Source organism: Streptomyces rhizosphaerihabitans, from assembly GCF_025399795.1.
Lineage (GTDB): Bacteria > Actinomycetota > Actinomycetes > Streptomycetales > Streptomycetaceae > Streptomyces > Streptomyces rhizosphaerihabitans.
In genome coordinates, this window is sequence record NZ_JAODTZ010000065.1 from 1 (window position 1) to 40,538 (window position 40,538).

Below are 40,538 nucleotides of genomic sequence, written 5' to 3' on the forward strand. Positions count from 1 at the left end.
GCGACACGGACTGAGTGACACCGGCGGGTGACTCACCCGTCCCCTCTCGTCCGAAGCGCCCGGCGAACCGCGTCTGCGGCCCGCCGGGCGCTTCGCTGTGCGGGCGTCGACGTACATCCCGACGACGGCCTACGAGCCCGACGACGGCCGGCGAGTCTGATGACGACCTACGGAACCTGACGACGTGCGAGTCGGCCCTCGCCTTGAGGGCAGCGCTCGATCCCCCGTCCGCGCAACCGGGAATGATGATTCGAGCCGCCCACCGCGCAACCCGTGGGCGTCCGTCCGGGAGCTGCCGGTGGCATCCTGGAGCCGCAGCCGGGCGGTGGGAGAGGGCGGGTGGAGGGCAGGTGGATGCCATGGTGGGCGTGACCGCGGGGGAGCGGGCCGGGACGTCCGGGCCCGCTCCGAGTCCAGGAGCGCCGCGCGTCATGCGCGCGGACGCTCGGCGCAACTACGGGCGGCTGCTCACCGAGGCGCGATCCGCGTTCGCCGAGCACGGCACGGACGCGTCCCTGGAGGACGTGGCCAGGCGCGCGGGTGTCGGAATCGGCACGCTGTACCGGCACTTCCCGAATCGGCACGCCTTGATGAGCGCGGTCTTCGAGGAGGCCGTGAACGATCTGCTGGCCCGCTCGCGTGAGCTGCTCGATTCCCCGCAGCCGTGCACCGCCCTGGTGGAGTGGCTGCGCGAGATCATCACTCACGCGGGTGAGTACCGAGGGCTCGCACGCGCCCTCATGTCGGTCTCACAGGACGACGGTTCACACCTCGCCCGGTGCAGCGGCCCGATGCGTGAGGCGGGCAGCGCCCTGCTGCTCCGCGCCCAGGAGTCGGGGGCCGTACGCCCCGACGTCTCGATCGGTGATCTCCTCCAGCTGACCAACGCGATCGCGCTGGCGGCGGAGGAAACCGCGGACGACCCCGCGCTGGCCGACCGTCTGCTGAGCCTGACCCTGCGCGGCCTGAAGCCCTGAGCCGACCGGGCCGGACAAGAAAACCCGGCCGTCGGCCCCGCGGCCCGCCGACACCGCTCAGCGGCGTCGGAGATCGGCCACGCGCGCCCTTTCGGCCTGGGGCTGGTCGCCCATCACCGTCGCGCTCCGTAGTTGCGGCCCCGAACCCGGGACCACCTGGCCGCGGCGCGGGCCCGGGAGCGGTACCTCCCGGCGCGGCTGGCGCCCCGCCGGGTGCGGATCTCCTCCCGCGCCGCCCGATGCCGATGACCCGGCCACCGCGATCTGTACGCCCTGATCGGCCAGGGCCTGCAGTTCGGTGGCCGCGCGGTCGTCGTGGGCGGGCGGCTCGTCCGTGACCAGGCGCGTGATGAGGTCGGTCGGCACGGTCTGGAACATGGTGTCCGTCCCGAGCTTGGTGTGGTCGGCGAGGACCACGACCTCCGCGGCCGCCTGGACGAGAGCGCGGTCCACCGACGCCGAGAGCATGTTGGACGTGGAGAGTCCGCGCTCTGCGGTCAGACCGCTCCCGGAGAGGAACGCCCGGGAGACGCGCAGCCCCTGGAGGGACTGCTCCGCACCCGAGCCGACTAGGGCGTAGTTGGAACCGCGCAGGGTGCCGCCGGTCATCACGACCTCCACACGGTTGGCGTGGGCCAACGCCTGGGCCACCAGCAGGGAGTTGGTGACGACGGTCAGGCCGGGCACCCGCGCGAGCCGGCGAGCCAGCTCCTGCGTGGTGGTACCCGCCCCCACCACGATGGCCTCGCCTTCTTCGACGAGACCCGCGGCGAGATCGGCGATGGCCGTCTTCTCGGCGGTCGCGAGATGCGATTTCTGCGGAAAGCCGGACTCCCGCGTGAACCCGCCCGGCAATACCGCACCGCCGTGCCGGCGGTCGAGGAGTCCTTCTGCCTCCAGTGCGCGCACGTCCCGCCGTACGGTCACTTCGGAGGTCTGGACGACGCGGGCGAGCTCACGGAGCGACACGGCCCCATTCGCTCGCACCATTTCGAGGATCAATTGGCGACGTTCTGCAGCGAACACGAAACTGACAGTAACCCCAACGACCGTCTGCTTTCAGCAGTTTGCGCCGAATAACAGAAGTTGTTCGCACGGCAGGGCACTCAGTGGTATACGCGCCTACTCGCGCCGCCTATGCCGTACGCACGGTCACCAACTCCCCGTGACCAGCGGAGAGTCGACCGGAGGTGTCAGCTCTCGCTCGTGGTCTTCCTGGTGTGCAACTGCCGTGCCACCTCGGCGATCGAGCCGGACAGGGACGGATACACGGTGAACGCGTTCGCGATCTGTTCGACCGTCAGATTGTTGTCGACCGCGATCGAGATGGGGTGGATCAGCTCCGAGGCGTGCGGGGAGACGACCACGCCGCCGACCACGATGCCGGTGCCGGGGCGGCAGAAGATCTTGACGAAACCGTCGCGGATGCCCTGCATCTTGGCGCGCGGGTTGCGCAGCAGCGGCAGCTTCACGACCCGGGCGTCGATCTTGCCCGCGTCGACGTCCGCCTGGGAGTAGCCGACGGTCGCGATCTCGGGGTCGGTGAAGACGTTCGAGGAGACCGTCTTCAGGTTCAGCGGGGCCACCGCGTCGCCGAGGAAGTGGTACATGGCGATACGGCCCTGCATGGCGGCGACGGACGCGAGGGCGAAGACGCCGGTCACGTCTCCGGCCGCGTACACGCCCGGAGCGGTCGTGCGCGAGACCCTGTCCGTCCAGATGTGCCCGGAGTCGCGGACCCTGACGCCGGCCTCCTCCAGGCCCATCCCCGTGCTGTTCGGGATGGCGCCGACGGCCATCAGGCAGTGCGTGCCGCTGATGACCCGGCCATCGGAGAGCGTGACCTCGACACGGTCGCCGACCCGCTTGGCGGACTCGGCGCGGGAGCGGGCCATGACGTTCATGCCGCGGCGGCGGAAGACGTCCTCCAGGACGGCGGCGGCGTCGGGGTCCTCGCCCGGCAGCACACGGTCGCGGCTGGAGACGAGCGTGACGCGGGAGCCGAGTGCCTGGTAGGCACCGGCGAACTCGGCGCCCGTGACACCGGAACCGACCACGATGAGCTCCTCGGGCAGCTCGTCGAGGTCGTAGACCTGGGTCCAGTTCAGGATGCGCTCGCCGTCGGGCTGCGCGTCGGGCAGCTCGCGCGGGTGCCCGCCGGTGGCGAGGAGCACGGCGTCGGCGGTGAGGGTCTCCTCGGTACCGTCCGCGGCGCTCACGACGACCTTGCGGGAGCCGTCCAGCGACTGCATGCCCTCCAGCCGTCCGCGTCCGCGCAGGACGCGGGCGCCGGCGCGGGTCACCGAGGCCGTGATGTCGTGCGACTGGGCGAGCGCGAGGCGCTTCACCCGGCGGTTGACCTTGCCGAGGTCGACCCCGACCACACGAGCGGCCTGCTCCATGGGAGGGGTGTCGTCGGCGACGATGATCCCCAGCTCCTCGTAGGAGGAGTCGAAGGTCGTCATCACCTCGGCCGTGGCGATGAGAGTCTTCGACGGCACGCAGTCGGTGAGCACCGACGCCCCGCCCAGACCGTCGCAGTCGACGACGGTCACCTCCGCGCCGAGCTGCGCGGCAACCAGCGCCGCTTCATATCCGCCGGGTCCGCCACCGATGATCACGATCCGAGTCACGTACTCCATTGTCCCGCACGCTTCAAGGTGCTTCCGCCCAGGGGGGCCGAGTCCGGGGCATCCGAGCCACTTTGTTACGCGAGAGGCGTACGTGTCGCTGCCGTACCCTCGACCCCATGTCGCTCTACGCCGCGTACGCCGGCAATCTCGACCCGCGGCTCATGACGCGCCGCGCACCGCATTCGCCGCTGCGCGCCACGGGCTGGCTGAACGGCTGGCGGCTGACCTTCGGTGGCGAGCACATGGGCTGGGAGGGCGCGCTCGCGACGATCGTCGAGGCGCCGCGGTCCCAGGTCTTCGTGGCGCTGTACGACATCGCACCACTGGACGAGGACTCCATGGACCGCTGGGAGGGCGTCGGCCTCGACGTCTACCGCCGGATGCGTGTACGAGTGCACACGCTGGAGGGTGAGGAAGCCGCATGGGTCTACGTACTGAACGGGTACGAGGGGGGACTGCCCTCGGCGCGTTATCTGGGCGAGCTCGCGGATGCCGCCGAGTCGGCGGGAGCTCCGCACGACTACGTCATGGAGCTCCGCAAGCGACCCTGCTGAAGCCTGCTCCCACCGGTGCGCGCCGCCGCTCCGCGGCGGATCCTTGCCGCTCCGCGGCGGTTTTTCTCACCGACCCGCCCGTCTCGCTCCGCCGCAGGGGTGCCCGCGTTCACCCCGCCGCTCCGCGGCGTCTCCCCCACCCACCCACCGGTCCCGCCCGGTCTCGAGGGTGCTCTCGCGTCCCCCTCCGCCTCATCCCTTTGTCGGAAACGACAAGACAACGATCGCAAGACCGTGAGCTCCGTCATCTACGCGCGTAGGCCCAGACCGGCTACCCTCTTGCGCGTGAACGCATCTCTTCTTCCGGACGACATCCAGGGCGACCCCCATGCCGCCGCTGACGCCGCCGCCACGCGCCTGCGCGAGCTCACGGGCGCCGAGACCCATGACGTCGCCCTCGTGATGGGCTCCGGCTGGGCTCCCGCCGTGGACGCCCTCGGCACCCCCGAGGCCGAGTTCCCGGTCACCGAGCTGCCCGGCTTCCCGCCGCCGGCGGTCGAGGGCCACGGCGGCACGATCCGCTCGTACCGGATCGGCGACAAGCGCGCCCTGGTCTTCCTCGGCCGCACCCACTTCTACGAGGGCCGCGGGGTCGCCGCCGTCGCGCACGGCGTACGCACCGCCGTCGCCGCCGGCTGCAAGACCATCGTCCTCACCAACGGCTGCGGCGGTCTGCGCGAGGGCATGCGCCCCGGCCAGCCCGTGCTGATCAGCGACCACATCAACCTGACGGCCACCTCGCCGATCATCGGCGCGAACTTCGTCGACCTCACCGACCTGTACTCGCCGCGGCTGCGCGCGCTGTGCAAGGAGGTCGACCCCTCCCTGGAGGAGGGCGTCTACGCGCAGTTCCCCGGCCCGCACTACGAGACGCCCGCCGAGATCCGCATGGCCCGGGTCATCGGGGCCGACCTGGTGGGCATGTCGACGACGCTCGAAGCCATCGCCGCGCGCGAGGCGGGCGCCGAGGTGCTCGGCATCTCCCTCGTCACCAACCTCGCCGCCGGTATGACGGGCGAGCCCCTCAATCACGAGGAAGTCCTCCAGGCGGGCCGCGACTCGGCCGCGCGCATGGGGGAACTCCTGACCCGAGTACTGGATCGTCTGTAGGCGACAGGGTGTTCACCCCCGGCGCAGGGTGCGGAACGGCCCGGGGTACACGGAACCGTACGACCGAAGAGAGGTGCACCCGAGGTGCAGGACGAACTCATCGCGCGGGCCAAGGCGTGGCTGGCCGAGGACCCCGACGCGGAGACCCGTGACGAGCTCGCCAAGCTCGTCGAAGCGGAGGACGTCACCGAGCTGGCCGCCCGCTTCGGCGGCACGCTCCAGTTCGGCACCGCGGGCCTGCGCGGTGAACTCGGTGCGGGACCGATGCGGATGAACCGCTCGGTGGTCATCCGGGCCGCGGCCGGACTCGCCGCGTATCTCAAGGCCCAGGGACAGACCGGCGGCCTCGTGGTGATCGGCTACGACGCCCGCCACAAGTCCGCGGACTTCGCCCGGGACACGGCGGCCGTGATGACGGGCGCGGGCCTGCGCGCCGCCGTCCTGCCCCGGCCGCTGCCCACTCCCGTCCTCGCCTACGCCATACGGCACCTCGGCGCGGTCGCGGGCGTGGAGGTCACCGCCAGCCACAACCCGCCCCGCGACAACGGCTACAAGGTCTACCTCGGCGACGGTTCGCAGATCGTCCCGCCGGCCGACGCGGAGATCGCCGCCGAGATCGACGCGGTCCGCGCGCTCGCCGACGTGCCCCGCCCCGACTCCGGCTGGGAGACCCTCGACGAGGGCGTCCTGGACGCCTATCTGGCCCGTACGGACGCCGTACTGGCCGAGGGCTCGCCGCGTACCGCCCGCACCGTCTACACGGCCATGCACGGCGTCGGCAAGGACGTCCTGCTCGCGGCCTTCGCCCGGGCCGGCTTCCCGGAGCCGGTGCTCGTCGCCGAACAGGCCGAGCCGGACCCGGACTTCCCGACCGTGGCCTTCCCCAACCCGGAGGAGCCCGGCGCGATGGACCTCGCCTTCGCGGCGGCCCGCGCGGCGGAACCCGACCTGATCATCGCCAACGACCCGGACGCCGACCGGTGCGCCGTGGCCGTGAAGTCCGGCGCCGACTGGCGGATGCTGCGCGGCGACGAGGTCGGCGCGCTGCTCGCCGAACACCTGGTGCGGCGGGGCGCGCGCGGCGTCTTCGCCGAGTCGATCGTCTCCTCCTCGCTGCTCGGCCGGATCGCCGAGGGCGCGGGGCTGCCGTACGAGGAGACGCTCACCGGCTTCAAGTGGATCGCCCGCGTGGAGGGTCTGCGGTACGGGTACGAGGAGGCGCTCGGCTACTGCGTCGACCCCGACGGCGTACGCGACAAGGACGGCATCACCGCCGCCCTCCTCATCACCGAGCTGGCCTCCGAGCTCAAGGAGCGGGGCCGGACCCTGCTCGATCTGCTCGACGACATCGCGGTCGCGTACGGGCTGCACGCCACCGACCAGCTCTCGGTCCGGGTGGAGGACCTCTCGGTCATCGCGAACGCCATGCGCCGGCTGCGCGAGCAGCCGCCCACGGAGCTCGCGGGTCTGGCCGTCACCAAGGCCGAGGACCTGGCCCAAGGAACGGACCGGCTGCCGCCCACGGACGGTCTGCGCTACACCCTGGACGGCGCCCGGGTCATCGTCCGCCCGAGCGGCACCGAGCCCAAGCTGAAGTGCTATCTGGAGGTCGTGGTGCCCGTCGGCGCCCACGCCGACCTCCCGGCGGCCCACGCGAAGGCCGCCGGGCTGCTGACGGCGATCAAGCGGGACCTGTCGGCCGCGGCCGGCATCTGAGCCCCCGCCCCGGCGGAAGGCGGCCCGTACGCCGCCTCCCGCCGGGTGCTGACACGCACGTCCGCCCTCTTACGGGTGATTTCCGCATGGCAGTTGACGCAGCGCTCCCGTGCGCCACCGGATGACCGAGGAACGGTTACCCCTAGCGCACCGTCGAGTCCCAGGAGCTGCCGCGTGCCCTCGACCGATTCCCGGCCGACGTCCGCCCCGCCCCGCGGCGCCCCGGGCGGGAGCGCCCCCGGCGTTCCGACCGCCCGGCGCGCGCCGGGCGCCTGCGGCCTCCACGCCACGGTCCGCGCCTCTCTGCGGCACGCGGCCCCCGCCCTCCTCGCCTACGCGGCCGTCCGTCTCACCGGCCTGATCACGCTCGCGCTCTGGGCCCACCGCAGGCATCACGGAGTCTGGCCGATCCTCGCGGCGCAGTGGGACGCGGACTGGTACCTCGGCATCGCCGACCACGGCTACGCACACCATCTGGGCCACGCGTTCGACGCGAACAACCTGGCCTTCTTCCCGCTCTACCCGGTCCTGGTCAAGGCGGTCGCGGCCCTGACACCCGGCTCGCGGGCGACGACCGGGCTGGTGATCGCGGTCGGAAGCTCGTTCCTCGCCGCGTGGGGCGTCCACGCGGTGGGCAGTCACCTGCACGGCCGCCGCGTGGGGGTGCTGCTGACCGTGCTGTGGGCGGCCCTGCCGGTGGGTCTGGTCGAGTGGATGGGCTACACGGAGTCGCTGTTCACGGCGTTCGCCGCGTGGGCCCTGTACGCGGTGCTCACCGGCCGTCTGCTGTGGGCGGCCTCCCTGGCGGCGCTGGCGGGACTGACCCGGCCCACCGGGGTCGCGGTGGCCGGCGCCGTCGCCGTGACCGCGCTGCTGTCGCTGCGCCGGGGCTTCTCGGTCCGGGCGCTCGCGGCGGCCGCCCTGGCGCCGGCCGGCTGGCTCGCGTACGTGGGCTGGGTGGGCCTGCGGCTGGGCCGCTGGGACGGCTACTTCGCCGTGCAGCGGCTGTGGCACAACGAATGGGACGGCGGCGCGGAGACCGTGCGCCGGATGCGGGAGGTGCTGGCGCAGAACTCGTCGCCCGAGCTGTTCCTGATCATGGTGACGGTGACCCTGCTGACGGCGGTGATGCTGTACGGGCTCTCCGCGGGGGACCGCCAGCCGCTCCCGCTGCTGGTCTTCACCGGGATCCTGCTGCTGATCGTCCTGGGCAGCGGCGGCGTCTACTTCCCGCGCGCCCGCTTCCTGCTCCCCGGCTTCCCTCTGCTGCTCCCCCTCGCCCTGCACCTGGCCCGCGCCTCACGCCGCTCCCGGACACTGTTCCTCACGACCGCGGTGCTCGGTTCGGCGTACTGCGGCGCGTACATGGTCCTGGTGTGGCCGAGCGCGCCCTAGACGCCCTTGTCGGGTACCACCTCCACGCGGCCCCGACCCACCGTCGTGTCGCGGGATCTCCGGCCGTCACACCTCGGCTCACCCGTCCAGGAACCCCATAAGGCCGGCCAGCACGGCCGTCAGCCACACCAGGACGAACGGCAACGCCAGCGGCCACAAGGGGCGCCCCCGCTCGCGCTCCTCGCTGTCGCCGGTGGGGCGCAGGGCGGGGTCGGTGTGCATGGCGGTGACCTCGGCGGCCAGGGCGTCGTACGGATGGGTCACACCCCGACGGCGCTGGAACCAGGCCCAGCGGGGCGCGGCGACCGTCCAGGCCCCGCCACCGCGCCAGCGCAGCTTGAGTTCGACGGACTCCCGGCGGACCGAGCGGACGTCGTCCCACGGGATGTGGGTGGTCCCGCGCAGGCCGTTCAGCCAGAGCCCGGTGCGGTCGGCGGTGACGCGCCAGCACAGCTTCACCGGGATGCGGAACGCGCCGTACAGGCCCATGAGGAAGATGACGATCTGACCCGGAGCCCGACCCGTCGCACCGCTGTCCAGCCCGGCGGCAGTACCCGCGTCCAGCGGTGGGTGTGTTCCGCGCCCCAGGGAAGGCAGCCGTCGGGTATCGCGGTGGCGGGCGGTGTCCGCCGGACGTCGGTGTTCATCGTTTCCCAGAGACTCGGACCACGGGGGCGGTGGTGCAGCAGGCCCTCGGCTTCGTCTCCGGGCGGGGGAACGGCGGTCGCGGCCTTCGCGGGGCACGGCCCCGCGAAGGGTTTCGTCAGCCCGTGGCCAGCAGGATCGCGAGTACGACGGCGCCGGCGAGCGCGGGGCCCATCACCTCGTACGCCCAGCGCACCGTGACCTCGCCCTGCGCGCCGTCCGCCGTTGCCCTGGCCTCGGCCAGCTCGCGCAGCTCGTTCATGACCCGGTCGGCGTCGGGTCGGGTCGGCGCGTCCGTGGCGGCGCCCCGGCCGAGGGCGGACGGACGGCCCAGCGACGACAGACGGCCCTCACCTCCGCCACCGGCCCTGCCCGGCACCGGCGGCCTGGCCGCCTTCTTGCGTGCGCGCAGCGACACGGGCACCGCCCAGAGCTGGTACTTCGTGCCGGAGGTGTCGACCACCTCGTTCGAGTAGTGCGAGCGCAGCGAGGCGACCTTGCCCCAGGGGAGCACGATCACGCGGAGAGGGTTGCGGATGCGCAGCCGGTCCTCGTTCGCGTAGACCGCGGGGCGCAGCGTGAAGGCGGCCACCACGGGGACGACGAGGATCAGCCCGGCGAGCGCCAGCCAGGGGGTGCGGCCGTGTCCGGAGATCAGCGCATCGACGCCGAGCCAGCCCACGATGAACAGGAGGAGGACGCCGCCCGCGATACCGGCGGGCGACCGGTAGATCCGGTCCCTGGCCTCGGGTCGCGAGGCGTCCGGAAGGGGTGACTGGTGGTCGGGGGTGGTCATGGTCCCGATTGTGCACGACATGTGCCACGCGCTTGAGCTCGGTGGGGTCTCACTACGGTCGCGAAAGCCCTCGCCCGGCCCGCTTCCCCGGCACCGCGACCGCGCCGGACACGGCGGCCCCCAGAATCCGGCGGAAGGTCGGGCATTCCAGGTGGCTCGGCGCGGGGCAGGCGGCGGCGTGCCGCAGGGAGTCCCGCAGTACACCGAGTTCGCGGATCGTCCGGTCCAGCTCGTCGGCCTTGTCGGCGAGGACCTGACGGTCGATCCGCGGGCGCCCGTCCGGCGCGAACATCCGGGCGATCTCGTCCAGCGAGAAGCCGGCGGAGCGCCCGAGGGCGATCAGTGCCAGCCGTTCCAGCACGCCGGGGTCGAACTGCCGGCGCAGCCCGCGTCGGCCGGTCGGGGCGATCAGCCCCTTCTCCTCGTAAAACCGCAGGGTCGAGGCGGGCACTTTGGCGCGCCGCGCCACTTCGGCGATATCCAGGTCCGGCATCCTCTTGACCTCAAGTCGGCTTGAAGTAGGACGGTGTCATCTTCGCATCATGAGGGCAAGCGAAGGAGGCGTCATGGGACCCATCCGCAGGGCGGACGACAGGGACGACAGGGACGGAAGGGCGGACGGCAAGGTGGAAGACGAGCAGGCCAGACGCTGGAACGGCCCCGCCGGGAACGCCTGGGTCGAGGCCCAGGACGTCGTGGACGCGTTGTTCGCGCCGCTGGAGGAGCTGCTAGTCGAGGCGGTTCCGGCCGGGCAGGGGGGCCGGGTGCTCGATGTCGGCTGCGGCACGGGCGGCACGACGGTGGCCCTCGCGCGGCGGCTCGGCGCCGAGGGCGAGTGTGTCGGCGTCGACATCTCCGAACCGATGGTGGAGGCCGCCCGAGCCCGTGCGGCGCGGGAGGGCGCGCGGGCCTCCTTCGTCCGGGCCGATGCCCAGGACCACGTTTTCGGACCCGCGGCCTTCGACGCGGTCGTCTCGCGTTTCGGTGTCATGTTCTTCGAGGACCCGGTACAGGCCTTCACCAACCTGCGTCGGGCCGCGAAGGAGAACGCCGGACTGCGGTTCATCGTCTGGCGCGACATCGCGGAGAACCCGTTCATGACGACGGCCGAACGCGCCGCGGCACCGCTCCTGCCGGACCTCCCGGAGCGCCGGCCGGACGCACCGGGTCAGTTCGCGCTGGCGGACGCGGACAGGGTGCGCCGTCTGCTGGAGGAGAGCGGGTGGGCCGGGATCGGCATCCGGCCCGTCGACGCGACCTGCGTCCTGCCCGAGGCGAGGCTGATCCCGTACTTCAGCCGGTTCGGCCCGGTCGGCCTCGCCCTGCCCGGGACGGACGAACGGACCCGGGCGCGGGTCGTCGACACGGTCCGTGCCGCGTTCGACCCGTTCGTACACGGCGCAGAGGTCCGCTTCACAGCGGCCTGCTGGCAGATCGACGCCCACGCATCCGGCCCCATCCCCGCCGGGTAGAACCCCTACTCCCCGTTACTCCCCGTTCCCCCACGTGAGCGCATTCGCCCCGCCGTCCAGGAACCTTCCCCGGCGGGCAAGAAAACCCTCGGTCGTACCCGGGGCTGTACAGCCGCTACGCGCGTAGATATGCTCGTCTGGTGACCATGCCCACCTCTGCACCCTCCCCCAAGCTCTCGACTCCGCTCGAGCAGGGTGGTGCCCCCACCCACGCACTCGGCGACGTGACCGCGTCCGACAGCACGCTGCGCCGCTTCCTCCACGGGCTGCCCGGCGTCGACCCGGTCGGCCTGGAGGCGCGAGCCGCCTCGCTCGGCACCCGTTCCATCAAGACCACCGCGAAGGCGTACGCCATCGACCTCGCCATCTCGATGGTCGACCTGACGACGCTGGAAGGCGCGGACACCCCGGGCAAGGTCCGGGCGCTCGGCGCCAAGGCGGTGCTCCCGGACCCGACCGACCGCACGGCGCCCACCACGGCGGCGGTCTGCGTCTATCCCGACATGGTGGCCGTCGCGAAGGAGGCCGTCGCCGGTTCCGGCGTGAAGGTCGCCTCCGTCGCGACCGCGTTCCCGGCGGGCCGCGCCGCGCTCCCCGTGAAGCTGGCCGACGTGCGCGACGCGGTCGCCGCGGGCGCCGACGAGATCGACATGGTCATCGACCGCGGGGCGTTCCTCGCGGGCAGATACTTGAAGGTGTACGACGAGATCGTCGCCGTGAAGGAGGCCTCGGGCGCCGCCCGCCTGAAGGTCATCTTCGAGACCGGCGAGCTGTCGACGTACGACAACATCCGGCGGGCGAGCTGGCTCGGCATGCTGGCCGGGGCCGACTTCATCAAGACCTCCACCGGCAAGGTGGCCGTGAACGCGACGCCCGCGAACACACTGCTGATGCTGGAGGCCGTCCGCGACTTCCGCGCCCAGACCGGCGTGCAGGTCGGCGTGAAGCCGGCCGGCGGCATCCGCACCACCAAGGACGCCATCAAGTTCCTGGTCGTGGTGAACGAGACGGCGGGCGAGGACTGGCTGGACAACCACTGGTTCCGCTTCGGCGCGTCCTCGCTCCTGAACGACCTGCTGATGCAGCGTCAGAAGCTGGCCACCGGCCGCTACTCCGGCCCCGACTACGTGACGGTGGACTGATCCATCATGGCTTCCGCATTCGAATACGCACCGGCGCCCGAGTCCCGCTCCGTCGTCGACATCGCCCCCTCCTACGGCCTGTTCATCGACGGTGAGTTCGTCGAGGCCGCCGAGGGCAAGGTCTTCAAGACCGTCTCCCCCTCCACCGAAGAGGTCCTCTCCGAGATCGCCCAGGCGGGCGAGGCGGACGTCGACCGCGCGGTGAAGGCCGCCCGCAAGGCCTTCGTGAAGTGGTCCGCGCTGCCGGGCTCCGAGCGCGCCAAGTACCTGTTCCGCATCGCGCGGATCATCCAGGAGCGCAGCCGCGAGCTGGCCGTCCTGGAGACTCTGGACAACGGCAAGCCGATCAAGGAGACCCGCGACGCGGACCTCCCCCTGGTCGCCGCGCACTTCTTCTACTACGCGGGCTGGGCCGACAAGCTGGACCACGCGGGCTTCGGCGCGAACCCGCGCCCGCTGGGCGTCGCCGGCCAGGTCATCCCGTGGAACTTCCCGCTGCTGATGCTGGCCTGGAAGATCGCCCCGGCCCTCGCGACCGGCAACACGGTCGTCCTGAAGCCCGCCGAGACCACGCCCCTGTCGGCGCTGTTCTTCGCGGACATCTGCCGCCAGGCGGGCCTGCCCAGGGGCGTCGTCAACATCCTTCCCGGGTACGGCGACGCGGGCGCGGCCCTCGTCGCGCACCCGGACGTGGACAAGGTGGCCTTCACCGGCTCCACCGCCGTCGGCAAGGCGATCGCCCGCCAGATCGCGGGCTCGCACAAGAAGGTCACGCTCGAACTGGGCGGCAAGGGCGCGAACATCGTCTTCGACGACGCCCCGATCGACCAGGCCGTCGAGGGCATCGTCAGCGGCATCTTCTTCAACCAGGGCCAGGTCTGCTGCGCGGGTTCCCGTCTGCTGGTCCAGGAGTCGATCCACGACGAGCTGCTCGACTCGCTCAAGCGCCGTCTGTCGACCCTGCGCCTCGGCGACCCGCTCGACAAGAACACGGACATCGGCGCGATCAACTCCGCCGAGCAGCTCTCCCGCATCACCACGCTCGTCGACCAGGGCGAGGCGGAGGGCGCCGAGCGCTGGTCCCCGGCCTGCGAACTCCCGTCGTCCGGCTACTGGTTCGCCCCGACGCTCTTCACGAACGTCACGCAGGCGCACACCATCGCCCGCGACGAGATCTTCGGCCCGGTGCTGTCCGTCCTCACGTTCCGCACCCCGGACGAGGCGGTCGCCAAGGCCAACAACTCCCCGTACGGCCTCTCCGCGGGCATCTGGACCGAGAAGGGCTCCCGCATCCTCGCCGTCGCGAGCAAGCTCCGCGCGGGCGTCATCTGGTCCAACACGTTCAACAAGTTCGACCCGACCTCGCCGTTCGGCGGATACAAGGAGTCGGGCTTCGGCCGCGAGGGCGGTCGTCACGGCCTGGAGGCGTACCTCGCCCCGTCGAGCCCGGAGGGCGAGCGTTAAATGAGTGCAGCCGAGAAGTCCGAGCAGCAGCGTCTGAGCGTCTTCAAGACCTACAAGCTGTACGTGGGCGGCAAGTTCCCGCGTTCCGAGAGCGGCCGGGTGTACGAGGTGACCGACTCCAAGGGCAAGTGGCTGGCGAACGCTCCGCAGTCGAGCCGCAAGGACGCCCGTGACGCGGTCGTCGCCGCGCGCAAGGCGTTCGGCGGCTGGTCCGGCGCGACGGCGTACAACCGCGGGCAGATCCTGTACCGCGTCGCCGAGATGCTGGAGGGCCGCAAGGAGCAGTTCGTCCGCGAAGTGGCCGACGCGGAGGGCCTGTCGAAGGCGAAGGCGGCTGCCGTCGTCGACGCGGCGATCGACCGCTGGGTCTGGTACGCGGGCTGGACCGACAAGATCGCCCAGGTCGTGGGCGGCGGGAACCCGGTCGCGGGCCCGTTCTTCAACCTGTCCTCCCCGGAGCCGACCGGTGTCGTCACCGTGCTCGCCCCTCAGGAGTCGTCGTTCCTCGGCCTGGTGTCGGTGATCGCCCCGGTGATCGCCACCGGCAACACGGTGATCGTGATCGCCAGCGAGAAGTCCCCGCTCCCGGCGCTGTCGCTGGGCGAGGTGCTGGCCACCTCCGACGTGCCGGGCGGGGTCGTCAACATCCTGTCCGGACGGACTTCGGAGATCGCGGCCCCGCTGGCCGCGCACCAGGACGTCAACGCGATCGACCTCGCCGGCGCGGACGACGTACTGGCCAAGGAGCTGGAGATCGCGGCCGCGGACAACCTGAAGCGCGTTCTTCGTCCACAGCCTGTGGATTACGCGCGGACTCCCGGCACCGAGCGCCTCACGGCCTTCCTGGAGACCAAGACGGTCTGGCACCCGACGGGCTCCCTGGGCGCCTCGGGCTCGTCCTACTGAGGAGACCAAGACGGTCTGGCACCCGACGGGCTCCCTGGGCGCCTCGGGCTCGTCCTACTGAGCCGTCTCCGCCCGCCACGCGCCGCGTCGACGCGCTGAGATGACGCGCTGAGATGTCGGGGCCCCGATCCGTGTCCCCGGGGCCCCGCGCACGAGGGAGCCGCGCTTCCCCTCCGTCCAGGGGGAGCGCGGCTCTCTCATGCCCAGGGCCGCCGACGGCCCGTGCGGGAGCTTCAGTGCAGGAGTCCGGTCATCTGCCCCAGCACCGGAATGTCGCCGACCGACTGCGCCTGCGCCACCGGCCCGGTGAGCGCCTGTGAGGACAGCGGTTTGAAGTCGGCGACCTGGGTGCCCACGCCGTTGTCGAGCGGGTCCACGCCGGTGCCGGCCAGCGGGTTGGGCTTGAGTCCCTCGACAGGGCCCGTGACATACCCCACGGTGCCGGTCAGGGCCTGGAGGCCCGCCTGCGGGTCGACGTCGCCGAGCGAGGCGGGCCGGGTGCGCAGGGCGTCCACGACGGGGGCCATGCCCGCGAAGGCCGGGGAGGCCGCGGCCGCACCGGCAGCGGCCACGCCGACCGCCACGGCGATCCGCGCGGCCGTGCGGGCCAGGGTGTTCTGCGGGGCTGCGTGTCGCGCCATCAGGTTTTCCTCTTTGACTAGCGGAGAGCGGAGAGCAAGTGAAGCGACACGCAGAGTAGTTGACCGGGATCGCCTCCGGGGCGGTACTGGCGATGGATTCGCCCCTGCGGGTCAACAGGCATATCAGCGCCAGTCGGCCCGAGCTCCGGAGCCGGGGATAATGGCCGGGAGCCGCGCCGACGCGCGGCGCCGCCGGACCTGTCACAGAAGGTACAGACCATTGGGTTCCCCTCCCCCGATACCCGCCCGCGTGGTGCTGCTCTGCGGCCCGTCCGGCTCCGGGAAGTCCCTTCTCGCCGCCGACTCCAAGCTCCCCGTGCTGCGCCTCGACGACTTCTACAAGGAGGGCACGGACCCGACGCTGCCCCAGGTCGAGGGCAGCGAGGACATCGACTGGGACCACCCGCTGTCCTGGGACGCGGACACCGCCGTCGCCGCGATCGGGGAACTGTGCCGTACGGGACGTACGACCATCCCCGTCTACGACATCTCGATGAGCGCCCGCACCGGGACCGAGGCCCTGAGCATCGAGCGGGCACCGCTGTTCATCGCGGAGGGGATCTTCGCCGCCGAGATCGTCGAGCGGTGCCGTGAACTCGGCGTGCTCGCCGACGCGCTGTGCCTGTCCCGGGGCGCGGTCACCACGTTCCGGCGACGCTTCGTGCGGGATCTGAAGGAGGGCCGCAAATCGGTGCCCTTCCTGCTGCGGCGTGGCTGGCGGCTGATGCGCGCCGAGCGCTCCATCGTGGCCCGCCAGGCGGCCCTGGGAGCCCACCCCTGCGACAGGGACGAGGCACTCGGCCGGCTGACGGCCGCCGCGGCCGGACGACGGGCGTCCACCCGCGCGACAGCCGCGTAGCGAAAGCCGCGTAGCGAAAGCCCCGCGCCGAGCGGACGGCGCCCGGCGTGCCCGGTCCACCCCCGGCTCGGTACGTCGGTCTCCTCGCGAGCCTGCGGGCCCAACCCCCGTTGCGGGCGGGCCCACCGGCTCCCGGGCAACGAAAAGAGGTCCAGGCGAACCCCCGTCCGCCTGGACCTTCTTCCGTTTCCCCCGTGCTTTCCCCCGTGGTCCCCCGTGACACGGTTGGCTCCCCGTGACCCGTTTCCCCGTGACCCCGTTGCGTGTCGGTTCCCCCCGGAACCGACTCCCCCGTGACCGGTTCCCCCCGGAACCGGCCCCCCCGTCCTACTTGTTACCGCTCCCCCAGACCTTCAGGCGACAAGCTCCCCGAAGGACTCCTCCTCGTCACGGCCGAAGCTGAGGACCTCGTCCTCGCGCATCCGGCGGAGCGACCGCCAGATGCTGGACTTCACCGTGCCGACACTGATGTCGAGGATCTCCGCGATCTCCGGGTCGGTGCGGCCCTCGTAGTAGCGCAGGACCAGCATCGTGCGCTGGAGTTCGGGCAGCCGGGCCAGCGCCTGCCACAGGACCGCGCGCAGCTCGGTGCCGCGCATCGCGTCCGTGTCACCGGCCGTCTCCGGCAGTTCCTCGGTCGGGTACTCGTTCAGCTTGCGGCGGCGCCACGCGCTGATGTGCAGATTGGTCATGGTGCGGCGGAGGTAACCCCCGACCGCGGCCTTGTCACTGATCCGGTCCCAGGCCCGGTACGTCGAGAACAGCGCGCTCTGCAGCAGGTCCTCGGCCTCGAAGCGGTCGCCGGTCAGGTGATAGGCGGTTGCGTACAGGGAGGCGCGGCGCTCCTGGACGTAGGCGGTGAACGCCGCTTCCGCGTCCGCCGTCCCCGCCCCGGAGTGACGCTCCCCCGTGGCCTCCCCGTACGCGGCTCCCCCGTGAGCCTTCCCCCCGGCCGTACCCACAGCGGCTGTCGCCGCCGTGTTCTCCCCCGTGAGGGCGTCAACCACCGTCATGTACGCGGTGTGCTGACGCCCGGCGCCGCGATCGCACCCCCGCCCGATCACAGCGCCGGACTTCTCCCCGGCCCGGGTGACGCCGTGGAGCCGCGTGACAACTGCGCTAGTGCTGGTGCTGTGCAGCGTGTTCATCTCGCGCCCCCCGTCGTGGAGTCCCGGTTCTTCGGTTCGTTCCGTCGTGCGTCCTGCCTTGTGTCCAAAAGCTTGCCGGGGCCACTTCATGGCCGTGTCCGCCGACTGTCACAGACCTGTCACAGGGGCCGTTCCCGGGCGCGGCACAGCGCGATCACAGAGAAGAGCGGTACGACTACGCAGATGACCACTTGGGTCCCCATCGCCGCCCACGGGGAGCCTCGTTGTACGCGAGAGACGAGTGGGAGCGCTCCAACGGTCGATACCCGAGCATGACATGGGCCAGAATGACGTCCGTGCCTTCCCTGTTGCTGATCGAGGACGACGACGCCATCCGTACGGCCCTGGAGCTCTCTTTGACGCGCCAGGGACACCGCGTGGCCACCGCTGCCACCGGCGAGGACGGTCTGAAGCTGCTGCGCGAGCAGCGGCCGGACCTGATCGTGCTGGATGTGATGCTGCCCGGCATCGACGGATTCGAGGTGTGCCGGCGCATCCGGCGCACCGACCAGCTGCCGATCATCCTGCTGACCGCGCGCAGCGACGACATCGACGTCGTGGTCGGACTGGAGTCCGGCGCCGACGACTATGTCGTCAAGCCGGTGCAGGGCCGGGTGCTCGACGCCCGGATCCGTGCCGTGCTGCGCCGCGGTGAACGGGAGGCGAACGACTCGGCGTCGTTCGGCTCGCTGGTCATCGACCGTGCCGCTATGACGGTCACCAAGAACGGCGAGGATCTGCAACTGACGCCCACCGAGCTGCGGTTGCTCCTGGAGCTGAGTCGCCGGCCCGGACAGGCCCTGTCCCGCCAGCAGTTGCTGCGTCTGGTGTGGGAGCACGACTACCTGGGCGACTCACGCCTGGTCGACGCGTGTGTGCAGCGGCTGCGCGCCAAGGTGGAGGACGTGCCGTCCTCGCCCACCCTGATCCGTACCGTGCGCGGCGTGGGCTATCGGCTGGACAACCCTCAGTGACCAAACCGCAGGACAAGCTCCGCGGCTGGGCCGCGGCGCGCAAGGCGTTGTTGTCCGGTCTGCGCTTCACCAGCCTGCGGCTGCGCCTGGTCGTGGTGTTCGGGCTCGTCGCGCTCACCGCCGCCGTGTCCGCGTCGGGCATCGCGTACTGGCTCAACCGCGAGGCCGTGCTGACGCGCACCCAGGACGCCGTGCTGCGCGACTTCCAGCAGGAGATGCGCAACCACGCGAGCATGCTGCCGGTGCACCCGGCGCAGGACGAACTCCAGCGCACGGCCGGGCAGATGGCGAACAGCAGTCAGCGTTTCAGTGTGCTGCTGACCGCCGAGGACGTGAGCGGCAGGATGATCACCGGCAACTCCGAGCTGGACACCTTCACGCTGGAGGACGTGCCCAAGTCCCTCCAGAAGGCGGTGAACAAGCAGCAGCCGCTGTCCTCGAGCAACACGTCCGCGTACCACCTGTACTGGCAGCGGATCACCGAGCACGACAAGCCGTATCTCGTGGGCGGCGCGCGGGTGATCGACGGCAGCACGACCGGTTACATGCTCAAGTCCCTGGAGCCGGAGGCCAAGGACCTCAACTCCCTGGCCTGGTCACTGGGAATCGCGACGGGGCTGGCGCTGATCGGTTCGGCGCTGCTCGCGCAGGCCGCCGCCACCACGGTCCTCAAGCCGGTCCATCGGCTGGGCATCGCTGCCCGCCGGCTCGGCGAGGGCAAGCTGGACACCCGGCTGCGGGTCTCCGGAACGGACGAACTCGCCGATCTGTCACGGACGTTCAACCGGACGGCGGAAGCCCTGGAGAAGCGGGTCGCGGACATGAGCGCGCGGGACGAGGCGTCCCGCCGGTTCGTCGCCGACATGTCCCACGAACTCCGTACGCCGCTCACCGCGATCACCGCCGTCACCGAGATCCTCGAAGAGGAACTGGACGCGGAGACCGGCAGCGTCGACCCGATGATCGAGCCGGCGGTACGGCTGGTCGTCAGCGAGACCCGGCGCCTGGGCGACCTCGTCGAGAACCTCATGGAGGTGACCCGCTTCGACGCGGGCACCGCCCGGCTCATCCTCGACGACGTGGACATCACCGACCAGATCACCGCGTGCATCGACGCGCGCGCATGGCTGGACGCCGTCGAACTGGACGCCGAACGCGGCATGACGGCGCGGCTCGACCCGCGCCGCCTCGACGTGATCCTGGCGAACCTGATCGGCAACGCGCTCAAGCACGGCGGTTCACCGGTCCGGGTGTCGGTGCGCATGGAGGGCGAGGGCGAGGAACTGGTCATCGAGGTGCAGGACCACGGTCCCGGCATTCCCGAGGACGTCCTGCCGCACGTCTTCGACCGGTTCTACAAGGCCAGCGCGTCCCGCCCGCGTTCCGAGGGCAGCGGCCTCGGCCTCTCCATCGCCCTGGAGAACGCGCACATCCACGGCGGGGAGATCATCGCGGCGAACGCGCCCAAGGGCGGGGCGGTGTTCACGTTGCGCCTGCCCCAGGACGCGTCGGAGATCCTCGCCGACGACCCGCAGGGCCGTAACGGCTCCGCGCACGGGAACGGCACGGAAGGCACCGCCGGATGACCACCGCACACCCCACCGGCCCCCGGGCCACGCCCTCCTCGCGGGCCGCCGACTCCACGCGTACCGGACGCCCGTTCCGGCGTCCGCGGCCGGGGCGGGTTCGGCCCTGGCTGGCCGTTCCGTTGCTCGCCGTGCTGGTCTCGGGGTGCGGTATCCGGTCCACGCAGGTGCCCACCGACTTCGGTCCGGCGCCCTCGCGGGTGCCCTGCGCCCTCTCCGGCCCCGACATCTCCACCCAGTCCTCGCACGGGGTGCCGGTCCAGGTCTTCCTGCTCTGCTCGGCGCAGCTGGTGACCGTCGACCGGTCGGTTCGCATCGCGGACGGCACGGCGGAGGCGGCGCGCCGGATCCTGGTGGCCCAGGCGCTGCTGGACGAACTCGCGGAGGCACCGTCGACGCCCGAGGAGCAGGCCGGGTACACGACGGACGTACGCGGCGGCATGACGGTCAGCGGGCCCCACGACGGGGACCCCGAGGACACTCTCCGGCTGAGCACCTCGCCGGAGGACCTCACCTCGACGTCCCTCGCGCAGATCGTCTGCACCTTCTCGGACTCGGCCGCGGCGCAGGACGACGGCAGCGTCGTCCTGGGCGGTCCCGCCCCCGCTCCCCTGCGCAGTTACGAGTGCACCCCCGAGGTGCGTGCCGCCCCGGGCGACGAGTCCCCGGCGTCGACGGCGGTCCGGGGCTCGTGACGTGGCGGGGGCGAAAACCCCCGCCACGGAACCGATCGTGCCGGACCTCGCGTCTTGGGGGGCGTGCAGCGTCAAGGTTCAGACGGCGGCAGCGCCGTCACCCGCGTCCGTGTGGCAGGAGGTGTCCTCCTTGTCGCACATCTGGCGCTCGTCGCCTGGATCACGCTGCGTCCGCTGGACGTCCCCTGGGTGAGCGCCGCCAACCTGCGGCCCTTCGCGGGTCTCAGAGCCGACCTCGCGCTGGGCCCCGAGGTGGCGGCCCGCCGTATCGCCGCGGGCCTCGGGCTGCTCGCCCCGCTGGGCGTCCTGCTCCCGATGGCGGGAGGCAGGCTCGTCGTCTCCCCCCTCGGCTCCCTCCTGAGGACGACCGCAGCGGGCGCGCTGCTGTCGCTGGGCATAGAGCTGCTCCAGACCGGTGTCCCGGGCCAGGTCGTGGACATCGACTCGATCATGCTGAACACCCTCGGCGTGGCCCTCGCGCACCTCGCGATCGTGCCCGCCGCCAGGGCCGGGTTCCGTCGCCGGGCGGAGACGCAGCGGCGTGCGGCCGTCCTTCGGGAGGACCCCGCTCAGGGTCGGACCCCGACGATTCCCAGGGTCGGGATCGCTCCGTAGAGCGACGCTTCGCCCGCTTCGTCCCCGTAGCGTTGAAGACATCGGTGAAGGCATCGATGAGGACGACGGAGCCGGCCCCGCCGGCACTCGACGACGGTTCGCGAAGGAGCCACCATGACCGCCCTTGCCCGCCCCACGAACGGCCGCATGATCGGCGGAGTCTGTGCTGCGCTGGCACGGCGCTTCGGTACCTCCGCGACGACGATGCGTGTCGTGTTCGTCCTGTCCTGCCTGCTTCCCGGCCCGCAGTTCCTGCTCTACATAGCGCTGTGGATCCTCTTCCCCTCCGAGGACAAGGCCTCCCGCACCGCCTGGTGACCCGGGCGGGCACCCCGCGGACACACGGCGAACGCCGGTGGGGCGCACCCGACGAGGGTGCGCCCCACCGGCGTTCGTACAGCCGGAGCGCGTTCGTTCCGTACAACCGAAGGGCCCCGAGCTCGGACAGGCAGGGGACCTCCGTCCGACGGAGAGCGGAGAGCGTCAGCCCAGCGGAATCCCGTTCACCGGCAGACCGTTCGTGGGCAGCCCCTGCAGCGGCAGCCCCCCGAGCAGTCCGGCCACGGGCGCGGTCGGCCCGTTGGCAAGCAGACGCGCGGCAGCGGGCATGGCGGCGGCCGCGCCCGTGCCGAGGGCGCTCTGCCCCTGGGCGAGCGCCCCACCGTCGCCGGGCAGCGCCTCGGTGACGTTCTCGGCAGGCAGCGTCCTGGTGACGGTGTCCAGCGCCGAGGAGGCGTCCGGCACGGCCGGGGCGGCGTTCGCGGCACCCGCTCCGACAGCGGCGAAAGCGGCACCGAGAGCGGCGACACCGAGGGTCTTGGCAGCAGACTGCTTCATCGTGAGTGCGTCCTTGGGATGGGTGAGACAGGGATGTGAGCGGTCCAAAACCGTAAACACGCAAGCCCATCATCCGCAAACATCGAAAAGCGGCCGAATCATGGAGAAGAAGTGAAGACCCGGCCGATTCCCACCCACTCCGATCAGGTCTGATTCTCCACAGAAGCGCTGGTCGAGGCGGTCTGCTGGAACAGCCATTCGGACTTGAGTTCTGCATATCCGGGCTTGACCACGTCATTGATCATGGCCAGTCGTTCATCGAAAGGAATGAATGCTGACTTCATAGCATTGACCGAGAACCACTGCATGTCGTCGAGCGAATAACCGAACGCCTCGACAAGGTGCTCGAATTCCCGGCTCATGCTCGTACCCGACATCAATCGATTGTCGGTATTGACCGTGGCACGGAAGTGCAGGCGCCGCAGCAGTCCGATGGGGTGAGCGGCGTACGAGTCGGCGGCGCCGGTCTGGAGATTGGAACTGGGGCACAGCTCCAGCGGGATGCGCTTGTCGCGGACGTACGACGCGAGCCGCCCGAGCTGCACCGAGCCGTCCTCGCGCACCTGGATGTCGTCGATGATGCGGACACCGTGCCCGAGCCGGTCGGCGCCGCACCACTGGAGGGCCTGCCAGATGGACGGCAGACCGAACGCCTCACCGGCGTGGATCGTGAAGTGGTTGTTCTCGCGCTTCAGGTATTCGAAGGCGTCGAGGTGCCGGGTGGGCGGGAAGCCGGCCTCGGCGCCCGCGATGTCGAAGCCGACGACGCCCAGGTCGCGGTAGCGGTTCGCGAGTTCGGCGATCTCCAGGGCGCGGGCCGCGTGCCGCATCGCGGTGAGCAGAGCGCCGACGCGGATGCGGTGGCCGTTCTCCCGGGCCAGCCGTTCCCCTTCCCGGAAGCCCTCGTTGACCGCCTCGACAACCTCTTCGAGACTGAGCCCGCCCTCCAGGTGCTGCTCGGGCGCGTAGCGCACCTCGGCGTAGACGACCCCGTCCTCGGCGAGGTCCTCGGCGCACTCGGCGGCGACCCGCACCAGCGCCTCACGGGTCTGCATGACGGCGCAGGTGTGGGCGAAGGTCTCCAGATACCGTTCCAGCGAACCGGAGTCGGCGGCCTCGCGGAACCAGAGCCCGAGCTTGCCGGGATCGGTCTCGGGGAGGTTCGAATAGCCTGTGCCGCGGGCGAGTTCGACGATCGTGCCGGGGCGCAGCCCCCCGTCGAGGTGATCGTGCAGCAGGACCTTGGGCGCCCGGCGGATCTGCTCCGAGCTCGGGGTGTTCCGGATCTGGCTCGTCATTTCCGCACTCTAGCCCCTACGCGCGTAGATCTCCTGTTGTACGAATCCGTCGATACGTAACGGTGACCGTGCGGACGGGTGGCGTACACCCTTGCTTCTGACACTGTTCTGTCGTGACTCCTCCCCCTCGCGAACGAGGGGGCTTCTCACGCGACTCCAAGGAGTCTCATGACGGCCAAGCCCTGACCGCTGCCGGAGGCAGGCGCCAGGCGTCCTACGCCACGTAGCGCCTCCGGCACACACGGTGCGTTTCCCGCCCGGGCCCAGGGCCGGGATCCACGCAAGGAGAGAGATGGCACAGCAAGCGACGCCGGTTCGCAGGGCCCGGCTGGGGAGGGCGCTCGGCCCGGAGCCGACGGCGGTCAGCGGAGTTGTCCTGCTGCTGCCGGGCGGCGAGGAGACCTCTGCCCGAAAACCCTCCCCCATGATGGCGACCGCCTCCGTACGCGCGTTGGGGCGGCGACTGACCCGGGCCGGACGCGCGGAAGGCCTGGTCACCCACGTGGTGCACTACCGGGTCCGCGGCTGGAACGGCAGCGAGGCCCATCTCGCGGCCGACGCGTCCTGGGCCGCGGACGAGGTCGTCCGCCGCTACGGCGACGTCCCCGTGTGTCTGGCCGGCATCGACATGGGCGGCCGGGCGGCGTTGCGCGCGGGCGGGCACACGGCCGTCAACTCCGTGCTGGCGCTGGCACCCTGGCTTCCCGAGGACGACGTCGCCGCACCACCCGAACCGGTGAAACAGCTGGCCGGGCGGCGCGTGCTGATCGTGCACGGCACCAACGACGAGCGCACCGACCCGGAGTTGTCCTTCCGGCTCGCGGCGCGCGCGAAGAAGGCCAACCGCGGCATCTGCCGCTTCGAGGTCCACTCGGACGGGCACGCGCTGCACCAGCACCGGCACGAAGTCCTCGCCCTCGCTGAGGACTTCGTGCTGGGCACGCTGTTCGGGCGCGCCTTCTCCCGCCCGGTCGAGGACGCGTTCGCGGCGCCGCCGCCCCTGGGCCTGCGGATGCCGCTGGCGGCGGGCTTCGGGCAGTCGTTGCGGCGGTAACGGGTCCGCCGTGCGTCGGAATCGGAGGCGGGCGGCGGTTCCGCCGCGCGTCGGAGTCCGAGGCGGGCGGCGGTTCCGCCGGTAGGCCGACGGCGGGCCGGGGCAGGCAGCGGACGGGTCGGGCGGCAGGCGGGTCGGGCGGCAAGCGGAGCCACCCGGGCAAGGCGCGGCGGCGGCCCCCGAAGAGGGGCCGCCCGGCCGGTCAGTCGGGCAGCAGGTGGCCGCGGCGAGACAGCAGGAACTTCTTGAAGGCGGCCACCGGCGGGGTGTCCGGGTGGCCGTCGAGCCAGGCGACGCCGATCTCGCGCACGGCGCGCGGGGCGGTGACCGTGAGTTCGACAACTCCCGGACGGGCGACGGCCGGTGGCGGCAACAGGGCGACCCCGAGCCCGGCTGCGACAAGGCCCCGGAGCGTCTCCGCCTCCTCCCCCTCGAAGGCGATACGCGGCCGGAACCCCGCCTCCTGGCAGAGGTCGTCGGTGATGCGCCGCATCCCGTAGCCGGGTTCCAGGGTCACGAAGGTCTCGTCGGCCGCCTCGGCGAGGCGAATGCGCCTGCGGGCGGCGAGCGGATGGTCGACGGGCACGACCAGGCGGAGCTTCTGCTCGTCGAGCCGGCGGCCCACCAGATCGGGCGCGTCCGGCACCGGCGAGGTGAGACACAGGTCCAGCTCGCCCGAACGCAGCCGCTCCAGCATCGCCTCCCCGTAGTTCTGCACGAGGCTGAAGCGGACGCGCGGATGGTCGGCGCGAAACGCGCGGATCAGCCCCGGCACCGTCTCCGAGCCCATCGTGTGCAGAAAGCCGAACGCGACCTTGCCGGTGGCCGGGTCGGCGTCCGCGCGCACCTCGTCGGCCGCGCGCTCGATCTCGGCGAGGGCGCGCTCCACCGAGGAGAGGAAGGTGCGGCCCGCTGGGGTCAGCGACACCGTCCGGCCGCGCCGCGCGAACAGGTCGACGCCCAGGTCCTGTTCGAGCCGGACCATGGCTCTGGACAGCGTCGACTGCGGGACCCGCATCTGCTCCGCGGCCCGGGTGACGTGCTCGGTGCGGGCGACACCGGCGAAGTACGCGAGGCGCGGGGCGAGCACCCTCGAAAAATGCGCGCTGTCTTCTGTGTCACTGAACGGTGACAGGTGAGCCTGTGACCTCTGCTGATGCGCCATGGGAACGATTATGGCGATTCCATGCATTGGACGGATGAACGACGGGTCCCTACGTTCGAGACATGCCTTCCGCCAGTACCGGGGCGCCCACCACCGTGGGCGCCGCCGCCTCCGTCCCCGCCACCGCCACCGCCTCCGTCCCCGCCTCCGTCCCTGTCACCGACTCCGTCACCGACTCCCGTATGGCCCCCGGCGGGCCCGGCTACCGACGGATGAGCTTCGCGCTCTTCCTCGCGGGCGTCGCGACCTTCGCGCTCCTCTACTCCACGCAGGCCCTGCTCCCGCTGGTCTCCGCGGACTTCGGGGTGAGCGCGAGCGAGGCGAGCTGGACGGTGTCGGCCGCGACGGGCGGGCTGGCGCTGTTCGTCCTCCCGATGAGCGCGCTGTCGGAGCGTTTCGGGCGGCGTACGTTGATGACGGCGTCCCTGGCGGTGGCGGTCACCGTCGGTCTCCTGGTCCCCTTCGCGCCGTCGATCGGCGCGCTGGTGGCGCTGCGGGCGGTGCAGGGCGCGGCGCTCGCGGGGCTTCCGGCGTCGGCGACGGCGTATCTGGCGGAGGAGGTCCGTCCCAAGGCGCTGATCACCGCGATCGGTCTGTTCGTCGCGGGCAACAGCGTCGGCGGGATGAGCGGCCGGGTCATCACCGGCTGGGTCGCGCAGGAGTGGGGCTGGCGGGTGGCCGTCGGCACGATCGGGCTGATCGCCGTGGTCTGCGCGGTGGCCTTCCGGCTGCTGCTTCCGGCGCCGCGGCACTTCGCACGGGGTTCGCTGCGGCCGCGGGTGCTGGCCCGCACGGTGCGCGACCATCTCGCGAACCCGCTGCTGTGCCGCCTGTACGCGATCGGCGCGTTGTTCATGATGGTGTTCGGCGGGGTCTACACGGTCATCGGCTACCGCCTCGGCGAGGCGCCCTTCTCGCTCCCGCAGGGCATCGTCGGCTCGATCTTCCTGGTCTACCTGGTCGGTACGGTGTCGGCGTCGACGGCGGGCCGGCTGGCCGGCCGCCTGGGCCGCCGCGGCTCCCTCTATCTGGCGGGCGGCACCACGACCGCCGGTCTGCTCCTCACACTCGGGGACTCGATCGCGCTGGTCCTGCTCGGCCTGGTGCTGATCACCGCGGGCTTCTTCGCGGGCCACGCGGTGGCGTCGTCGTCGGTGAGCCACACCGCGAAGAAGGGGCGGGCGCAGGCGTCGGCCCTCTACCAGTCCGCGTACTACATCGGCTCCAGCGCCGGCAGCACGCTCGGCGCGGTCGCCTTCCACGCCGGGGGCTGGGCGGGCACGGTGGCCATGGGGCTGTTCGCGGTGCTGGGCGTCGTCTCCATCACCCTGTTCGGCTCCCACGCGGCCCGCACCGCCTCCCGCCGCGTGCCGGCACCGGCACCGGCACCGGCACCGGCCCACTGAGCAGAGCCCGGGACACTCTCCGGCACACCCCCTGTGACCTGCTGTTTTCCCCACTCCACACGCCATTGTCAGTGGGCTGCGGTAGCTTCCGAAGTGCCGGCGCAATGACGCGCTGCACGGAAACAGCCACAGGGGTGGGTTGGCCATGAGCGAGGGTACGGCGACAACCGCGGACCTGGACGTCCTGCTGGAGAAGCACCGGGTCGAACTGACCGGGTACTGCTACCGGATGCTCGGCTCGTCCTTCGAGGCCGAGGACGCGGTGCAGGACACGATGGTCCGGGCCTGGCGCGGTTACGACAAGTTCGAGGGCCGCTCCTCGATGCGGTCCTGGCTGTACCGGATCGCGACGAACGTGTGCCTGGACATGCTCAACGCGGGCAACCGAAGGGCTCGTCCGATGGATCTCACGGCTCCCTCACCACTCGCCCAGGCGGCGCTCACCCCGCGACCGGACAACACCTGGCTGGAGCCGGTGCCGGACGCCCGCGTGCTGCCCGCGGCCGGTGATCCGGCGGAGGCGGCGGTCGCCAAGGAGTCGGTGCGCCTGGCCTTCATGGCGGCCCTCCAGCACCTGCCGCCCAAGCAGCGCGCGGTCCTCATCCTGCGCGAGGTCCTCGCGTGGAGGGCGAGCGAGGTCGCCGAGCTGCTCGGCACCACGGTCGCGTCGGTCAACAGCGCGCTCCAGCGGGCCCGCGCCACCCTCGCGGAGAACGACGGGGCGGGCGCGGACGCCGCCACCTCCGACCCGCTCGACGAGGAGCAGCAGAAACTCCTCGAGCGCTATGTGGCGGCGTTCGAGGGGTACGACATGACGGCTCTGACGGCGCTCCTCCACGAGGACGCGATCATGACGATGCCGCCGTTCGACCTGTGGCTGCGCGGCACGCAGGACATCACTGGTTTCATGACGACACTGGGCGCGGCCTGCGCCGGCTCGCTCCTGATTCCGGTCGAGGTCAACGGTCTGCCGGGCTTCGCCCAGTACAAGCCGGACGAGGAAGCGGACGGCTACACGCCCTGGGCGGTACAGGCGCTGGAGATCTCAAAGGGCCGCATCACCGGGTTCCACTGCTTCCTGGACACGGCCCGCTGGTTCCCGCTCTTCGGACTCCCTCTCCACCTCGACGGACCCGAAGGCGCCGAGGCTCTCAGGGCCCGGAGAGCCGGTGGACCCGGAGCTGTCGGAGGTCTCGAAGCGGAGGCCGACCAGGTCGAGTAGGGCGCGCAGCGCCGGGTCCGGGTCACGCAGGCATATCCGGCCTCCTGCCCGGCGGGCCGCCAGTTCCATGCGCGCCAGCGCGTCGACGACGGCGAGGCCGGGCGGCCCGAGGCCCGCGACATCGCAGACCACGACCCCGCCCCCGGTCACCCCGAGGCGGGCACGGACGGCCTCGCAGAGCCGGGGTACCTCGTCCCTGGTGACGAGTCCTGGCATCACGAGTACGGCCGGTGTCGCGGAATCCACAGTCAGTAGACCGTCCGAGGGCACGGAACTCATCGCGGGCGGCACGAAGGTTCAACCGCCGCGGCGCGAAGTTCAGCCCGCGGCGCGAGGGATCATCGCGGGCGGCGCGGCGGATCACATTGACCTGCGCCCGCTCCTCCCCGTTGAGTTGGGTGCATGCCCCATGAATCGGTTCCGCCCGCGATACCCGACGGCCCTCTCCACCCCGAGGGGGCGCCGTGCAAGGGGTGCTGACGGGATTCGCGGTCATCGCCGTCGTCATCGGCGTCGGGTACGTCATCGGACGGCGCGGCTACCTCGGGGACAACGGGCGGGAGGTGCTGACGAAGCTCGCCTTCCATGTGGCCTCGCCGGCGCTGCTGTTCACGACGCTCGCGCAGGCCGACCTGTCGGTCATCTTCTCCAGCCGGCTGCTGGTCACGGCGATGAGCACGGCCGCGGCGGCCGGGGTGTTCGTCGCGGTGGGGGCCGTACGTCGCTGGGGCCTCGGCAGGACGACGATCGGCGCGCTCTGCTCCAGTTACGTCAACTCGGGCAACCTCGGTATCCCGATCGCCGTGTATGTGCTGGGCGATGCCTCGCTGGTGGCGCCGGTGCTGCTGTTCCAGCAGATCATGGTCACGCCGATCGCCCTGACCGTGCTCGACCTGTCCGGGGCGGGCGAGAAGGGTCCGCTGTGGCGGCGGCTGATCACACCGCTGCGCAATCCGATCGCGGTCGGTTCGCTGAGCGGGGTCGCGGTGTCGGCGACCGGTCTGACCGTGCCGGGCCCGATCCTGGATCCGCTCCGGCTGATCGGCGGCATGTCGGTGCCCGCGGTGCTGCTGGCGTTCGGGATCTCGCTGTGCGGCAGCAGTCTGCCCGGCCGCGGCTCGGACCGGGGTCCGGTGCTGCTGTCCGTCGCGCTGAAGGCGGTGGGCCAGCCGCTGGCCGCCTGGGCCCTGGCCGTCGGCGTGTTCGGTCTGCACGGGGCGCCGCTGCTCGACGTGGTGGTCACCTCGGCGCTGCCCGCCGCGCAGAACCTGTTCACGTACGCCTCGCGCTACCGGGTCGGCGAGACGCTGGCCCGTGAGTCCATCCTGCTCTCGACGATCCTGGCCGTACCGGTGCTCGTGGTGATCGCGGCCGTGCTCGGGTGAGACACGAACGGGGACCGGCGCGAGCGCGCCGGTCCCCGTCATGGACGTGACGATCAGGCGATCCGGTCCAGCACGATCGGCGTGGCCTTGAAGTCCGTACCCGCCGGGGCGATGTCGTACGAGCCCTCGACGCCCTGGAGCGCGTAGTCGAAGCGGTCCGGGGTGTCCGTGTGGAGGGTCATGAGGGGCTGGCCCGCCGTCACCGTGTCACCCGGCTTGGCGTGCAGCTCGACACCCGCGCCGGCCTGCACCGGGTCCTCCTTGCGGGCGCGTCCGGCGCCCAGGCGCCAGGCGGCGATCCCGATGTCGTACGCGTCGAGACGCGTCAGCACACCGGAGGCCGGGGCGGTGACGACGTGCGTCTCGCGCGCGGTGGGCAGCTCGGCGTCCGGGTCGCCGCCCTGCGCGGCGATCATGCGGCGCCACACGTCCATCGCGGAGCCGTCGGCGAGTGCCTTCGCCGGGTCGGCGTCCTTCACTCCGGCCGCGTCGAGCATCTCGCGCGCCAGGGCGATGGTGAGCTCGACGACGTCGGCGGGGCCGCCGCCGGCGAGGACCTCTACGGACTCGCGGACCTCCAGGGCGTTGCCCGCGGTCAGGCCGAGCGGCGTAGACATGTCGGTGAGGAGCGCGACGGTCTTCACGCCGTGGTCGGTGCCGAGGCCGACCATCGTGGCGGCCAGCTCGCGGGCGTCCTCGATGGTCTTCATGAAGGCGCCGGAGCCGACCTTCACGTCCAGGACGAGTGAGCCGGTGCCTTCGGCGATCTTCTTGGACATGATGGAGGAGGCGATGAGCGGGATGGCCTCGACCGTGCCGGTGACGTCGCGGAGCGCGTAGAGCTTCTTGTCGGCCGGGGCGAGGCCGTCGCCGGCCGCGCAGATGACCGCGCCCGTGGTGTCGAGGACGTGCAGCATCTCCTCGTTGGACAGCAGCGCGCGCCAGCCCGGGATCGACTCCAGCTTGTCCAGGGTGCCGCCGGTGTGGCCGAGGCCGCGTCCGGAGAGCTGGGGCACCGCGGCACCGCAGGCGGCGACCAGCGGGGCCAGCGGGAGGGTGATCTTGTCGCCGACGCCGCCCGTGGAGTGCTTGTCCGCGGTCGGGCGGGACAGGGACGAGAACTCCATGCGCTCGCCCGAGGCGATCATCGCGGCCGTCCAGCGGGCGATCTCACGGCGGTTCATGCCGTTGAGCAGGATCGCCATGTTGAGGGCGGCCATCTGGTAGTCGGCGACCTCGCCGCGGGTGTACGCGTCGATGACCCAGTCGATCTGCGGATCGCTGAGTTCGGCGCGGTCCCGCTTGGTGCGGATGACGGAGACGGCGTCCATGGCCATGGCGTTCCTTCCGAAAAGATGAGCGGCCCCTCCCTGGGATCGGTCGATCAGGAGGGGCCGCGGGGCATTACTTGGTGAGATGTCCGGGACCGAAGGCCTGCGGCAGCATCTCGGAGAGGGACACGAGCCCGTCCGGCGTCTCCAGGATCAGTTCGTCCCCGCCGAACTCGAAAAGCAGCTGCCGGCAGCGTCCGCACGGGACGAGGATCTCGCCCCGCCCGTCGACGCACGTGAAGTGCGTCAGCCGGCCGCCGCCGGTGGTGTGCAGCTCCGAGACGAGACCGCACTCGGCGCACAGGCCGAGGCCGTAGGAGGCGTTCTCGACGTTGCAGCCGGAGATGATCCGGCCGTCGTCGACGCGGGCGGCGGCGCCGACCGGGTACTCCGAGTAGGGGGCGTACGCACGGGACATCGCCGTACGAGCCACCTCCCGCAGCTCCTCCCAGTCGACGTCCGCGGACTGCGCGCCGACGGCTGTCACTTGCCCTGTCCCTTCCGGTACGGCAGGCCGTCGGCCTTCGGCATGCGCAGGCGCTGCGCCGACAGCGAGAGGACGAGCAGCGTGATGACGTACGGCGTGGCGGAGACGATCTGGCTGGGCACCTCGTTGGTCGTGGCGTACCAGAGGAACACGAGGACGCCGATGACCAGGGTGATGACGGCGGACACGTACTTCTTCTTGACCGCGAACCAGATCGCGCCGATGCCGAGCAGGATGGCGCCGAGCAGCAGCAGGGCGTGGACGTTCTCCGAGCCGCCGCGCAGGTTGAGGCTGTCGGTGTAGCCGAACAGGACCGCACCCAGGGCGAGTCCGCCGGGCATCCAGTTGCCGAAGATCATCGCGGCGAGACCGATGTAGCCGCGGCCGGCGGTCTGACCCTCCAGGTAGAAGGGGTTGGCGACGATGGAGAGGAAGACACCGCCGAGGCCGGCCAGGCCGCCGGAGATGATCACGGCGATGTACTTGTACTTGTAGACGTTCACGCCGAGCGACTCGGCCGCGATCGGGTTCTCACCGCAGGACCGCAGGCGCAGACCGAACGGGGTGCGCCACAGGATCCACCAGGTGGCGGGGATCAGCGCGACGGCGATCAGGGTCAGCCAGGAGACGTCGGTGACCAGGCCGCCGAGCAGACCCGCGACGTCCGAGACGAAGAACCAGCCCTTGGAGTTCAGGGTGGTGAGCCAGTCGGAGAGCCCTGGCACGGTGAACTGGCCGAGCGATTCGACCGGCGGGGACTGCTTGGCCGAGCCGCCCGGGACGCCCTCGAAGGCGAGCGGGGAGAGATAGCGGGTGGCACCGAGCGCCAGGATGTTGATGGCCACACCGGAGACGATGTGGTTGACGTTGAAGGTGACCGTCATGATCGCGTGCAGCAGACCGCCGACGGCGCCGCCGATGACGCCGACCAGGATGCCGGTCCACGGGCCCCACTGGTAGCCGGCCCAGGCGCCGAACCAGGTGCCGAGGATCATCATGCCTTCGAGGCCGATGTTGACGACGCCCGAGCGCTCGGCCCACAGACCGCCGAGACCGGCCAGGCCGATCGGGACGGCCAGCTCCAGCGCGGTGGACATCTGGCTGACGTTGGTGATGCCGTCGGCGCCGGTGATGATGCGGACGATCGAGGTCAGCGCCAGGCCGCCCGCGATCACCAGCAGGAGGACGGGAAGCGACATCCGGCGGCCGCCGGGGGCCGCGGGCTGCTGCGTGGGCTGGTTGACGTCGGTTGCGGTGGTCACTGGCCAGCCACCTCCTTCTGGGTGTTGTCGGTGGCGCCGAGGACGTTGCCCGCGGCGAGTTCCGCGCCGACGCGGCGCTGCTGGCGGCGCAGACCCCACTCGCGGACGGCCTCGTACGAGACCACGACCGCGATCACGATCAGGCCCTGCATGATGACCGCGATTTCCTTGTCGTACCCGTGGAAGTCGAGCTCGGGCGAGGCCTTGTCCAGCCAGGCCCACAGCAGGGCCGCGAAGGCGATGCCGACGGGGCTGTTGCGGCCGAGCAGCGCGATGCCGATACCGAGGAAGCCGATGCCGGTCGGGAAGTTGAGGCTGTAGGTGTGGGTGTCGCCGAGCAGGATCGGCAGACCCGCGAGACCGGCGATGCCGCCGGAGAGCAGCATCGCGGTGAGCACCATGCGCTTGGGGTCGACACCACTGGCCGCGGCGGCGGACTCGGAGGCGCCGGAGGCGCGCAGGTCGAAGCCGAAGCGGGTGCGGTTGAGGACGATCCAGTAGCCGATGCCCAGGACCACGGCGAGGATGACCAGACCGTAGATCTCGCCCGCGTCACCCATGTTGAAGCCGGGGACCCAGCCGGACTTGTGCATCTCGCCGGTGGTGTTGTTGTTGCCGAGCTTGACGCCGAAGACGTCGGGCAGCCACAGGTAGGCGATGACGGAGGTCGCGATCGCGTTGAGCATGATCGTCGCGACGACCTCGCTGACCCCGCGGGTGACCTTGAGGACACCGGCGATTCCGGCCCAGAACGCGCCGGTACAGATGGCGGTCACCATCAGCAGCGGGACCTGGAGCACGGCCGGCAGCGCGACGTGCGCGCCGACGATCGCGGCCATCATGGCGGCGAGCTGGTACTGACCGTCCACGCCGATGTTGAACAGGTTCATCCGGAAGCCGATGGCCACCGCCAGCGCCGCGATGTAGTACAGCGAGGCCTGGTTGATGATCAGGACCTGGATGTCGGAGTACGTCGCCTGCTGGAACATGATCGTGTACGGCTCGATCGGGCTCTTGCCCGAGGCGAGCAGCACGATCGAGGTCAGCGCCACGGCGACGACGAGCGCGATGACCGGTCCGGCCACCCCGAGGAGCAGGCGCTCCTTGTCGAACTTCTTCATCAGCGGGCCTCGTCTTCCGGGGCGTCCGCCGGGTTCTCGGCGGGCTCTTCGAGCTCGGCCGCTTCGGCGAGCTCCTCGTTCTCCAGGTGTCCGGAAGCGGCACCGGTCATGGCCGAGCCGAGTTCTTCCGGGGTGATGGTGGCCGGGTCCGCGTCCGCGACCAGCTTGCCGTTGTAGATCACCCGGAGCGTGTCGGACAGGCCGATCAGCTCGTCCAGGTCCGCGGAGATCAGCAGGACGGCGAGTCCTTCGCGGCGCGCCTCGCGGATCTGGTCCCAGATCTGCGCCTGCGCGCCGACGTCCACACCGCGGGTGGGGTGGGCGGCGATCAGGAACTTCGGCTTGTGGCTCATCTCGCGGCCGACGATCAGCTTCTGCTGGTTGCCGCCGGACAGGGAGGCCGCGGTGACGTCGATGCCGGGGGTGCGCACGTCGTACTCCTCGACGATGCGGCGGGTGTCCTGCTGGGCACCCTTGATGTCGATCCAGATGCCCTTGGCGTTGGGCTTCTCGGTGACATGGCCGAGGATGCGGTTCTCCCAGAGGGGGGCTTCCAGGAGGAGGCCGTGGCGGTGGCGGTCCTCGGGGATGTAGCCGATGCCGCTCTCGCGGCGCTTGCGCGTGGACAGGCCGGTGATGTCGTCGCCCGCGAAGCGGATGACACCGGAGTCGGCGGACTTCAGGCCGATCAGCGCGTCGATGAGCTCGGTCTGGCCGTTGCCCTCGACACCCGCGATGCCCATGACCTCACCGGCGTGGATGGTGAAGGAGACATGGTCGAGCACGAGGCGTACGGCGCCGCGCTCCACCTCGTCCATGAGCAGGGCGGCGGAGCCCTTGCCCATCGACACCGAGCCCTTGGCGAAGACGACCAGGTCGTCGACCTCGATCACGGCCCGGTCGGTGACCGTCGACTCGGAGGTCTCCGGCGTCGGCAGTTCGCTGCCGACCATCAGCTCGGCGAGCTGACGCGGGGTCGTCTCGGAGGGCACGGCGGTGCCGACCGTCGTACCGCGCCGGATGACCGTGATGTCGTCGGCGACCGAGAGGACCTCGCCCAGCTTGTGCGAGATGAAGATGACCGAAAGGCCCTCGGCCTTGAGTTCGCGCAGGTTGTCGAAGAGCGCGTCGACCTCCTGCGGCACCAGGACTGCGGTGGGCTCGTCCAGGATCAGGATCTGAGCGCCGCGGTAGAGGACCTTGAGGATCTCCACGCGCTGCCGTTCGGCGACGCCGAGCTCCTCGACCAGGACGTCGGGGCGGACCCCGAGGCCGTAGCGGTCGGAGATCTCCACGATCTTGCGGCGGGCCTTGGCGCCGATCCCGTACAGCTTCTCGCTGCCGAGGGTGACGTTCTCCAGGACGGTGAGATTGTCGGCCAGCATGAAGTGCTGGTGGACCATGCCGATGCCGCGGGCGATGGCGTCGGCGGGGGACGAGAAGGTGACCTGCTCGCCGTCGACGGCGATGGTGCCCTCGTCCGGCTTCTGCATGCCGTAGAGGATCTTCATCAGCGTCGACTTGCCGGCGCCGTTCTCGCCGACGAGGGCGTGCACGGTGCCCTTGCGGACGCTGAAGTGGATGTCGTGGTTGGCCACGACGCCAGGGAATCGCTTGGTGATCCCGGCGAGTTCGACAGCGGTCGCCTGACCGTTGACCGCGCCGGCCGGAGGGCTGCTTGACGCGTTGATGGCGCACTCTCCTGAGGGAAAGGGGGTCGTCTACGCGCGTAGCGCCCCTACGGCAACGAAAGGGGCCACGCGCCGCGAGAACGGGATACGGGGAGCCAGACTCCTCGTATCCCGTTGAGCGGACGTAACCCCGCGGTTACCAAGCGACTCCGGGGCAGAACAGGCGCCTCCCCGTGCCGGACGGCACAGAGACGCACCCGAACTTCCCCGGGACCGCATTGGCTGCTCCTGAGGTACTGCTCGTCAGCTGGTCTTGACCTTGATCGCACCGCTGATGATCTTCTCCTGGGCGGCCTTGACGGCGTCCTGGATCGCGGTGTTGCTCTTGTAGGCCGGGTTGGAATCGGCCAGGCCGACCTCACCGGACTTCAGATCGCCCCGAACGATACCGCTCTCGGGCTTGCCGTCCTCGACCGACTTCGCCAGGTTGTAGACCGCCTTGGCGACGTCCTTGGTGGCGGAGGTCAGGATCGAGTCCTTGTACTGGGCCAGCGCTTCCTGCAGGTACTGGTCGGAGTCGACACCGATGGCCAGGACCTTCTTGGCGGAGGCGGCCTCGATGACGCCCTGACCGGAAAGACCGGCCGCGGCGTAGACGACGTCGGCCTTCTTCTCGATCTGGCCCTCGGCGGCCGTCTTGCCCTTGTCGGGGCTGGAGAAGCCACCCTCCTGGGCGGTCTGGGTCAGGTACTGCGAGAAGACCTTGACGCCCGGCTTGGTGTCCTTGACGCCCTGCTCGAAGCCCGCCTGGAACTTGTGGATCAGCGGAACGTCCACGCCGCCCACGAAGCCGACGACATTGCTCTTGGTGGCCTTGGCGGCGGTGACGCCGGCCAGGTAGGAGGCCTCCTGCTCGGAGAAGACCAGGTCCGCGACGTTCTTCGCCTCGACGGTGGAGTCGTCGACGATGCCGAAGGTCGTGTTCGGGAACTTCGCGGCGGCGGCCTTGACGGCCGGGCCGTAGGCGTAACCGATGCCGATGACCGGGTTGTAGCCCTGCTTGGCCAGCGAGACCAGGCGCTGCGTCTTGTCCGCGTCCGTCTCGCCGTCGGTGGGCTCGACGTCGGCGGTGGCGTACTTGAACTCGCTCTTCGCCTTCTTCAGACCCTCGAACGCTGCGTCGTTGAAGGACTGGTCGCCCTTGCCGCCGACGTCGTACGCGATGGCGAGACCCTTGTGACCCTTGGAGTCCGTCGAGGACGAGCCGGAGGTCGAGGTGCCGCCACAGGCGGACAGAGCGAGGGCGAGAGAGGCGGTCGCAGTACCTGCGAGCGCGATGCGGGTAACCCGGCGCATTACATGTGCTCCTGTCGTTCAGCGCCTGACGGTTCAGCTTCGGCGCTGGCTTCGCCGCAGATTAACGCGCGTAGACCAACTAGAAAACCCCTTCTGTCCACCTTGTTATCCGGCTGTGCCCGACGCCACTCGCCCGCGGGCCGGTGACTTGCCGATCGCAAAGGGAATGTGGCGGTGGGCGACCCCGGAAACGGACAGCGGAACGGGCGGGCACCTGGGGCGCCCGCCCGTTCCGCTGTACTTCGACCGTGTTCGCCCGTCCGGCGGGGAGGTGGCGGGACCGGCCCGCCGCGATCACCCCGCCGCTCGCGGCGACTAGCTGGTCTTGACCTTGATGCTGCCGTCGACGATCGCCGCCTTGGCCTTGGCCACGGCGTCGGTGAGACCGGCGATCTCACCCATCTTCGGGTTGCTGTCGGCCAGGCCGACACCGTTGACCTTGAGGTCGAAGGTCTGCGTACCGGTCAGCGGCTTGCCGTCGTGGACCGACTTGGACAGCGTGTAGACCGCGCCGCCGACGTCCTTGAGCGCGGAGGTCAGGATGTGGTCCTTGTACGCCGACAGCGCCTGCTGCTTGTACTGGTCGGAGTCGACGCCGATCGCCCAGACGTTCGCCTTGGCGGCGGCCTCGATGACACCCTGGCCGGACAGACCGGCCGCGGCGTAGAGGACGTCGGCGCCCTTCTCGATCTGGCCCTCGGCGGCGGCCTTGCCCTTGTCGGGGCTGGAGAAGCCACCCTCCGCCGCGGTCTGTGTCAGATACTGCGAGAGGACCTTCACGCCGGGCTTGGTGTCCTTGACGCCCTGCGTGTAGCCGGCCTCGAACTTGTGGATCAGCGGAACGTCCACACCGCCGATGAAGCCGACGGTGTTGCTCTTGGTGGCCTTGGCGGCCGCGACACCGGCGAGGTACGAGGACTCCTGCTCGGCGAAGACCAGGGAGGCCACGTTCTTGCCCGGCACGACCGAGTCCACGATGCCGAAGCTGGTCTTCGGGAACTTCGCGGCGGCCTTCTCCAGCGCGGGGCCGTAGGCGAAGCCGATGCCGATGACCGGGTTGTAGCCCTGCCTGGCCAGCGACTCCAGGCGCTGCTGCTTGTCGGCGTCCGTCTCGTTGTCGTTGGGCTCGACGTCGGCCGTCTTGTAGCCGAACTCCTTCTGGGCCTTCTCGAGACCGGCGAACGCGGCGTCGTTGAAGGACTGGTCGCCCTTGCCGCCGACGTCGTACGCGATGGCGAGGCCCTTGGCGCCACCGCTCGCGCTGCTGTTGCTGCTGCTGTTGCTGTCGCTGCTGGTGCCGCCGCAGGCCGTGGCGGCGAGTGCGATCGACGCGACCCCCACCGCGACGCGGGTCAGGCTGGCTATCCGACGCATCTGAAGCTCCCCATTCTCCAAAGCCCCGCAGTGGGTGCTGAGTTCGGCGCACATTAACGCGCGTAGACCGTCCAGGGAACGGGGTTTCGCCTGGCCGTTATCCATTCGTGCCGATGGCCGGTTACGTCCTTGTGAACCACGGGACCGAAAGGCGCGTTTGGGGATGCAGCACCCTCCACGACCATCACGCGATGTGTCCGGAAAACGGAGCCCGGGTGACGGAGCGGTTGGTTCCTGCTCCACGGAGTGACTGTTGACGATGACTTGGACCACGCTACTGCGGAGGGTCTGGGGGCGCGACCGGAGTCACCCGGCCGCACCCTCGGCCGCGGGGCCCGCCCGGGCGGGCCCTGGTCCAGGAGGCCGTCAGTTCCGCTCGTCCAGGAGCGCCGCCGCGGTGAACATCTCGACGCCGACCGTGATCGCGTACTCGTCCGCGTCGAAGTCGCCCCGGTGCAGATCGCGGGTGGTGCGGTCGCCCGGCGGGCGCACCCCGAGCCGGGCCATCGCGCCGGGCACGTGCTCCAGGTACCAGGAGAAGTCCTCACCGCCGAGGCTCTGCTCGGTGTCCTCGACGGAGTGCGCGCCGCGCCGGGCGGTCATCGCGTCGCGGAGCAGGTCGGTCACGGCCGGGTCGTTCACGACCGGCGGGACGCCCCGGATGTAGTTGATCTCCGACTTGGCTCGGTAGAGGTTCGCGATCTCGTCGATGGCCGCGTGGACGAGGTCGGGCGCCGCCCGCCAGGCGTCGAGGTCCAGACAGCGGATCGTCCCGGACAGTTCGGCGTGCTGCGGGATCACATTGCAGGCGTGACCCGACTCGATGCGCCCCCAGGTGACCGCGAGCCCGCTGCGGGCGTCCACGCGCCGGGCGACGAGCGCCGGCACGTCGGTCACGACCCGCGCGGCGGCGGTGACGAGATCGGTGGTGAGGTGGGGGCGCGCGGTGTGGCCGCCCGCGCCGTCCAGGGACACTTCCAGCCGGTCGCACGCCGAGGTGATGGCGCCGTGCCGCAGTCCGATACGCCCCGCGTCGACCCTCGGGTCGCAGTGCACGCCGACGATCCGCCCGACTCCTTCGAGCACGCCCGACTCGATCGCGTCCGGAGCGCCACCGGGCAGCACCTCCTCCGCGGGCTGGAAGACGAGCCGGACGCGCCGGGGCAGCAGCCCCTGGGCGTGCAGGTCCGCGAGGACGAGACCGGCGCCGAGCACGACCGCCGTATGGACGTCGTGGCCGCAGGCGTGGGCCCGGTCGGGCACGGTCGAGCGGTACGCGCAGTCACTCTTCGTGTCCGGGATGGGCAGCGCGTCGATGTCGGCGCGCAGCGCCAGCATGGGGCGTACGTCGTCCGCGTCCCCGATGTCACAGATGAGGCCGGTCCCGATGGCGAGGACACGCGGCTTCAGGCCCGCCTGCTCCAGGCGGGCCTTGATCGCCGCGGTCGTACGGAACTCCTGGTTGCCGAGCTCCGGGTGCATGTGAAGGTCGCGACGGAACGCCACGAGTTCGGCGCGCAGTGCCTCGGGCAGCGCGCCGGGGAGCAGCGGCTCCCCGGGGAGATCGGCCTCGGACTCTCGGGACATCAGTTGGTTCACCCTTTGAAGGGTAGGACGATCGGGCGGCCAACTAACCCACGATCAACAAAAGTTCAGCCCGTTAGGGGAAGAAAATCTGACCGCGCGGCGCATGGTCGGCGACGAGGATGGGTAAACTCGCCCGGCTCTTCGGGCGTTTGGATCTTGAACGGGCGCAGGTGACCGGCCGTGATCCGAGTCGGCCGGGGATCGCCCGCCGATGTGCACGAGGGAACGCCCGGCTCACCCGAGCGCATTCCCTTGTCCGGCCTCCACAGTCTCACAACACCGCACCCGGATTCCGTAACCGTCACCACCGCGCGACAGCCATGTCACGTTCCGTGATCCGCGGGGTGCGGGCGGGCGGTACGAGGCCCTCCCACACCCCGGGTGGGCCCGGCACCACGGCCCGGTGCGGGCGGTCCCCGCGCGGGCGACCCCGTGTCCTGGTGACCGGACAGGGTCGGTCCCGGCGCAGATGGCCGGGCGCGGGCGGCGCCGACGTGGGCGGCGGGGCGCGCGTGAGCCTGGCGTGTACAGGCCCACGCGCACCCAGCCCCCGCACGGACGGCCCGGCGTGGACAGCCCCGCGTGGACAGCCCGGCGTGGACAGCCCCGCGTGGGTCGGCCGGACGTGGGTCGGCCGGATGTGGGCCTCGCACGAGCAGTCTCGGCGGGCCGGACGGGCGGGCAAGGCAGCCCG

37 protein-coding genes and 1 pseudogene are annotated in these 40,538 nt (G+C 71.0%); 19 read left to right on the forward strand and 19 right to left on the reverse strand.

Annotated elements, in window-relative coordinates:
- Positions 1–431: 431 nt before the first annotated feature.
- Positions 432–977 (forward strand): TetR/AcrR family transcriptional regulator, encoded by a 546-nt coding sequence (locus tag N4G66_RS39500; protein WP_261709129.1) that lies wholly within the window; start codon positions 432–434, stop codon positions 975–977.
- A gap of 57 nt (positions 978–1,034) precedes the next feature.
- Here N4G66_RS39500 and N4G66_RS39505 read toward each other — a convergent pair whose 3' ends face one another.
- Both N4G66_RS39505 and N4G66_RS39510 read right to left on the reverse strand, forming a co-directional pair.
- Positions 1,035–1,967 (reverse strand): DeoR/GlpR family DNA-binding transcription regulator, encoded by a 933-nt coding sequence (locus N4G66_RS39505; protein ID WP_391858966.1) that lies wholly within the window; start codon positions 1,965–1,967, stop codon positions 1,035–1,037.
- A gap of 203 nt (positions 1,968–2,170) precedes the next feature.
- Positions 2,171–3,619, reverse strand: coding sequence for an NAD(P)H-quinone dehydrogenase (locus N4G66_RS39510; protein WP_261709131.1), 1,449 nt, complete (start codon positions 3,617–3,619; stop codon positions 2,171–2,173).
- 107 nt (positions 3,620–3,726) lie between these two features.
- Here N4G66_RS39510 and N4G66_RS39515 point away from each other — a divergent pair, with 107 nt between their 5' ends.
- From N4G66_RS39515 to N4G66_RS39530, 4 genes are all read left to right on the forward strand, one after another.
- Entirely contained in the window at positions 3,727–4,164 is a 438-nt protein-coding gene (locus N4G66_RS39515; RefSeq protein ID WP_261709132.1) for a gamma-glutamylcyclotransferase, read from the forward strand.
- 285 nt (positions 4,165–4,449) lie between these two features.
- Positions 4,450–5,274 carry a purine-nucleoside phosphorylase gene (locus N4G66_RS39520; RefSeq protein ID WP_261709133.1) on the forward strand — a complete coding sequence of 275 codons (825 nt, stop codon included), beginning with the start codon at positions 4,450–4,452 and terminating at the stop codon, positions 5,272–5,274.
- Positions 5,275–5,358: 84 nt separating this feature from the next.
- Entirely contained in the window at positions 5,359–6,990 is a 1,632-nt protein-coding gene (locus N4G66_RS39525; RefSeq protein ID WP_261709134.1) for a phospho-sugar mutase, read from the forward strand.
- 174 nt (positions 6,991–7,164) lie between these two features.
- Entirely contained in the window at positions 7,165–8,385 is a 1,221-nt protein-coding gene (locus N4G66_RS39530) for a hypothetical protein (RefSeq protein ID WP_261709135.1), read from the forward strand.
- A gap of 78 nt (positions 8,386–8,463) precedes the next feature.
- Here N4G66_RS39530 and N4G66_RS39535 read toward each other — a convergent pair whose 3' ends face one another.
- From N4G66_RS39535 to N4G66_RS39545, 3 genes are all read right to left on the reverse strand, one after another.
- Entirely contained in the window at positions 8,464–8,874 is a 411-nt protein-coding gene (locus tag N4G66_RS39535) for a PH domain-containing protein (RefSeq protein WP_261709136.1), read from the reverse strand.
- 274 nt (positions 8,875–9,148) lie between these two features.
- Positions 9,149–9,826, reverse strand: coding sequence for a PH domain-containing protein (locus N4G66_RS39540; protein WP_261709137.1), 678 nt, complete (start codon positions 9,824–9,826; stop codon positions 9,149–9,151).
- A 52-nt stretch (positions 9,827–9,878) separates the two neighbouring features.
- The gene (locus tag N4G66_RS39545; RefSeq protein WP_261709138.1) at positions 9,879–10,319 is read right to left on the reverse strand and encodes a helix-turn-helix domain-containing protein; all 441 of its coding nucleotides are present in this window, start codon (positions 10,317–10,319) and stop codon (positions 9,879–9,881) included.
- A gap of 73 nt (positions 10,320–10,392) precedes the next feature.
- Here N4G66_RS39545 and N4G66_RS39550 point away from each other — a divergent pair, with 73 nt between their 5' ends.
- From N4G66_RS39550 to N4G66_RS39565, 4 genes are all read left to right on the forward strand, one after another.
- Entirely contained in the window at positions 10,393–11,298 is a 906-nt protein-coding gene (locus tag N4G66_RS39550) for a class I SAM-dependent methyltransferase (protein ID WP_261709139.1), read from the forward strand.
- A gap of 146 nt (positions 11,299–11,444) precedes the next feature.
- Complete coding sequence (gene deoC / locus N4G66_RS39555) at positions 11,445–12,440, forward strand: deoxyribose-phosphate aldolase (protein WP_261709162.1); 996 nt, start codon at positions 11,445–11,447, stop codon at positions 12,438–12,440.
- Positions 12,441–12,446: 6 nt separating this feature from the next.
- Positions 12,447–13,904: an aldehyde dehydrogenase family protein gene (locus tag N4G66_RS39560; RefSeq protein ID WP_261709140.1), complete on the forward strand. Its 1,458-nt coding sequence runs from the start codon at positions 12,447–12,449 to the stop codon at positions 13,902–13,904.
- Positions 13,905–14,810 (forward strand): aldehyde dehydrogenase family protein, encoded by a 906-nt coding sequence (locus tag N4G66_RS39565; RefSeq protein WP_261709141.1) that lies wholly within the window; start codon positions 13,905–13,907, stop codon positions 14,808–14,810. It abuts the gene before it with no gap.
- A gap of 233 nt (positions 14,811–15,043) precedes the next feature.
- On the opposite strand, the gene N4G66_RS39570 is transcribed toward N4G66_RS39565, so the two are convergent.
- On the reverse strand, positions 15,044–15,451 hold the full coding sequence (locus tag N4G66_RS39570) for a hypothetical protein (RefSeq protein ID WP_261709142.1): 408 nt from the start codon (positions 15,449–15,451) through the stop codon (positions 15,044–15,046).
- A gap of 220 nt (positions 15,452–15,671) precedes the next feature.
- On the opposite strand from N4G66_RS39570, the gene N4G66_RS39575 reads away from it, so the two are divergent.
- Positions 15,672–16,310 carry a uridine kinase family protein gene (locus tag N4G66_RS39575; protein ID WP_261709143.1) on the forward strand — a complete coding sequence of 213 codons (639 nt, stop codon included), beginning with the start codon at positions 15,672–15,674 and terminating at the stop codon, positions 16,308–16,310.
- A 353-nt stretch (positions 16,311–16,663) separates the two neighbouring features.
- Here the strand turns inward: N4G66_RS39575 and N4G66_RS39580 are convergent, their stop codons facing one another.
- Positions 16,664–17,458, reverse strand: coding sequence for a SigE family RNA polymerase sigma factor (locus N4G66_RS39580; protein WP_261709144.1), 795 nt, complete (start codon positions 17,456–17,458; stop codon positions 16,664–16,666).
- A 296-nt stretch (positions 17,459–17,754) separates the two neighbouring features.
- On the opposite strand from N4G66_RS39580, the gene afsQ1 reads away from it, so the two are divergent.
- The 5 genes from afsQ1 to N4G66_RS39605 all read left to right on the forward strand — a co-directional run bounded on the left by afsQ1 (position 17,755) and on the right by N4G66_RS39605 (position 21,646).
- Entirely contained in the window at positions 17,755–18,432 is a 678-nt protein-coding gene (gene afsQ1, locus N4G66_RS39585; protein ID WP_037625670.1) for a two-component system response regulator AfsQ1, read from the forward strand.
- Entirely contained in the window at positions 18,429–20,018 is a 1,590-nt protein-coding gene (locus N4G66_RS39590) for a sensor histidine kinase (protein WP_261709145.1), read from the forward strand. Before afsQ1 ends, N4G66_RS39590 begins: the two co-directional genes overlap by 4 nt.
- Entirely contained in the window at positions 20,015–20,713 is a 699-nt protein-coding gene (locus tag N4G66_RS39595; protein ID WP_261709146.1) for a hypothetical protein, read from the forward strand. The genes N4G66_RS39590 and N4G66_RS39595 overlap by 4 nt, the downstream gene beginning before the upstream one ends.
- Before the next feature lie 63 nt (positions 20,714–20,776).
- A complete protein-coding gene (locus N4G66_RS39600; protein WP_261709147.1) occupies positions 20,777–21,328 on the forward strand; it encodes a VanZ family protein in 552 nt (183 codons plus the stop codon).
- A 114-nt stretch (positions 21,329–21,442) separates the two neighbouring features.
- Positions 21,443–21,646, forward strand: a complete 204-nt coding sequence (locus N4G66_RS39605) for a PspC domain-containing protein (protein ID WP_261709148.1) — start codon at positions 21,443–21,445, stop codon at positions 21,644–21,646.
- 165 nt (positions 21,647–21,811) lie between these two features.
- Here N4G66_RS39605 and N4G66_RS39610 read toward each other — a convergent pair whose 3' ends face one another.
- Both N4G66_RS39610 and N4G66_RS39615 read right to left on the reverse strand, forming a co-directional pair.
- On the reverse strand, positions 21,812–22,165 hold the full coding sequence (locus N4G66_RS39610) for an ATP-binding protein (protein ID WP_261709149.1): 354 nt from the start codon (positions 22,163–22,165) through the stop codon (positions 21,812–21,814).
- Positions 22,166–22,308: 143 nt separating this feature from the next.
- The gene (locus N4G66_RS39615) at positions 22,309–23,463 is read right to left on the reverse strand and encodes an adenosine deaminase (RefSeq protein WP_261709150.1); all 1,155 of its coding nucleotides are present in this window, start codon (positions 23,461–23,463) and stop codon (positions 22,309–22,311) included.
- A gap of 292 nt (positions 23,464–23,755) precedes the next feature.
- Between N4G66_RS39615 and N4G66_RS39620 the strand changes: the two genes are divergently transcribed.
- The gene (locus tag N4G66_RS39620) at positions 23,756–24,517 is read left to right on the forward strand and encodes an alpha/beta hydrolase (RefSeq protein WP_261709151.1); all 762 of its coding nucleotides are present in this window, start codon (positions 23,756–23,758) and stop codon (positions 24,515–24,517) included.
- A gap of 202 nt (positions 24,518–24,719) precedes the next feature.
- On the opposite strand, the gene N4G66_RS39625 is transcribed toward N4G66_RS39620, so the two are convergent.
- Entirely contained in the window at positions 24,720–25,682 is a 963-nt protein-coding gene (locus tag N4G66_RS39625) for a LysR family transcriptional regulator (protein WP_261709152.1), read from the reverse strand.
- A gap of 62 nt (positions 25,683–25,744) precedes the next feature.
- Between N4G66_RS39625 and N4G66_RS39630 the strand changes: the two genes are divergently transcribed.
- Both N4G66_RS39630 and N4G66_RS39635 read left to right on the forward strand, forming a co-directional pair.
- Complete coding sequence (locus N4G66_RS39630; RefSeq protein WP_261709153.1) at positions 25,745–27,088, forward strand: MFS transporter; 1,344 nt, start codon at positions 25,745–25,747, stop codon at positions 27,086–27,088.
- Between the two features lie 145 nt (positions 27,089–27,233).
- Complete coding sequence (locus N4G66_RS39635) at positions 27,234–28,310, forward strand: sigma-70 family RNA polymerase sigma factor (protein WP_261709154.1); 1,077 nt, start codon at positions 27,234–27,236, stop codon at positions 28,308–28,310.
- 39 nt (positions 28,311–28,349) lie between these two features.
- Here the strand turns inward: N4G66_RS39635 and N4G66_RS39640 are convergent.
- A pseudogene (locus tag N4G66_RS39640) lies at positions 28,350–28,589 on the reverse strand (STAS domain-containing protein); the annotation flags it as partial.
- Between the two features lie 185 nt (positions 28,590–28,774).
- Here N4G66_RS39640 and N4G66_RS39645 point away from each other — a divergent pair.
- Positions 28,775–29,695: an AEC family transporter gene (locus N4G66_RS39645; protein WP_261709155.1), complete on the forward strand. Its 921-nt coding sequence runs from the start codon at positions 28,775–28,777 to the stop codon at positions 29,693–29,695.
- A 53-nt stretch (positions 29,696–29,748) separates the two neighbouring features.
- Here N4G66_RS39645 and N4G66_RS39650 read toward each other — a convergent pair whose 3' ends face one another.
- The 8 genes from N4G66_RS39650 to N4G66_RS39685 all read right to left on the reverse strand — a co-directional run bounded on the left by N4G66_RS39650 (position 29,749) and on the right by N4G66_RS39685 (position 39,844).
- Entirely contained in the window at positions 29,749–31,032 is a 1,284-nt protein-coding gene (locus tag N4G66_RS39650) for a thymidine phosphorylase (protein WP_261709156.1), read from the reverse strand.
- Between the two features lie 67 nt (positions 31,033–31,099).
- Positions 31,100–31,513 carry a cytidine deaminase gene (locus N4G66_RS39655; protein ID WP_261709157.1) on the reverse strand — a complete coding sequence of 138 codons (414 nt, stop codon included), beginning with the start codon at positions 31,511–31,513 and terminating at the stop codon, positions 31,100–31,102.
- On the reverse strand, positions 31,510–32,775 hold the full coding sequence (locus N4G66_RS39660) for an ABC transporter permease (protein WP_261709158.1): 1,266 nt from the start codon (positions 32,773–32,775) through the stop codon (positions 31,510–31,512). Before N4G66_RS39660 ends, N4G66_RS39655 begins: the two co-directional genes overlap by 4 nt.
- Positions 32,772–33,896 carry an ABC transporter permease gene (locus N4G66_RS39665; RefSeq protein ID WP_261709159.1) on the reverse strand — a complete coding sequence of 375 codons (1,125 nt, stop codon included), beginning with the start codon at positions 33,894–33,896 and terminating at the stop codon, positions 32,772–32,774. Before N4G66_RS39665 ends, N4G66_RS39660 begins: the two co-directional genes overlap by 4 nt.
- Positions 33,896–35,587, reverse strand: a complete 1,692-nt coding sequence (locus tag N4G66_RS39670) for an ABC transporter ATP-binding protein (protein ID WP_261709163.1) — start codon at positions 35,585–35,587, stop codon at positions 33,896–33,898. The genes N4G66_RS39665 and N4G66_RS39670 overlap by 1 nt, the downstream gene beginning before the upstream one ends.
- A gap of 243 nt (positions 35,588–35,830) precedes the next feature.
- Positions 35,831–36,883: a BMP family lipoprotein gene (locus tag N4G66_RS39675; RefSeq protein ID WP_261709160.1), complete on the reverse strand. Its 1,053-nt coding sequence runs from the start codon at positions 36,881–36,883 to the stop codon at positions 35,831–35,833.
- 315 nt (positions 36,884–37,198) lie between these two features.
- On the reverse strand, positions 37,199–38,257 hold the full coding sequence (locus N4G66_RS39680) for a BMP family lipoprotein (protein ID WP_261709161.1): 1,059 nt from the start codon (positions 38,255–38,257) through the stop codon (positions 37,199–37,201).
- Between the two features lie 366 nt (positions 38,258–38,623).
- Positions 38,624–39,844 carry a M20 family metallopeptidase gene (locus tag N4G66_RS39685; RefSeq protein ID WP_261709164.1) on the reverse strand — a complete coding sequence of 407 codons (1,221 nt, stop codon included), beginning with the start codon at positions 39,842–39,844 and terminating at the stop codon, positions 38,624–38,626.
- Positions 39,845–40,538 lie beyond the last annotated feature (694 nt).

What these genes read in the sequence shown, in the direction of transcription:
- N4G66_RS39500 (WP_261709129.1), top strand. Translation starts at nt 432, where the DNA reads ATGCGCGCGGACGCTCGGCGCAACTACGGGCGGCTGCTCACCGAGGCG.
- N4G66_RS39505 (WP_391858966.1), bottom strand. Translation starts at nt 1,967, where the DNA reads ATGGTGCGAGCGAATGGGGCCGTGTCGCTCCGTGAGCTCGCCCGCGTC.
- N4G66_RS39510 (WP_261709131.1), bottom strand. Translation starts at nt 3,619, where the DNA reads ATGGAGTACGTGACTCGGATCGTGATCATCGGTGGCGGACCCGGCGGA.
- N4G66_RS39515 (WP_261709132.1), top strand. Translation starts at nt 3,727, where the DNA reads ATGTCGCTCTACGCCGCGTACGCCGGCAATCTCGACCCGCGGCTCATG.
- N4G66_RS39535 (WP_261709136.1), bottom strand. Translation starts at nt 8,874, where the DNA reads ATGGGCCTGTACGGCGCGTTCCGCATCCCGGTGAAGCTGTGCTGGCGC.
- N4G66_RS39540 (WP_261709137.1), bottom strand. Translation starts at nt 9,826, where the DNA reads ATGACCACCCCCGACCACCAGTCACCCCTTCCGGACGCCTCGCGACCC.
- N4G66_RS39545 (WP_261709138.1), bottom strand. Translation starts at nt 10,319, where the DNA reads ATGCCGGACCTGGATATCGCCGAAGTGGCGCGGCGCGCCAAAGTGCCC.
- N4G66_RS39550 (WP_261709139.1), top strand. Translation starts at nt 10,393, where the DNA reads ATGGGACCCATCCGCAGGGCGGACGACAGGGACGACAGGGACGGAAGG.
- deoC (WP_261709162.1), top strand. Translation starts at nt 11,445, where the DNA reads ATGCCCACCTCTGCACCCTCCCCCAAGCTCTCGACTCCGCTCGAGCAG.
- N4G66_RS39560 (WP_261709140.1), top strand. Translation starts at nt 12,447, where the DNA reads ATGGCTTCCGCATTCGAATACGCACCGGCGCCCGAGTCCCGCTCCGTC.
- N4G66_RS39565 (WP_261709141.1), top strand. Translation starts at nt 13,905, where the DNA reads ATGAGTGCAGCCGAGAAGTCCGAGCAGCAGCGTCTGAGCGTCTTCAAG.
- N4G66_RS39570 (WP_261709142.1), bottom strand. Translation starts at nt 15,451, where the DNA reads ATGGCGCGACACGCAGCCCCGCAGAACACCCTGGCCCGCACGGCCGCG.
- N4G66_RS39580 (WP_261709144.1), bottom strand. Translation starts at nt 17,458, where the DNA reads ATGAACACGCTGCACAGCACCAGCACTAGCGCAGTTGTCACGCGGCTC.
- N4G66_RS39595 (WP_261709146.1), top strand. Translation starts at nt 20,015, where the DNA reads ATGACCACCGCACACCCCACCGGCCCCCGGGCCACGCCCTCCTCGCGG.
- N4G66_RS39605 (WP_261709148.1), top strand. Translation starts at nt 21,443, where the DNA reads ATGACCGCCCTTGCCCGCCCCACGAACGGCCGCATGATCGGCGGAGTC.
- N4G66_RS39610 (WP_261709149.1), bottom strand. Translation starts at nt 22,165, where the DNA reads ATGAAGCAGTCTGCTGCCAAGACCCTCGGTGTCGCCGCTCTCGGTGCC.
- N4G66_RS39615 (WP_261709150.1), bottom strand. Translation starts at nt 23,463, where the DNA reads ATGACGAGCCAGATCCGGAACACCCCGAGCTCGGAGCAGATCCGCCGG.
- N4G66_RS39620 (WP_261709151.1), top strand. Translation starts at nt 23,756, where the DNA reads ATGGCACAGCAAGCGACGCCGGTTCGCAGGGCCCGGCTGGGGAGGGCG.
- N4G66_RS39625 (WP_261709152.1), bottom strand. Translation starts at nt 25,682, where the DNA reads ATGGCGCATCAGCAGAGGTCACAGGCTCACCTGTCACCGTTCAGTGAC.
- N4G66_RS39630 (WP_261709153.1), top strand. Translation starts at nt 25,745, where the DNA reads ATGCCTTCCGCCAGTACCGGGGCGCCCACCACCGTGGGCGCCGCCGCC.
- N4G66_RS39635 (WP_261709154.1), top strand. Translation starts at nt 27,234, where the DNA reads ATGAGCGAGGGTACGGCGACAACCGCGGACCTGGACGTCCTGCTGGAG.
- N4G66_RS39650 (WP_261709156.1), bottom strand. Translation starts at nt 31,032, where the DNA reads ATGGCCATGGACGCCGTCTCCGTCATCCGCACCAAGCGGGACCGCGCC.
- N4G66_RS39665 (WP_261709159.1), bottom strand. Translation starts at nt 33,896, where the DNA reads ATGAAGAAGTTCGACAAGGAGCGCCTGCTCCTCGGGGTGGCCGGACCG.
- N4G66_RS39675 (WP_261709160.1), bottom strand. Translation starts at nt 36,883, where the DNA reads ATGCGCCGGGTTACCCGCATCGCGCTCGCAGGTACTGCGACCGCCTCT.
- N4G66_RS39680 (WP_261709161.1), bottom strand. Translation starts at nt 38,257, where the DNA reads ATGCGTCGGATAGCCAGCCTGACCCGCGTCGCGGTGGGGGTCGCGTCG.
- N4G66_RS39685 (WP_261709164.1), bottom strand. Translation starts at nt 39,844, where the DNA reads ATGTCCCGAGAGTCCGAGGCCGATCTCCCCGGGGAGCCGCTGCTCCCC.